Annotated in this window: 54 protein-coding genes and 1 pseudogene (1 of these 55 running past the window's edge); 29 read left to right on the top strand and 26 right to left on the bottom strand. The window is 54.1% G+C overall.

Going from position 1 to position 56603, the window contains the following annotated elements; genetic code table 11:
• Together Q4551_RS06505 and Q4551_RS06500 are read right to left on the bottom strand one after the other, a co-directional pair.
• Positions 1-727, bottom strand: the 5' portion of a protein-coding gene (locus Q4551_RS06505) for a peptidylprolyl isomerase (RefSeq protein WP_303432620.1). It extends 554 nt beyond the left edge of the window; only the first 727 of its 1281 coding nucleotides appear in the window; the start codon lies at positions 725-727; its stop codon lies off the left edge, out of view.
• Positions 717-3182: an LPS-assembly protein LptD gene (locus Q4551_RS06500; protein WP_303432619.1), complete on the bottom strand. Its 2466-nt coding sequence runs from the start codon at positions 3180-3182 to the stop codon at positions 717-719. The genes Q4551_RS06505 and Q4551_RS06500 overlap by 11 nt, the downstream gene beginning before the upstream one ends.
• Positions 3183-3344: 162 nt before the next feature.
• Here Q4551_RS06500 and Q4551_RS06495 point away from each other — a divergent pair, with 162 nt between their 5' ends.
• Genes Q4551_RS06495 through djlA form a run of 3 tightly spaced genes read left to right on the top strand, consistent with a single transcriptional unit; the run spans position 3345 to position 5853 of the window.
• Positions 3345-4364: an aminoglycoside phosphotransferase family protein gene (locus tag Q4551_RS06495; protein WP_303432618.1), complete on the top strand. Its 1020-nt coding sequence runs from the start codon at positions 3345-3347 to the stop codon at positions 4362-4364.
• On the top strand, positions 4361-5053 hold the full coding sequence (gene murU / locus Q4551_RS06490; protein ID WP_303432617.1) for an N-acetylmuramate alpha-1-phosphate uridylyltransferase MurU: 693 nt from the start codon (positions 4361-4363) through the stop codon (positions 5051-5053). Before Q4551_RS06495 ends, murU begins: the two co-directional genes overlap by 4 nt.
• On the top strand, positions 5053-5853 hold the full coding sequence (gene djlA / locus Q4551_RS06485; RefSeq protein WP_303432616.1) for a co-chaperone DjlA: 801 nt from the start codon (positions 5053-5055) through the stop codon (positions 5851-5853). Before murU ends, djlA begins: the two co-directional genes overlap by 1 nt.
• A gap of 307 nt (positions 5854-6160) precedes the next feature.
• Here djlA and Q4551_RS06480 read toward each other — a convergent pair whose 3' ends face one another.
• The 5 genes from Q4551_RS06480 to Q4551_RS06460 all read right to left on the bottom strand — a co-directional run bounded on the left by Q4551_RS06480 (position 6161) and on the right by Q4551_RS06460 (position 11358).
• Complete coding sequence (locus Q4551_RS06480; RefSeq protein WP_303432615.1) at positions 6161-7444, bottom strand: TRAP transporter large permease; 1284 nt, start codon at positions 7442-7444, stop codon at positions 6161-6163.
• Complete coding sequence (locus Q4551_RS06475) at positions 7441-7959, bottom strand: TRAP transporter small permease (RefSeq protein WP_303432614.1); 519 nt, start codon at positions 7957-7959, stop codon at positions 7441-7443. Before Q4551_RS06475 ends, Q4551_RS06480 begins: the two co-directional genes overlap by 4 nt.
• Positions 7960-7961: 2 nt before the next feature.
• Positions 7962-8957, bottom strand: a complete 996-nt coding sequence (gene dctP, locus Q4551_RS06470; protein WP_303432613.1) for a TRAP transporter substrate-binding protein DctP — start codon at positions 8955-8957, stop codon at positions 7962-7964.
• Positions 8958-8991: 34 nt separating this feature from the next.
• Positions 8992-9825: a TRAP transporter TatT component family protein gene (locus tag Q4551_RS06465; RefSeq protein ID WP_303432612.1), complete on the bottom strand. Its 834-nt coding sequence runs from the start codon at positions 9823-9825 to the stop codon at positions 8992-8994.
• A gap of 132 nt (positions 9826-9957) precedes the next feature.
• Complete coding sequence (locus tag Q4551_RS06460) at positions 9958-11358, bottom strand: sigma-54-dependent Fis family transcriptional regulator (protein ID WP_303432611.1); 1401 nt, start codon at positions 11356-11358, stop codon at positions 9958-9960.
• Positions 11359-11633: 275 nt separating this feature from the next.
• Here Q4551_RS06460 and Q4551_RS06455 point away from each other — a divergent pair, with 275 nt between their 5' ends.
• The 9 genes from Q4551_RS06455 (at position 11634) to Q4551_RS06415 (ending at position 18382) form a co-directional block, all read left to right on the top strand.
• The gene (locus Q4551_RS06455) at positions 11634-12176 is read left to right on the top strand and encodes a hypothetical protein (RefSeq protein ID WP_303432610.1); all 543 of its coding nucleotides are present in this window, start codon (positions 11634-11636) and stop codon (positions 12174-12176) included.
• A gap of 241 nt (positions 12177-12417) precedes the next feature.
• The gene (locus tag Q4551_RS06450) at positions 12418-14043 is read left to right on the top strand and encodes a cytochrome ubiquinol oxidase subunit I (RefSeq protein WP_303432609.1); all 1626 of its coding nucleotides are present in this window, start codon (positions 12418-12420) and stop codon (positions 14041-14043) included.
• 6 nt (positions 14044-14049) lie between these two features.
• On the top strand, positions 14050-15189 hold the full coding sequence (gene cydB / locus Q4551_RS06445) for a cytochrome d ubiquinol oxidase subunit II (RefSeq protein ID WP_368501372.1): 1140 nt from the start codon (positions 14050-14052) through the stop codon (positions 15187-15189).
• A gap of 145 nt (positions 15190-15334) precedes the next feature.
• Positions 15335-15442: a cytochrome bd-I oxidase subunit CydX gene (cydX, locus tag Q4551_RS06440; protein ID WP_303432607.1), complete on the top strand. Its 108-nt coding sequence runs from the start codon at positions 15335-15337 to the stop codon at positions 15440-15442.
• A 111-nt stretch (positions 15443-15553) separates the two neighbouring features.
• Positions 15554-15766 carry a cyd operon YbgE family protein gene (locus Q4551_RS06435; protein ID WP_303432606.1) on the top strand — a complete coding sequence of 71 codons (213 nt, stop codon included), beginning with the start codon at positions 15554-15556 and terminating at the stop codon, positions 15764-15766.
• Between the two features lie 151 nt (positions 15767-15917).
• Positions 15918-16298, top strand: coding sequence for a rhodanese-like domain-containing protein (locus tag Q4551_RS06430; RefSeq protein WP_303432605.1), 381 nt, complete (start codon positions 15918-15920; stop codon positions 16296-16298).
• 102 nt (positions 16299-16400) lie between these two features.
• Complete coding sequence (locus Q4551_RS06425; protein WP_303432604.1) at positions 16401-16976, top strand: DUF3365 domain-containing protein; 576 nt, start codon at positions 16401-16403, stop codon at positions 16974-16976.
• A 160-nt stretch (positions 16977-17136) separates the two neighbouring features.
• Positions 17137-17583: an OsmC family protein gene (locus Q4551_RS06420; protein WP_303432602.1), complete on the top strand. Its 447-nt coding sequence runs from the start codon at positions 17137-17139 to the stop codon at positions 17581-17583.
• Between the two features lie 277 nt (positions 17584-17860).
• Positions 17861-18382, top strand: coding sequence for a GAF domain-containing protein (locus tag Q4551_RS06415; RefSeq protein ID WP_303432600.1), 522 nt, complete (start codon positions 17861-17863; stop codon positions 18380-18382).
• 42 nt (positions 18383-18424) lie between these two features.
• On the opposite strand, the gene Q4551_RS06410 is transcribed toward Q4551_RS06415, so the two are convergent.
• From Q4551_RS06410 to Q4551_RS06390, 5 genes and pseudogenes are all read right to left on the bottom strand, one after another.
• On the bottom strand, positions 18425-18994 hold the full coding sequence (locus tag Q4551_RS06410; protein WP_303432599.1) for a peroxiredoxin: 570 nt from the start codon (positions 18992-18994) through the stop codon (positions 18425-18427).
• A 110-nt stretch (positions 18995-19104) separates the two neighbouring features.
• The gene (locus Q4551_RS06405; RefSeq protein WP_303432598.1) at positions 19105-20067 is read right to left on the bottom strand and encodes a helix-turn-helix domain-containing protein; all 963 of its coding nucleotides are present in this window, start codon (positions 20065-20067) and stop codon (positions 19105-19107) included.
• A 99-nt stretch (positions 20068-20166) separates the two neighbouring features.
• Positions 20167-21162: an aldo/keto reductase gene (locus Q4551_RS06400; protein WP_303432597.1), complete on the bottom strand. Its 996-nt coding sequence runs from the start codon at positions 21160-21162 to the stop codon at positions 20167-20169.
• 113 nt (positions 21163-21275) lie between these two features.
• Positions 21276-22226, bottom strand: coding sequence for a Gfo/Idh/MocA family oxidoreductase (locus Q4551_RS06395; RefSeq protein ID WP_303432596.1), 951 nt, complete (start codon positions 22224-22226; stop codon positions 21276-21278).
• 688 nt (positions 22227-22914) lie between these two features.
• Positions 22915-23070 (bottom strand): annotated as a pseudogene (locus Q4551_RS06390) (transposase); the annotation flags it as partial.
• A 135-nt stretch (positions 23071-23205) separates the two neighbouring features.
• Between Q4551_RS06390 and Q4551_RS06385 the strand changes: the two are divergent.
• The gene (locus Q4551_RS06385; RefSeq protein WP_303432595.1) at positions 23206-23826 is read left to right on the top strand and encodes a hypothetical protein; all 621 of its coding nucleotides are present in this window, start codon (positions 23206-23208) and stop codon (positions 23824-23826) included.
• A gap of 630 nt (positions 23827-24456) precedes the next feature.
• Here the strand turns inward: Q4551_RS06385 and Q4551_RS06380 are convergent.
• A complete protein-coding gene (locus tag Q4551_RS06380) occupies positions 24457-25686 on the bottom strand; it encodes a LysR family transcriptional regulator (RefSeq protein ID WP_303432594.1) in 1230 nt (409 codons plus the stop codon).
• Between the two features lie 216 nt (positions 25687-25902).
• On the opposite strand from Q4551_RS06380, the gene Q4551_RS06375 reads away from it, so the two are divergent.
• The 7 genes from Q4551_RS06375 to Q4551_RS06345 all read left to right on the top strand — a co-directional run bounded on the left by Q4551_RS06375 (position 25903) and on the right by Q4551_RS06345 (position 32737).
• A complete protein-coding gene (locus tag Q4551_RS06375) occupies positions 25903-26913 on the top strand; it encodes an amidohydrolase family protein (protein ID WP_303432593.1) in 1011 nt (336 codons plus the stop codon).
• Between the two features lie 46 nt (positions 26914-26959).
• Positions 26960-27637, top strand: coding sequence for a 4-carboxy-4-hydroxy-2-oxoadipate aldolase/oxaloacetate decarboxylase (locus Q4551_RS06370; protein WP_303432592.1), 678 nt, complete (start codon positions 26960-26962; stop codon positions 27635-27637).
• Entirely contained in the window at positions 27630-28721 is a 1092-nt protein-coding gene (locus Q4551_RS06365; protein ID WP_303432591.1) for a 4-oxalomesaconate tautomerase, read from the top strand. The genes Q4551_RS06370 and Q4551_RS06365 overlap by 8 nt, the downstream gene beginning before the upstream one ends.
• A gap of 120 nt (positions 28722-28841) precedes the next feature.
• The gene (locus tag Q4551_RS06360) at positions 28842-29711 is read left to right on the top strand and encodes an amidohydrolase family protein (protein WP_303432589.1); all 870 of its coding nucleotides are present in this window, start codon (positions 28842-28844) and stop codon (positions 29709-29711) included.
• Positions 29712-29757: 46 nt separating this feature from the next.
• Complete coding sequence (locus Q4551_RS06355) at positions 29758-30123, top strand: protocatechuate 3,4-dioxygenase (RefSeq protein ID WP_303432587.1); 366 nt, start codon at positions 29758-29760, stop codon at positions 30121-30123.
• Complete coding sequence (locus Q4551_RS06350) at positions 30116-30955, top strand: class III extradiol dioxygenase family protein (protein ID WP_303432586.1); 840 nt, start codon at positions 30116-30118, stop codon at positions 30953-30955. Before Q4551_RS06355 ends, Q4551_RS06350 begins: the two co-directional genes overlap by 8 nt.
• A gap of 717 nt (positions 30956-31672) precedes the next feature.
• Positions 31673-32737 carry a 3-deoxy-7-phosphoheptulonate synthase gene (locus tag Q4551_RS06345; protein WP_303432585.1) on the top strand — a complete coding sequence of 355 codons (1065 nt, stop codon included), beginning with the start codon at positions 31673-31675 and terminating at the stop codon, positions 32735-32737.
• Between the two features lies 1 nt (position 32738).
• Here Q4551_RS06345 and Q4551_RS06340 read toward each other — a convergent pair whose 3' ends face one another.
• The 4 genes from Q4551_RS06340 to Q4551_RS06325 all read right to left on the bottom strand — a co-directional run bounded on the left by Q4551_RS06340 (position 32739) and on the right by Q4551_RS06325 (position 36194).
• Positions 32739-33497, bottom strand: a complete 759-nt coding sequence (locus Q4551_RS06340) for a sulfite exporter TauE/SafE family protein (protein ID WP_303432583.1) — start codon at positions 33495-33497, stop codon at positions 32739-32741.
• A gap of 72 nt (positions 33498-33569) precedes the next feature.
• Positions 33570-34364 carry a PepSY-associated TM helix domain-containing protein gene (locus Q4551_RS06335; protein WP_303432582.1) on the bottom strand — a complete coding sequence of 265 codons (795 nt, stop codon included), beginning with the start codon at positions 34362-34364 and terminating at the stop codon, positions 33570-33572.
• Positions 34365-34384: 20 nt separating this feature from the next.
• Positions 34385-34924 (bottom strand): FMN-binding protein, encoded by a 540-nt coding sequence (locus Q4551_RS06330; RefSeq protein WP_303432581.1) that lies wholly within the window; start codon positions 34922-34924, stop codon positions 34385-34387.
• Positions 34911-36194, bottom strand: a complete 1284-nt coding sequence (locus Q4551_RS06325) for a cytochrome-c peroxidase (protein WP_303432580.1) — start codon at positions 36192-36194, stop codon at positions 34911-34913. The genes Q4551_RS06330 and Q4551_RS06325 overlap by 14 nt, the downstream gene beginning before the upstream one ends.
• 259 nt (positions 36195-36453) lie before the next feature.
• Here Q4551_RS06325 and Q4551_RS06320 point away from each other — a divergent pair, with 259 nt between their 5' ends.
• Genes Q4551_RS06320 through Q4551_RS06300 form a run of 5 tightly spaced genes read left to right on the top strand, consistent with a single transcriptional unit; the run spans position 36454 to position 43035 of the window.
• Positions 36454-37935 carry an imelysin family protein gene (locus Q4551_RS06320; protein WP_303432579.1) on the top strand — a complete coding sequence of 494 codons (1482 nt, stop codon included), beginning with the start codon at positions 36454-36456 and terminating at the stop codon, positions 37933-37935.
• Positions 37936-37972: 37 nt separating this feature from the next.
• A complete protein-coding gene (locus tag Q4551_RS06315) occupies positions 37973-39484 on the top strand; it encodes a di-heme oxidoredictase family protein (protein WP_303432578.1) in 1512 nt (503 codons plus the stop codon).
• Between the two features lie 14 nt (positions 39485-39498).
• On the top strand, positions 39499-40710 hold the full coding sequence (locus tag Q4551_RS06310; protein WP_303432577.1) for a DUF1513 domain-containing protein: 1212 nt from the start codon (positions 39499-39501) through the stop codon (positions 40708-40710).
• Positions 40711-40730: 20 nt separating this feature from the next.
• Complete coding sequence (locus tag Q4551_RS06305) at positions 40731-41816, top strand: imelysin family protein (RefSeq protein ID WP_303432576.1); 1086 nt, start codon at positions 40731-40733, stop codon at positions 41814-41816.
• Positions 41817-41862: 46 nt separating this feature from the next.
• Positions 41863-43035: a porin gene (locus Q4551_RS06300; protein WP_303432574.1), complete on the top strand. Its 1173-nt coding sequence runs from the start codon at positions 41863-41865 to the stop codon at positions 43033-43035.
• A gap of 146 nt (positions 43036-43181) precedes the next feature.
• Here the strand turns inward: Q4551_RS06300 and Q4551_RS06295 are convergent, their stop codons facing one another.
• The 4 genes from Q4551_RS06295 to gpmI all read right to left on the bottom strand — a co-directional run bounded on the left by Q4551_RS06295 (position 43182) and on the right by gpmI (position 48538).
• On the bottom strand, positions 43182-44297 hold the full coding sequence (locus Q4551_RS06295; protein WP_303432573.1) for a divergent polysaccharide deacetylase family protein: 1116 nt from the start codon (positions 44295-44297) through the stop codon (positions 43182-43184).
• A 92-nt stretch (positions 44298-44389) separates the two neighbouring features.
• Positions 44390-45730 (bottom strand): S41 family peptidase, encoded by a 1341-nt coding sequence (locus tag Q4551_RS06290; protein ID WP_303432572.1) that lies wholly within the window; start codon positions 45728-45730, stop codon positions 44390-44392.
• 117 nt (positions 45731-45847) lie between these two features.
• Positions 45848-46999 (bottom strand): murein hydrolase activator EnvC, encoded by a 1152-nt coding sequence (locus tag Q4551_RS06285; protein WP_303432571.1) that lies wholly within the window; start codon positions 46997-46999, stop codon positions 45848-45850.
• Positions 47000-47002: 3 nt separating this feature from the next.
• On the bottom strand, positions 47003-48538 hold the full coding sequence (gene gpmI, locus Q4551_RS06280; RefSeq protein WP_303432570.1) for a 2,3-bisphosphoglycerate-independent phosphoglycerate mutase: 1536 nt from the start codon (positions 48536-48538) through the stop codon (positions 47003-47005).
• Positions 48539-48737: 199 nt separating this feature from the next.
• Between gpmI and Q4551_RS06275 the strand changes: the two genes are divergently transcribed.
• Together Q4551_RS06275 and secB are read left to right on the top strand one after the other, a co-directional pair.
• Positions 48738-49163, top strand: coding sequence for a rhodanese-like domain-containing protein (locus Q4551_RS06275; RefSeq protein WP_303432569.1), 426 nt, complete (start codon positions 48738-48740; stop codon positions 49161-49163).
• 14 nt (positions 49164-49177) lie between these two features.
• Complete coding sequence (gene secB / locus Q4551_RS06270) at positions 49178-49645, top strand: protein-export chaperone SecB (RefSeq protein WP_303432568.1); 468 nt, start codon at positions 49178-49180, stop codon at positions 49643-49645.
• Positions 49646-49744: 99 nt separating this feature from the next.
• On the opposite strand, the gene trmL is transcribed toward secB, so the two are convergent.
• Positions 49745-50227 (bottom strand): tRNA (uridine(34)/cytosine(34)/5-carboxymethylaminomethyluridine(34)-2'-O)-methyltransferase TrmL, encoded by a 483-nt coding sequence (gene trmL / locus Q4551_RS06265; protein WP_303432567.1) that lies wholly within the window; start codon positions 50225-50227, stop codon positions 49745-49747.
• A 675-nt stretch (positions 50228-50902) separates the two neighbouring features.
• Here trmL and Q4551_RS06260 point away from each other — a divergent pair.
• Positions 50903-51106: a hypothetical protein gene (locus tag Q4551_RS06260; RefSeq protein WP_303432566.1), complete on the top strand. Its 204-nt coding sequence runs from the start codon at positions 50903-50905 to the stop codon at positions 51104-51106.
• 107 nt (positions 51107-51213) lie between these two features.
• Here the strand turns inward: Q4551_RS06260 and Q4551_RS06255 are convergent, their stop codons facing one another.
• The 3 genes from Q4551_RS06255 to glnL all read right to left on the bottom strand — a co-directional run bounded on the left by Q4551_RS06255 (position 51214) and on the right by glnL (position 54865).
• Positions 51214-51981 (bottom strand): 3-hydroxybutyrate dehydrogenase, encoded by a 768-nt coding sequence (locus tag Q4551_RS06255; protein WP_303432565.1) that lies wholly within the window; start codon positions 51979-51981, stop codon positions 51214-51216.
• Between the two features lie 380 nt (positions 51982-52361).
• Positions 52362-53786, bottom strand: a complete 1425-nt coding sequence (ntrC, locus tag Q4551_RS06250; protein WP_303432564.1) for a nitrogen regulation protein NR(I) — start codon at positions 53784-53786, stop codon at positions 52362-52364.
• On the bottom strand, positions 53783-54865 hold the full coding sequence (gene glnL / locus Q4551_RS06245) for a nitrogen regulation protein NR(II) (RefSeq protein ID WP_303432563.1): 1083 nt from the start codon (positions 54863-54865) through the stop codon (positions 53783-53785). The genes ntrC and glnL overlap by 4 nt, the downstream gene beginning before the upstream one ends.
• Positions 54866-55288: 423 nt before the next feature.
• On the opposite strand from glnL, the gene Q4551_RS06240 reads away from it, so the two are divergent.
• On the top strand, positions 55289-56029 hold the full coding sequence (locus Q4551_RS06240; protein ID WP_303432561.1) for a CvpA family protein: 741 nt from the start codon (positions 55289-55291) through the stop codon (positions 56027-56029).
• Positions 56030-56059: 30 nt separating this feature from the next.
• On the opposite strand, the gene trxC is transcribed toward Q4551_RS06240, so the two are convergent.
• The gene (trxC, locus tag Q4551_RS06235) at positions 56060-56488 is read right to left on the bottom strand and encodes a thioredoxin TrxC (RefSeq protein ID WP_303432560.1); all 429 of its coding nucleotides are present in this window, start codon (positions 56486-56488) and stop codon (positions 56060-56062) included.
• Between the last annotated feature and the right edge of the window lie 115 nt (positions 56489-56603).

Genomic DNA, 56603 nt, shown 5'->3' with positions numbered 1-56603 from the left:
CAAAAATTCCGGGTAACTGGCCTTCTTTACGCCAGCCGAGATCACCACCCTTGAGGGCATTGCGGCCGTCGGAATCGGCAATGGCGACATCGCTGAAGTTGGCACCGCCACGAATGCGGGACGCCAGGCTGCGGGCTTTCAACTCGGCTTTTTGCAGGTCGCTGGCGTTGGCGTCAGCAGGGATGGATACCAGAATGTGGCCAAGACGGTATTCGGCAGCGGAGGCCATTTTGCCCACTTCAGAGGCGAGGAAATAATCCACATCCTGATCGGTAATCTGGATGGTTTCGCCGACCCGAATGCGCTGCAAACGGCTGGTGATCATCTCGGTTTCAATCTGCGCCCGGGCAGTGGCAAAGGGAATACCTTCGGCTTCCATCGCCACCCGGAACTGCTCCAGATTCATCTTGTTCTGGGCGGCAATACGTTGCAGGGAGTCGTTCAACTGGGCATCGCTGATACGGATACCAATCCGCTTGGCCAGTTGCAGCTGAATACTTTCCTCAATCAGGCGATCCAGTACCTGTTTGCCCAGCACGGCGTCTTCCGGCAGATTGGCGCCCCGGTTCTGGTTGCGGACATTCTGGATACGTTGCTGCAACTGGGACGCCATAATGACGTCATCGTCGACAATCGCCACCACATGGTCGATCAGTACTGGCTGGGCCTGGCTCAGCGTGCTGCCGAGGGTAAGAAAAAACAAAAAAATCAGCTTGTTAATAGTCATGGTATTGCCGTTTGGAGTAACCCTTGATGCTGTTGCTTATGGTGGCGTCGGTGCCACCCCCCAGCGTGCTGAGACCTTTGAGCTGAATACTGAACATCAGGCTCTCGGTCTTTTCGGTACTATAGCTGCTGTCGTCGTCGGCTGTCGGAGAATACTCCTTGTACAGCACTTGCAGACGCCAGCAACAATTCTGATATTCAAATCCGGCCAGTGCTTCGAGCACGGAGCTGACCGGGCGACGCTCGTCTGCAGGATAGTCTTTCATGTCCTTGAGTACGCGCCCGGTCAAGGCCCAGCTGTCATTCAGTGCCCAGTAAGCACTGACATCGGCCTGATAGAGATCGGTTTCAATGTCACCGCTGTCGGAATCCTCACTTTGAACCTTGTTGACTGAAAGGTTCAGCATGCGGTTGTTGCCCGGTGTATAGCCTGCGCCAAAACGGTGCTGACGAGCATAATCGCCGTAGGCGTCCCACTCTAGCGTCTGATTGAGCCGCCAGTGATCGCCGGGCCGCCATTCCACTTCGGCGATAGTGCTGGATGTATTATTGCTGTCATTGACTTCGTCACTGTCGAGCAGCACCTGGCGTTCGTCACCGAAGTAGACCCGGCCAAGACTGAAGCGCAGCCATTCGTCGCCACTTTGATCGATAATCCGGCTGGTGATGCCGAGGCTGACCTGTTCCAGGTCGGCAAGCCGGTCAGAGCCGATAAAACGATCGCCGACAAACAGGCTGTCGTAGGTGACGCTGGTGACCTTGGTATCAAAGGCCGGAATGTCATCCTGACCGGACTGGTAAGGGCTTTTGACCCAAAACAGTCGAGGCTCCAGCGTTTGTGTCTGATGTTCATCAAACCAGTGTAACGACCGTTCGAAAAACAGGCCGGAATCAAGGCTGTAACGGGGAACGCCGTAGTTGATCGTGTCATCGTAATCAAAGCTGTCTTGACTGCTGAGACGGTAATAGCGGTAGCGATAACTGGCTTCTGGCTGAAGATAGCTGTACGGCTGTTCGAAACGCCAGGCGATGGTGTTGTCACTGACCAGTCGACGGCCATTCAGTGAATCGAAATCCGTCAGGGTTTGTTCCGTACCATCGATTACGGCGCTGTTATCCCGCTCAAAACGGGTCGCTTGCAAACGGCTGCTGACCTGCCAGCGGTCGTATTGTTGCCGGTAATCGAGCGTGGCTTGCGGCAGGCGCTTGTAGGGCCGGTCTTCGAGGTCAATGCTGTCGTCAATGGTCTGGAACCCTTCGACCAGGAGATCCAGCTGCCAGGCGTCTTTCTGGTAGCTCAGTAGCCCCATTCGCGGCAAGTGGGTGGTGCGGTCGATGGTGGCTGAGGAGTTCAGGTCGGACAGGTAGTCGTCATCGCTGACATGGTTGTAGATCCAGCGATGTTGCCAGTGTTGGCCAAACCTGCCGGATTGCAGGTAATTGATCAGCCAGCGTTCACTATCTTCCGTGGCATCCTGATCGATATAGGCGTAGTTCAGCTCACCATCGCCGAATAACCCGGTTTTATGACGCAGCTGGCTTTCCCACAACCAGCCACGCTGATTGAAGTAATGGGGCGTAATGGTGGCATCCAGGTTGCTGGCCAGATTCAGGTAGAACGGCATTTTCAGCTCGTCCAGCCCGGCGTCGCCACCAAGAGAGAAACTGGGGTCGAGAAAACCTGTGGTGCGGCGGTCATCAATCGGAAAGCGGTAGTAGGGAATATAAAAAACCGGTACGTCCATCACTTCCAGACGGGTATTCCAGGCGCTGCCGACACCGCGTTCCTGATCCAGATAAATATTGCTGGCGGCAATACGCCAGTCGTTTTGCCCGGGTTCGCACCAGGTGACGGTGGCTTCATTCAGCTCAATAGTCCCTTCCGAGCGGGTGATCATGCGGGTGGCGGTGCCGCGCATATGGCGAGCGGGCAGGGCATAGCGGGCGTTTTGCAGAACCAGCTCGCTGCTATTCGTGCTGTCGGTGCTATCTGGGCTTGTTGCCGTCTCGTTCAGACGCTCGCGAAAACGGGCGCTGTCACTGTGGACGGTCACTTCATTATTCAAAAAGCTGACATCGCCTTCAAATTCGGCCTGACGCAAGTCCGCATCCCAGTACGCTGACCGGCTCTTTAAAACGTAATCTTCCCGCTGCATGATGACGTCGCCAGTAAACTCTGCGTTGCCAAGACGATCAACAAAGGCTTGCTCGGATTCTGCTTCGAGACGGCCATCAGGTACAGGTAGCAAGGTATTGGGCAAATAACGCCCGGAGCAAAACGATGGCAGGTCGGCCTGCTCGGCATCGCTCAGCAATGCCCGCGGGTACCAGTTTAATGCCGGTGTGTCCGCCTGGACGGAGACACTGGTGATCATACTGGTCGCGGTCAGGCACAGCACCGCCAGGAACCGCTCGGAGCTGCCCAAAAGCGCCAGACGCGCTGGCAGAAACGACACCCGGATGGGGAGCCGCTGGAGGGATATTGCATCTGAATGTCTGTGATCCGCCATGGCTGAGCGTGGGTGCCTGTACAGTGAAGTGTGGTATCTTAGCGCGCAGATGATACGGGGGGCGCTCAATGCGCGCAATTTTAGATCGATAACAAATGTGAGGCCAACATGGACCCGCGCCTTGATCACCTGATCAACTGGGCGTCCAGCACCATTCGCCGCAAAGCTAATCTGGACGTCAATGCCAGCCTGGAAACGGTATCCGGTGATGCCAGTTTCCGTCGTTACTTCCGCCTGCGCGGTCTGGGCAAGAGCTGGATTCTTGTCGATGCTCCACCAGACAAGGAAGATAATCCGCGTTTTATCCGTATCGCCAAACAGTGGCGTCACCAGCAGGTCGAGGTGCCACAGGTGCTGGCCGCCGATCTTGATCAGGGCTTTATGCTACTGGAAGACTTTGGTGACCAGCTGTTATGGACTGCCCTGCATGAGCCGGATGTGACCGAAAAACAGATACTGGGCCTGTATCGCCAGGCGATAGAGCAGCTGGTGCAGCTTCAGGGTGTCAGCTGTCGCGACCTGCCTGCTTACGATAACACTCTCCTGCTGCAGGAGATGGCGCTGTTCCGTGACTGGTTATGTGAACAGCAGCTGCAAATGACGTTGACGGACGCTGAACGGGCCATGTTTGACCGCGTGTTTGATTTGCTGGCTCGGCAGGCCTTGGCGCAACCGGTTGTCACCGTGCACCGGGATTACCATTCCCGCAACCTGATGCTGAAGCCGGATGGCATGTTGGGCATCATTGATTTCCAGGACGCTCTGGCAGGCCCGTCCACTTACGATCTGGTGTCATTGGTGCGGGATTGTTACGTACGCTGGCCTCAGGGGCTGGTGGATGAGCTGGTGGCCTATTATTGGGAGCTGGCGCGGCCCTGTGGTTATTACCTCGGCGACTGGCAACAGTGTGTGCGTGACGTCGACTGGATGGGATTGCAGCGACACCTCAAGGCCGCGGGTATTTTTGCCCGTCTGAACCTGCGCGATCACAAGCCGACCTACCTGGCGGATATTCCCAATACCTGCCAGTACCTGATCGATATCGCCAGGCGGTATGACGAGTTGAGTGACTTCAGTCACTGGCTGAACCAGCGTTTGATGCCAGAATTGGTGCAGTTATCACGATGAAAGCCATGATACTGGCAGCCGGGCGAGGTCAACGTATGGCGCCGCTCACGGATCACTGCCCGAAACCGCTGCTGACGCTGGCCGGCAAGCCTCTGATTGAACACCATATTGACAAACTGGTTGCCGCCGGCATGACCGATCTGGTCATCAACCACGCCTGGCTGGGGGAGATGATCGAGGCCCGGTTGCAGGATGGCCATCAGTTTGGCGCCAACATTCGCTACTCCGCCGAAACCGATGCACTGGAAACCGCTGGTGGTATTCGCAAGGCGTTACCATTGTTAGGTGATCAGCCGTTTTTAGTGATCAATGGCGATGTCTGGACTGATTGGGATTACCGGGAAGCTGTGCAAGTGGCATCTTCCGAAATGGTGACGGGGAACACATTGGCCTGGCTTTGGTTAACCGATAATCCTGATCATAACCCGACGGGTGATTTTTTCCTTGACGGTACCGACGTTGCGGCAGAGGCTGATGGCCCCGGTTTCACCTTTACCGGGATCAGCCTGATCCACCCGGATCTGCTGGCAGCCTTGCCGGTGGCAAAGCAGCCACTGGCTCCGATACTGCGACAGGCAATGGACAGTGGGCGAGTCAAGGGTTGCCTGCTGGATGGCCGCTGGACGGATGTGGGAACGCCACAACGTCTGGCTGAACTGGAACAGCAACTCACCAGAGAGACGTTCTGATGCTATGGATGGGAAAAGCCATGGGCGGCATGGTCGGATTGATGACCGGTGGCCCGTTTGGCATGATGATAGGCGCATTTGTTGGTCATATGTTTGACCAGAATCTTGAAAATATCTGGAGCGGTCAATTTCCTGTTCTGGTTCGTACCAGTACAGCCAATAACGTGCGACTGCTTTATATTTCATCGTTATGCCGTTGCATGGGGCGGATTGCCAAAGCCGATGGCCGCGTCAGCGAAGAAGAAATCGCCGCCGCCAACTTTGTGATGGACCGCATGCAGCTCAAGGGCGATGACCGCCAACGGGCGATTGCCTGGTTTCAGGAAGGCAAGGATATGGACTGTGACTTTAATGCCGACCTGGAACAGCTACGACCACAACTGAGTTTGCCGATGGCGCAAATGTTTCTTGAGGTGGTGATGACCATCGGTTATTCCGATGGTGAGTTGTCGCCTTTGGAGTGGGCGATGATCGAACGCCTCAGTAATGTGCTGGGGATCAGTCAGACCCAGATTGAGCGGGTACGGGATCGTATTGAAGCGGCCATGTTCCAGGCCCGTAACGGCGGTGTCAGCCAAAGTGATCAGCTGGAACAAGCCTACGCCACGCTGGGTGTCCCAGCCGATGTGGATGACGATACCCTGAAAAAAACCTATCGGCGATTAATGAGCCAGAACCATCCTGACAAACTCTCTGCCAGCGGTATGCCTGAAGAAATGCTGCGACTGGCCAAGGAAAAAACCCAGCAGATCCAAACCTCCTATGCCCTGATTCGCAAAAGCCGGGGCCACGCGCATTAAATTGTTTTGGTGTGGGGATTAACCCTGCACCAACTACTCTGCTACCCGCACCACCCACACCCACACCAATATAGACAGAGACAGTAGTCAAGCCAGTGCTGTCGGCTATTGCTTGTGGCTGCCAGGTCTGGTTGTGATTGATTGCAGCTGATGTTCTGTACACAAACATTCTGGACTGGCTAAAGCGGATAACAAGCCGATAGGGAACAGGGTGCGAATCAGAAGGTATGGATAAGAGAGTAGAGGTTTTGTAGTGAGGAGAGAAAAAAGAGAGCCGCCATTCACGACGACTCTCCGGGAGTGGCGTTTATTCCCCGATAAAGGCCAGGCTCAGGCCGGGCCAGAAGGTAATGATCAGCACTGTTGCCAGCAGGATAAAGAAGAACGGCAAGGTAGCGCGATACAACTCCATCACCGGTTTGTTAAAGCGGAAGCTGGCAATAAACAGGTTCATCCCGACCGGTGGAGTAAAGTACCCCAGCTGCATATTGGCGAGGAATAAAATCCCCAGATGAATCGGATGAATACCGTATTCCACCGCAATTGGCAGAATAATGGGAATCATGATCACAATCGCGGAGAATATATCCAGCATCATGCCCAGTATCAGCAGGAACAGGGTGAGTAACAGCAGGAAGGTAAAGCTGTCACTGACGTGCTGCTGAATAAAACCAAAGATTTTTTCCGGCACACCGGCATCAATCATGTAATTGGTGGATGCCATGGAAACCGCCAGAATCAGCAAGATTGCGCCAACCAGCTTCATGGAATCCCGCATCACGGTCACTAGCTGCTTGAACGGAATTTCACGTCGAATCAGAGTGGAAACAATCAGTACGTAAAACGCAGTAATGGCCGCCGCTTCTGAAACCGCAAACCAGCCACCATAAATACCTCCCAGTACCAGAAAGGGTAGCGGCATTTCCCACTTGGTATCCTTCAGTGCAGCCCAGGCCTCGGCCTTGTCGAACGGGTGGTGATTACGTTCGGCATTACGGGATACCCAGCCACTGTACAGCGACAGCGCAACCAGCATCAGGCCGCCGGGCAGTAACCCAGCCAGAAACAGGTCATCGATACTGACTGCGACGTCGAGCGACATTTGCTGCGCTACAACGCCGTACAGGATCAAGGGCAGCGACGGTGCAAACAGCAACCCGAGGGAGCCAGAGGTGGTGACCAGACCAAGATTAAAGCGCTCCGGATAACCGGACTTCTGTAACGCTGGTACCAGCAGGGCGCCCAGGGCGACAATGGTAACGCCGGAGGCACCGGTAAAGGCAGTAAACAGGGCACAGGTCACCAGGGCAACGATCGCCAGTCCGCCGGGCATCCAGCCAAGGAAGGCATCGGTAATACGTACCAGCCGCTGCGGTGCCTTGCTTTCCCCGAGCAAATAACCGGCAAAGGTAAACAATGGGATGGCGATCAGTACCGGCATTTCGGCAATCCGGTAAATCTCGATGGCCATAACCATCAGATCAACGTCCGTCTGGTAAAACCCCCAGATGGCGCTGGCAGCAATAACCACAAACAGCGGCGTACCGGACAGCGCCAATACCAATAAAATCAGTGGAACCAGAACGCTCATGAGTGGGCCTCGTCGGCTACAGCATGGTTACCCAGTATGTTGAGCAAGGATTCAATACTTTGAATGGCAAAGCGCAACGCCATCACGGCAAAGCTGAAGGGGATAATCAACTGTAAGGGCCAGGCAGGAATATTGGCGAAGGCGATATCACCAAATTCAATGGCCAGTTCGATATAGGCATAGCCGTACCAGGCGATAACTGCGCAAATAAAGGCGGCAAAGGCCGAGGTGATAATCGCGATGGCGTCAGCGACAACCTTGGGAGCCAGTCGGTTAACCAGGTCGATGGCGATATGCTCACGGCCACGGGTGGCGACCATGCCTCCGATCAGACCAAGCCACAGCACCATCACCCTCAGGGCGGGAGGAATCCACATGATACCGCCGCCGAAGACACTGCGGGCGACAATATCAATACCGGCCAGCAACACCATGACCATCAGCACCAGCACCAGAATGCCATCTTCCAGGGTGTGAATGGCGCCGAGCAGACGCCGCAAAGGGGAGTGTTTCAAGGTTATTGACCTGCACGGATCCCGGCAATATGTGCCTGTAGTTGACGATACAATTCAACCGGGTAAACACCTTGGCTGGCCAGTTCGGTCAGGCTGTCATTGGCCAGTTGTTGCCAGGTGGCTTTTTCGGCATCGGTCAGTTGTACAAATGTCATGCCGCTGTTTTCCAGTGCCTGACGTGCGCCGGCTTCATCAACAAGATTCTGTTTGTCCATCTGGGCGTAGGTGGATTTCATAATGCTGCGCACGGTGGTCTGGTCTTCCGCCGACAGTTTGTTAAAGGCTTTTTGATCGACCACCATCATGCCCAGCAGCGAGAGTAATGGCAGGTCGGTTGCGTGGCTCAGTTTGCTGTGCCATTGCAGCGCGATAGAGGCCGTCAGGTTAACACCAACAGTATCGATCAGGCCGGTTTGCAAGCTGGTGTAGACATCCGAAATCGGCAGCGAAATCGGCTCGACACCGGCTTTCTGGAATACGGTCTGGGTGACCAGGTCACCTTCAGGAGTCCAGACTTTCTGGCCACTGAAGTCGGCCGTGGTTTTCAGGGGTTTGTTGCCCATGACATAGGCAAAGCCACCTTCGGTCAGACCGAGGACGACGTAACCCTTGGCTTCCAGCGCATCAATAATGTAGTGGTCAAATTCCGGGCGAACAGCACTCAGTTCTGCCGGGTTCTGAAAGGTAAATGGCAAGCTGTACAGCTGCACTTCGTTGGCGATATTCGCGAGCGCCCCTGCCGAAACGGCGCCACCTTGCAGCTGGCCGATTTTCATTTTGCGCAGCACACTTTTGTCACTGCCTTGCACACCGCCAGGAAAGTATTTGATTTTGACGCGGCCATCGGTCGCTTTTTTGATGTCAGCTGCGGCAGAACGCATCTGCTTCATCCAGTTGGTGCCATCGGGAGCGAGGGTGGCTATTTTTAATGTTGCAGCCTGGGACAGCGGGCTCAGGCATAGCAGCATCAGACCCAGGGCAATCAGTTTGTTTTTCATGTGTGGTTACTCTTGGCTGGTATTCAAAAGGCGATTATTCAAAAAAATCGGCAGATTCTGCCAACAGTTCAGTGGCCTGGCTCTGGGCCAGATGATTAATCAGGGTCAGACCTTCGGCTTCCGGGTCGGCCGCAATAGCTTCGTTGAGCAGACGGTCGTGAAGTTCCTGATCAAACATCAAGCGGGCATATTGTTTGGCGTACAGCACCTTGGCCATCAGATGTTTGCCATCACTGTATTGCAGGGCCTTTTCAAAATGCTCGCGGCCGATTTCCGGGCGACCACCCAGAGATGGTGGCAGCTGGGTTTCCATGACGCCGAGATATACCTGCAAGGTTCCCTGGTCGTAGTCCGGCTGGATATTGGCGACCCACTGCATCAAAGCCTTGGTTTTACCCAGTTCGGCAATGGCACCCCAGTCGCTGCTGTTGGCCTGAATCCAGCCGGCCTTGGCGGCGGCATAGGCATAGAAGACGTGAATATCGTCTTCATCAAAGTGCCGGTCGAGCGCCGTCAGCATGTCGTCCTGCGGTAATTCGACGGCTTCACAGGCGTCGTCATCGTATTCACACAAGCCGCGGGTGGCGTATTCCAGAGCCTTGTCGGCCATCCGTTGTGCCTGGCTTGGGTCGCGGGAAAAGACACCCGAGTAAGCGCCATACAGCTGGGAGGCAGACAGCAAGAAGTCTTCGTCATGGGGATAGGTGAGTACCAGCGCGTCGAGCAAAAGCAGATATGCCGGTGCTCCCGCGGCCACGACTTCCGGATTGTCGTTGTTCATCATCGAGCGTGAGAGGTTCTTGGGCAGGTTGCCAACCGAGCAGGCACTCAGTGCCAAAGCGGCCAGTGCAATAGTGAGTCGTTTCATAGTCACGGGTGCTTGTAAAAATTTGGCGCAATTGTACACACCTGAACGCTGGTATCTAATGAACAATAGTCATAACCGCCCTGAAGTGGTCATTATTGCAGCAAAATTCAGTGTTTTGCTGCTGCTGATGGCTCAGTCGGTTGACGAATCACTGGCGTTGTTGGTTTGACTGGCTCGGGCATTGGCCAGCTTGCGGTACAGGGTACGCTCACTGATGCCCAGTTGTTTGGCTAAACGGGTGTTGTCGCCATCAAATTGTTGGGTAATGGCAAGCAGGTAGCGGGCTTCGAGTTGGTCCAGTGGCATGGCCTGATCTGGATCGGTGGCCAGACCGGTGATCCGTTTTGTTGGTATCCGGGTGGCGGAATGGCTGGGAGTCTCCGTGGCTTCCGGTCTCAGGGCATCGGGTAACGTCAGGTGACGTGGTTCGATTTCGCGATCATCACATAAGATAGTGGCTCGTTCGAGGCGGTTTCTCAGTTCGCGAATATTACCGGGAAACTGCTGTTGTTCGAGCCAGTCGCAGGCGGCAGCAGACAGTACGTGCGGCCGTTCCTGACTCAGTTGTTGCAGCAGTTTGCGGGCCAGTGGAACAATATCGGCCCGCCGTTCTGCCAGCGAGGGCAACAGAATCGGAAAGGGTGATATCCGGTAGTAGAGGTCTTGCCGGAAAGTGCCGGCATCAACCATCTGGGTCAGTTGCCGATGGGTGGCACACACCAACCGGAAGTCGGCCTGTTGCAGCGTTACGCTGCCCACCGGGCGGTAGCTGCCGGTTTCGATCAGACGCAGCAGCTTGACCTGCATGGCAAGCGGAATATCCCCTACTTCATCCAGAAACAACGTTCCGCCCCGGGCGGCTTCGACCAGGCCTGGCTTGCGTTGGGTGGCTCCGGTAAAGGCGCCTTTTTCGTGACCAAACAGTTCACTTTCAAACAGGCTTTCGGTCAGACCAGAACATTCCACCGTTACAAATGGCTTGTTGGCGCGGCTGCTGTGCTGATGAATGTGTCGGGCGGCGAGCTCTTTGCCGGTGCCGGATTCACCCAGCAGCAGTACATTGATCTCGGTCGGAGCCGCTCGGCTGAGCATGGCCAGCATGTCGGTATAGGCCTGACTGAACCCCAGCATGGGCCGCGACCCTGGGGTGTCCGGAGTGCGTACGGGCGACATGATTTCAACAAAAAACTCAATCTGGCCATCGTCATTACGTACCGGGCTCAGCTCCACATCAACGTGTTCCTTGCCCTGGCAGGTGTTATGAATATGCAGGATACGCTGGCGCTGGCCGGTACGCAGACAGCCCTGTAGCGGGCAGGTTTCTCCGGCCTGGTCACAAGGGACTTTGTAGCCATGGGAGACCTCGTAGCAATGCCGACCGAGCAGGGCGCTGTTGCCGGAAAAGTGTTCCCGGTATGCCTGGTTGGCAGCACAAATACGGTACTCGCGATCCATCAGAATGGCGGGAGCAGCAATGGCGTCCAGTAAAGAAGAGATACCAGGCAAGTGGTTGTAACTGCGGGGATCTGACATTGGTGTCACCAGGCTGTCAATATTGACATGATATTAGTGGATGTCGGCCATTTTGCAAAGGATTGGCAGCGGGGCAAACTGTCGCAGTGATCTTGTTAGCCACCCCTGAAACGCTGATGATAGCCGCGATTGCTGTGGCTGGTGGCAAGACTCCGGGGTTTTTAATATGAATTCTTGCTGGTGGGAACGGACTGGCCCGTGAATTGCTATTTCACCCTGATGGGGTACAGACGGATGTCTGTGGTGACAAATTCGGCGGAATTGGCAGGAAGGCTATGGCTAGAGTAAAGCAGTGGCGGGTTAACCAACAGCTTAGTTATTTATTGTTTGATCCTATTTCTCGCCGTGGTGCGCTGATTGATCCGCAACCTGCATTGGTGTCTTGCTACATCCAGACATTGGAGCAGTTGGGGGTCGCCAATGCCTATTTACTGTTTACTGGAGAAATGACCCAGATCATGAATATACCGGGTCAGATGTTGGATGCTGGCGCCCTGTCAGGCTCGGCCGCTCCAGATACACTGGCACTGGGTGAAAGCTACATCCGGGTGGTGGTGGACCCTGCGGCGCTGCGGGTTGCCTATGTGTGTGATGGACTGATTTTTAGCGGTATGTGGTGGCTTCCCGGTGGGTTACGTCCCTTTGTTGCATCTGAGCCGGAAGCTGACGTTGATAAATTGCCGCTTCTCCAACTTCCCGATGACTATGTACTGTATCCCGGCCGGGCGATCGGGTCTTTGTGTATCAGTTCGGTGGCACAGGAAAAAGCCCTGTGTTACGACCCGCTTCCGGCTTGTGCTGGCGCTCCATCGGGTTAGTACAGCTGCTTCGCTGCTGCCGGAATATCTCTGGTACTGGTGGTTGTTTGCGGGGCAGATTGATCATTGTTTTGTAAGACCGGTTTTGTCTCAGCTTGGAGATCTGCGTGATCCACAAGCTGTTTTGTTACAGTCGCTGAGCGATGGCGGAGCGTTGTATTTCCGCCAGGTTCAGTCGCTGAATTTTCGTTTCACAACACTCAACTGAACGTTCCACGGCACTGCCTTTGGAGGATCAACCATGATCAGTGAAAGTATGGTGGACTTGTCGCGGCTGCAATTTGCTATGACCGCGCTGTACCACTTTTTGTTTGTACCCCTGACGTTGGGGTTATCGTTTATTCTTGCCATCATGGAATCGGCTTATGTGATGACAGGCAAGCAGGTCTATCAGGACATGGTCAAGTTCTGGGGCAAGCTGTTTGGTATTAACTTCGCTTTGGGTGTGACGACAGGCCTGACGATGGAATTCCAGTTCGGTACCAACTGGGCTTACTACTCCCATTATGTCGGTGACATTTTTGGCGCACCGCTGGCGATTGAAGGTCTGATGGCTTTCTTCCTTGAAAGTACGTTTATCGGCCTGTTTTTCTTCGGCTGGGATCGCCTGACACGGATACAGCATATGATCGTCACCTGGCTGGTGGCACTGGGTTCGAACCTGTCGGCCTTGTGGATTCTGATTGCCAATGGCTGGATGCAAAACCCGGTCGGCGCTGAATTCAACTACAACACCATGCGTATGGAGATGACCAGCTTTGTTGAGGTGTTGTTTAACCCGGTTGCCCAGGTCAAATTTGTGCATACCGTGTCGGCTGGTTATGTCACCGGTGCCATGTTTGTACTGGGGATTTCCTCTTATTATTTGCTGAAAAAACGTGACCTGCCCTTTGCCCGTCGCTCGTTTGCCATTGCCTCCAGCTTTGGTTTGGCGGCCATTCTGAGTGTGATTCTGCTGGGTGATGAATCGGGTTACGAAATTGGCGATGTACAAAAAACCAAGCTGGCTGCCATTGAAGCGGAATGGGAAACCCATCCGGCTCCTGCTGCCTTTACCCTGTTTGGTTTGCCTAATGAAGAAACCATGGAGACCGACTACGCGATTCGGATTCCCTGGGTGCTGGGCCTGATTGCGACCCGATCAACGGACGAACAAGTGGTGGGTATCAAGGACCTGCTGGTCGAACACGAGGAGCGCGTGCGTAATGGTATCGGTGCTTACGACCTCTTTACGCAACTGAAAGCCGGGGATGAATCACCTGCAACCATGGCGGCATTCGATGAGGTCAAGGACGATCTGGGGTACGGCCTGCTGCTGAAAAAATATACTCCGGACGTTATTGACGCTACAGAAGACCAGATCAAGTCGGCCGCACGGGACACTATTCCGGGCGTTGCCCCCATGTTCTTTACCTTCCGTATCATGGTGGCTATTGGCTTTACCATGTTCCTGCTGGTGGCGTTGGCGTTCTGGCATTCTGCCCGTCAAACCATCGATAAGCAGACCTGGCTGCAAAAAGCCTTGTTATGGGCGATCCCATTACCTTTCCTGGCCTGTGAAATGGGTTGGTTTGTAGCGGAATACGGCCGTCAGCCCTGGTCTATTGGTGAAGTCCTGCCAACTCATTTATCCACCTCAACCCGGTCGGTTGAAGAGCTGTGGATGAGTATTGCCGGTTTTGTACTGTTCTATACCGCCTTGTTGGTTGCCGAAGTGTATCTGATGTTCAAGTTTGCCCGTCTGGGGCCATCTGCTCTGCATACTGGTCGTTATCATTTCGAGAAAGAGGCAAGTCACTCCATGACAGGCGGTACAGCAGCTGGGCCAAAAGCGCAGCCGTTGCAAGCCCGTAACGAACAGGCGTAAGGGGGAATTATGGATTACGAAGTATTGAAACTGGTGTGGTGGGTACTGATTGGCGTATTGCTGGTCGGCTTTGCTGTTACCGATGGCTTTGATATGGGGGTTGGTGCGCTGCTGCGAATCATCGGCCGTACCGATACCGAGCGCCGGGTGATGCTGAACACCATCGGGCCGCACTGGGATGGTAACCAGGTCTGGTTTATTACTGCCGGTGGGGCCATTTTTGCCGCTTGGCCTGTGGTTTATGCGGTGGCATTTTCGGGTTTTTACTGGGCAATGTTACTGGTGTTGTTTGCCATGTTTTTTCGCCCGGTCGGGTTTGAATACCGCGCCAAAGTGGATGATCCCCGCTGGCGCAGCCTGTGGGACTGGGGCCTGACCATCGGCGGTGCAGTGCCTGCCCTGGTGTTTGGTGTGGCGTTTGGCAACCTGATTCTGGGAGTGCCATTCAGTCTGGATGAGTTTATGCGTTCTACCTATACCGGTTCTTTTTGGGCCTTGCTGAATCCCTTTGGTCTGGTGGCCGGTCTGGTGAGTCTGGGAATGTTGATGATGCACGGTGGCACCTGGTTGCAAATGCGGACTGACGGAGCACTCCATGAGCGCGCCCGCCGGATTACGGTTGCGCTGGCAGTACTGGTGGCGGCGCTGTTTGCCCTCGCCGGTGTCTGGATCTGGATGGGTATTGATGGCTATGTGATCATGGATATCAAAAGCACCGCTGCGGCAGTGACCCCTCTGGATAAAGTGGTGACAACGCAAGAAGGGGCCTGGCTGAGCAACTACGGCCAGCATCCCTGGATGATGATCGCACCCTTGTTGGGTTTTGCCGGACTGGCACTGACGGTACTGATGTCGATGATGAATCGCGGTGTGATGGCTTTTGTCTCCAGCTCACTGGCGATTACCGGCATTATTCTGACCGCTGGGTTCTCACTGTTCCCGTTCATTATGCCATCCAGTCTGGAGCCGTCTCACAGCCTGACCGTATGGGATGTGGTATCCAGTGAAATGACGCTGAATATCATGTTCTGGGTCGCCATGGTGTTTGTACCGATTGTGTTGAGCTACACCATCTGGGGCTACTACAAAATGTGGGGTCGCCTGACCAACCAGTTTATTGAAGACAACAAATACAGCACGTATTAATGAATCAAGGCTGTTGCTGGCAGCGTCCGGATCAGCCGAGCAGTGCTCGGATGATCTGGCCTGGCCACACCCGGTAAACGGAAACAGCAAAACCCAAACAGGTAGCCAGACACAGACGTCTGGCTCGCACTACGAGGAAAATAGTATGTGGTATTTTGCCTGGATTCTCGGTGTATTACTGGCCTGCTCATTTGGCCTGATAAACGCTATGTGGCTGGAGTTTTACGAAGATATGGATCGGGATGCGGAGTAAGGCAATGCCTGTTCCAGACAAACCTCCAGTGGATTATGCGGCCTACGGGCCGCTGTATGCTTTTTGGGCGCGAGGGTTATCCTTCCTGGGAGCGCTGGGACTGGCTGGATTATGGCTGGATTATGGCTGGCCATGCCGCAACTGGTGGCTGTTGCACCGGATGAACAGACGCACATATTACTACCGCTCGGGTTGTGGGGTATTGCGGCGGGTTTGGTTCACGGTATTGGTTATGTCCCTGTGCTGCGCATTTGGCGTTATCTATTCAGTCCTTATGCGGGTTGGCCATTGATGAGTCTCTGTGCTGGCCTGTGGCTGCTCTGAGCAGCTGACGATGTCACGACTGATAAACCATGCTCAGATTGGGCCAGCGGGTCACACGCCAGTTGGTGACGATTGACGTTACGTGGCACACTGTCAATATAGCCATGCAGGCATGTTGTTCTGATACGATCGATCATCGAGAGGAAACCCAATGGTACTCAAAAAAGAAGATTTATTGTCTGAAGCCTCAGTGTCCGTTAACCCGGTCAACGCAGAGGAAGCTGAAGGACTGCTGGCCAATGGCGCAGTCGTGCTGGATGTACGGGAACCGGCTGAGTTCGAGATGGGCCACTTGCCGGGAGCGGTCAATGTACCGCGTGGTGTGCTGGAATTCAGGGTGGGGGATCATCCGGCGTTGACTGATAACACCGCCAGCATCCTGTTGTATTGCAAAAATGGTGGCCGCAGTACATTGGCCGCCCATACCCTGAAGCGTATGGGGTTTGATCAGGTAAAAATGCTGGTGGGTGGTTTTGATGGCTGGAGTGGCGATGTCCACAAAGTGGAAATTGATCCAAGCGTTTACCGATAATTCCAGTACAACCCAGACAGCGGATTTGGTGATAACCAATCCGCTTTTTCAGGCTGATTGTATTCCTTTGTGCATATTTGGTTATTTTTGAGAGAGATAACAATGAAAAAACTATTAACGTTGACGTGTCTGGTTGGCGGCCTGGCAGGTGCGCTGGCAAGTACTGCCGTTCGTGCCGAGCAGCCTGAAGAAGGCAGCCTCAACCAGGAAGCGCGGCAGCAAGCCATGATGTTTGGCAAGCAGCTGATGCAAACCGTACAAAAAGGTATGAAGGCGGGTGGCCCAACCGAAGCGATCCATCTGTGTAATGTGGAGGCCCCCGAGATTGCTACGGCACATAGTCAGGGAGACTGGGCGGTAGGACGTACCTCATTAAAAATACGTAATCCGGACAATGCCCCGGACAGCTGGGAGCTGGCCACGCTGAAGGACTTTGACCAGCGTCTGGCTGCAGGAGAAACCCCGGCTACGCTGGAAGCCAGTATCGTTGAAAACGGCGAATATCGTTATATGAAAGCGATACCAACAGGGGCATTGTGTCTGAACTGCCATGGTTCGGCCTTGGCAGAGCCAGTACAAACCCGTCTCAGTAAACTGTATCCGCATGACAAGGCTGTGGGTTATCAGGCCGGTCAGCTACGGGGTGCGTTTACCTTGCGTAAAACATTGGCCGAGTAATACCCGATGTGAATAACTACCCTGCTTGCAGCAATAATACCGAGGCGTTTTATGATTTGATGGCCAAGGTATCGCCTGCATCAGGGTATTGGCAGGCCGTAGGTATTGGATCAAGTAAACGCATGGATTGGACAGCCGCCTGTTTCAGGAAGGATAGAGAATGACCCAGAAGATTTCAGAACACAGCATGGATTTACACTGGCAGCGCGAAGGTGAATTTTCTCACCAGGGGTTTGAGCGCCGCCATCAACTCGACTTTGGCCATCAGGTACAGCTGGCCGCTGGCGGTGCCGGTAACGATTATGGCAGTGACCCGGAGCAAATGCTGGCAGCCTCCATGGCCAGTTGTCATATGATGACCTTCCTGGCGTTGGCCGCCAAAAAACGTCTGAACGTGGTGTCGTATGAAGACCACGCGGTTGCGGAACTGGCCCAGCGAGACGACGGTCGCTTTCATATTAGCCGTATTCTTCTGTCGCCACTGGCGGTATTTGAAGGCGATAAGATTCCCGATGCTGAAGCCATTCTGGCCATGCATCACAAAGCCCATGAACACTGCTTTATTGCCAACTCGGTACTGTGCGAGGTTGAGGTTAACCCACGCTAGCCGACGGTTGGACACGGGGTAACGCCGAACGCCGTACTCCGTCCAATAATCATTGTAACAAGCGGCTGGTCAGTAACCGGCCGCTCTGCTGAAACCGGCTTCCCTGAATAATTTGATTTAATCAACGCTGACTCGTTTGGCGTGTCTGTCTGTTTAATGGCCCTGGCTGTTACCTGGCTGCCTTGATATGAGTCAGCGGTATCGCCGGTTGCGTTGGCTAGACTGAAAACAATGGCTTTTGCCGTATTCTTTCAGCTTTCAGCCCTCGGAGACCGCTATGGCCGATAACCCAGCCTCAGAACAACACTATATCGACCCTTATCGGCAGTTATCGCCATCGCGGTCGTTTGAGGATCATGTACACCATCTCTATCGTGTCTTACGTGAGCAGTACTCTGGTATCGATCGTTTTTCTCTGGCGCGCTATCAAGCCGACACAGGTTACTTGTCCAGTCTGACCTGCGCCGGAGACGATACCCGGCTATTGGACGGTTATCAGATGTTGCTGGAAAATGTGCCATCGCTGCAATCCCTGGTCGCCAGTCCGGGTATTCGGGTGGTGGGGGATATGCGCAAGTTTCGGGTGGAAGAGTTGCCGGCACACAGTGCGGCGTTACTGGGACAGGGTTATCGTTCCAGTCTGACCATGCCGATGATGAGTGACGGTCGTTTGCTGGGGATGTTGTTTCTGAATGCTCGCACCCTCAATTATTTTACCGCGCCGATGGCGTCCTATTGCACCTTGTGGGGACACTGGGTAGAGCAGTTGCTGGCGCAAGAGTCATTGGTGGGGAGCTGAGCCAGGGTCCTTTCGGCTCACACAGTGTGGCAAGTTGTTGGTTTAACGGGTTGGGCAGCTCTCTGCGCTACTGAGTTGGCCCGCTGCAAACTGTTTCAGGGTAGTCATTGGAACATGGTCGCCGGTGTCGCGGCCGTACCACGCGAGCTGGACTTCTCCTTGCTCCGAAATCAAAAAATCCGCCGGTACCAGCTTCATGTGCGGGTTGTGAATATCGCTTTTTCCTCCTTTGAGCAAGCCGCGGATCATCTGTGGCAGACGGAACAACATGGCTTTGATAAGGGCGGTGGTGGAGTGTTCGATACCATAACGTTCGTACAGCTGTAGATCGGGGTCACTGAGCAAGATAAACGGACGCGGGTTGCGGGCCACAAAACGCCGGACTTCTTCCGCTGTTGAGCTGAAGACTGCAATGATTTCAACATTGGCCTCCTGAAAAGCATTGTATTGGTTGGTGAGTTCATAAAGGCGCACATTACAAAAAGGGCAGGCGGCATCGCGAAAAAAAGCCAAGAGAATTTTTTTGCCCGAGTAATGGCTCAAGCTGACGGAGTTGCCATAAATATCTTTGGTTGAGAACTCGATAGGCGTACATGGGGCGGTGAGTTTCATAGGGGAAGCCTGTCAAATCAAGCATGAGAATAATCACTGCGTGAGTGGTTACAGGCAGCGGTCGATGGTGCTTTCAGACCATCTGTTTGATCGTTCGTTCAAATGTTCGTTCAATCGGCTGATCCAGCGGATACATGAGTGCCGTCACGTTGCTCTCGAAAGGCGGTGGGTGCCAAACCCACCCGGCGGCGGAAAAAACGTGAGAAATACGCCGGGTCGTGGAATCCGAGGTCGTAGGCAATCAGTGATACCGGGACGGAGGAGTAAATCAGCATGCGCTGGGCTTCCAGAACCAGCCTGTCGTAGAGCAGATCGGTGATGTTCTTGTCGGCGATTTGTTTGCAGGTGCGGCTGAGGCTGGTGGGAGTGGTGTGCAGTGCCTGGGCGTAAAATTCGACCGATTGATGTTGGCGGTAATGCCCTTCGATCAGGCTGTTGAGGTGGCGAAAACGCTCACTATGAATGTCTTCCGGGATGTTGTCCGGGTGTTCTTCAAGCAGGCGTCCAAGTTTGAGTAACAAACCAAACAGCAACCAGGCAAACATGGATTTTTTGCCCAGGGCGTTACCCAGGTACTCTTCGGTCAGCTGCTGTACCGTCTGGTCGATAAAGGTCAGCTCTTTTGGGTGCTGGCTCAGCTGAATAATCCGGGCACTTTGCAGCAGTTCCTGCCCAAACGGAAACTGGCGGGCAAACTGGTCATCCTGAATCAACAGCCGGGAAACGGTAATCACACAGCCTTCGGTGGCTTCCCGTTCAAACTCAAAGCCATGCACGACACCGGCAGGCACCGAAACAATCACAGGGGCCTGATGATGTTCTTCCTGACCATCAATAAAGACGCGTACCGAACCGCTGCGCACAAAAATCAGCTGGAACATGTTCGGATGGGTATGAATATTAATGGCCCAGTCGAACAGTCTGGCTCGACTGGGTATGTCCTCGATATGGACAAATTCGGGATCGCTGTCCGATGGGGCCTCACTATACAGGGTGTAGCGGGAAATGCGTTGATGGCTGCCAGCAGGTGGGCGGGCCTGATCGACTATAAGGTGTAACGGGGTGGTATTCATAAGGCGTTGTTATACATGTTTGTTATTTTTATAGCATAAGTGCCATGGCCCGAACCGGTGTTGCCGATTGCGGCATGCCATGGCGGTCATCGAAGCCACTTACTCTGCGAATTCTTCGGTATCCACTTCGACTTGCTGTGCCAGGTTATAGCGTCTGCCGCTGACCGTCTGCTGATTGATCAACTGATTCAGCTCATGGATAACATCGGCCGATAGCGAGACCGTGGCGGCTTGCAGGTTTTCTTGCATATGGGCAACACTGCGGGTACCCGGGATCGGCACAATATGATCTCCTTGCGCGCAGACCCAGGCCAGAGATAGCTGAGCTGGCGTACAGCCAACCCGTTTTGCCACTAGTCTGAATGTGTCCAGCAAGGTGAGGTTGGCGGCAAAGTTGTCTGGATGGAAGCGTGGCATATTGCGACGGATATCCTTTGGCTCCAGCGAGTCAACCTCTTGCAGGCCATCTGCCAGAAAACCACGGGCAAGGGGAGAAAAGGCCACAAATGCCGTGCCCAGTTCCCGGGTGGCTTGCAGTACGGCAATCTCGGCGTTGCGGCTCCACAGTGAATACTCTGTTTGCAGTGCGGCAATCGGATGTATCGCATGGGCCCGGCGCAAGGTTGCGGCGGAGACTTCGGATAAACCGATCGCGCCGATCTTGCCCGCTTTGACCATCTCGGCCAGTGCTCCAACGGATTCTTCAATCGGCGTGTTGGGGTCAAGGCGATGCAGGTAGTAGAGGTCGATATGATCAACTTGCAAGCGGCGCAGACTGTTTTCGACCTGTTGCTGCAAGGTCGCCGGGCAGCCGTTGATTTCCTTGAGGCCGCTTTGCTCGCCAATCTGCATGCCACCTTTGGAGGCCAGGAATATATCGTTGCGCAGTGGTTTCAGGGCTTTGCCCAGCAGCTGTTCGTTTTTGCCGCCGCCGTACAGGGTGGCGGTATCAAAATGGCGGTAGCCCATATCGAAAGCGGCGTGTAAGGCCCGGATGGCGTCGTCTTCCGGTAGTGGCACACCGTAGGCATGAGACAGGTTCATACAACCAAGACCGATGCCGGGATGATTAAATTCAGTGTTCAGCGCAGTCATAAAATACCTCGTGTCAGAAACGGAAAAACCGGCCAAGCCGGTTTCTGGAAACATCTGGATGGTACATCGGCCCCTGTCTTTTCAAGCTTTCAAGGCAGAGGCCTGCTGGCTGCTCAGTCTGCGTTCAGCAGTTGCTCCAGCTGATCCAGGGTTTCCATCGCCGGCAACACTTGCGCGACGCTGGAATTTGGCTCCCGGCCTTCCTTGACCGCGGCGATAAACTCGCGATCCTGCAGTTCTATGCCGTTGTTGGAGACGGCGACACCGGACAGGTCGATCGGGTTTTCGTAACCATCGACCAGATCGTCATAACGGGCGATATAGGTACCCTGGTCACAGATGTAGCGGAAGAAAGTACCAAAAGGCCCTTCGTTGTTAAACGACAGCGACAGCGTACAAATCGCGCCACTGGGGACTTTCAGGCCAATGCTCATGTCCATGGCGATGCCGAGGTCGGGGTGAATCGGACCTTGCATTCCCTGGACCTTGCTGCAGGTTTCGCCTGTCTGATACTGGAACAGGTCAACCGTGTGGCAGGCGTGATGCCATAACAAATGGTCGGTCCAGGAACGGGCCTGACCTTTGGCATTGGTGTTGGTGCGACGGAAAAAGTAGGTCTGTACGTCCATTTGCTGCACGTTCAGTTCACCGGCCTGAATCTTGTTATGAATCCACTGGTGTGACGGATTAAAGCGGCGCGTCTGGCCAGACATGGCGACCAGGCCGGTACGCTGCTGGACTTCAACCAGCTTGCGCGAATCTCCAATATTGTCGGCCATGGGAATTTCGACCATAACGTGTTTGCCAGCTTCCAGGCACTGAATGGCCTGGGCGGCGTGCATACCGGTCGGGGTGGCGAGCAAGACACCGTCGATGTCGTCGCGGGCGAGGGCTTCTGCCAGGTCGGTGCAATAGTGTGGAATGCCACGTTCTTCTGCGACTTGTTTGATCACGTCAGGGCGGGTGCCGACAACGGATACGACGTCCGCGCCATCGATGTTAGCGACGGCGTCCAGGTGTTTCTGGCCAAAGGCGCCTGCGGCACCTGCAACACATAATCTCATTTTGTTCTCCTGATCGGTGTAGCGGTAGCACCGGATGCCGGTTGTTGGCCGGGTAGGTCATGTAAGGTGCCGCCGGTACCTGTTACGGCTTGTTGGTTATCAGTGAGGCTGTTATGGCCTGCTGCTGACAAGCGTACTGACGATGAACATCGAACGGTCTTGAAAAAGCCCGCCGCCGATTACCGTCTGCCACTACAGAGGCAGTGGGTCGGGTGATCGGCGGCGGGTAATGTCACAACACTCAAAACGACCAAGTTCGAGAACTTCAATCTAGCATTGGCCTTGTCTGCAGGGTAATTAATAAACCGGACGGATGATTCAATTTTGATAATGCCGTCTGACCCAACAGTGAAAATTTGTCCTGTCAGTTGTTGGTCAGGCATTGAAAAACCTGTGTTTACAGGCTTTAAAATAGTGCCAGTGGTCGGCAACAAGGTATTGGTTTTTTACACCAGGTTACTTTCATTTTCTGTATTTTATGGTGCAATCCGGCCTTTTATCAATTTGTGCAGGCTGTAAAAAAACTATCCCGAGCGATGGTCTGATCGGGTTTTGAAACGCAGGAAGCGGTAATGGCTCGATTCAAACCAATAATGCGAACAATCTCTTTAATACAAGTAGAACCTTCCCAGTTTGCATGTGGCAGAGGCGGTCCGCAGTTTCATCGATCATCCAATTGCTGGACACCTCGATCGATACGACACTGACCAGCCCCGCGCCGTAAAGCGGACTCACCAACATCCAGTGACTGACTGGCTTCAGAAGCAGAATATCCCTGATCAAGCACCAAACTGGCGGCTTCAAGCTTGAACTCAGCAGAGAAGGAACGGTGCTGTTTTTTTATTGAAAACCTTGCTGGTTGTCCGGAATCAGGACGGAATTAGTAGACCACGACACAATATGCGGCCAAGTACAGTGGTATGGTTTTAAATAAATGATGTAGGTTGGTTTTTAACGAGACAAATGAATTACTTAATGTTTGAAAATTAATTATTCCGAAACAATAACCAAAAAAGAGAGTGGTAATATGTCCGATCCAACGAAATACAATAGCCTTAACGCTTACATACAAGAAGTGACTGACAAGGCTAATGACCAATTGGAAAATAGAAGCCGGGCGATCCATATTCCAGTAGTGATTGTTGCAGCCTTAATCTCATCGGGAACAGCAGCAGCTACAGCAGCAGCTCTGGCGGGTGCTGCGTATGCCCTTACGCCACCTCTCGGTGATGGAGACGCTCAAGCTCGCACGATGCGACTTGAAATCAAGAGTGACCACTGGGGACTTCTGCGCCTCGTCGTTGGCACTTTGGAGACCACATGCGTTATTCCTCCTGGCCTTGATCTTGACGGACAATTTAATGTTGTTCTTTATAATAAAAATGAAAGTCGTACCTCAAGGATATTCGCAGAATATACAGGCTTTCCGCTTGATAATGAGCAGGAGCAAGATCCAACGGAAAAGGCGTCAGGTATTACCGTTTTATATGAATTCGCTACTAAGGTAGACGCTTATGTACAGATCAACCATACCAAGCCGTTACCAACAGTGCTTGTAAGTGCGAACCGAAATAATATTGATGATTGGGGGAATGGTTGAGGCGTCGCCTTGGGGTATGTTCTGGTCAACAAAACCGGACACATTAATTGGCTGGTTTTTCATACCCCATCGGTGACAAGTCACCATTTCAGGAATGCAGTCGTTCCTGGTTGTAGTACTTCATATAGGCCGTCACATCCCGTTTTATATGTTGCCGGGCTGGACGGGTGTACCTTGAACAACCAGACGTTGTGGCGGCTGTATCTTACATTGGGCAAACAGCGCTGCAAACGCTTTGCGGGTTGGAATGCCGTTACGGGATACAATCCATAACGGGTCAGTTCAGGTCGGTGAGACAAGGGTCTGGCTGGACGCTTCCAGTAACGGATGCCCAGGTTCAAACATCATGACGATAATCAAACGTCGATGGTGGTCAAGGATAGCGAAAACCGCCCTGTTTATGATTCGGCGAGTCTGCTGAAAATCATCCCGTTTACTCACTCCAAGGGCATCACCTCCAGCCGAGAGACCAAGCAGTGCTGCGAAACAAACATCTTCTTTAAGGCCGTGTCTGGAATGAGTCGACCATGACCGTTCCCGTTTTAGACCGGGAGAGTCCATTTCTCTACAGGCCGTTCCCCGTCCTTTCTTCAGGTTGGCCTGATGCCTGGCAGACTTGTCAGTGCAGCATTACTGATCCCGGCAGGCGGCTGCCTGTTCCCGCAGAATATCGAGAAACTGCATCTGGCTCGGCGTTGGCTGCCAGTTTTGACGCAAGGTGATGCCGATGGCCCGGCGGGTATCTTCCAGGTTGACGGGCAATACCGACAATAATCCGCTGTTTAATTCCTGTTCGATCTGATGGGTAGAGATCAGTGTCAGGCGGTCACTGCCGCGCAGCAGCTCACGGGTCAGGATCTGTGAGCTGGATTCGACCAGTCGTTGCGGTGGCTGAATATCACATTGGGCAAACAGGGTCTCAAAGGCTTTGCGGGTCGGGGTGCCATTGCGGGGCACAATCCAGGGGTAGTGGGTGAGATCCGTCAGCTCTGGAGACGATGTGCTGGTCGCGGCCACCAGTAATGGATGCTCCGGGCGACAAATAATCGCCAGTGGCGGAGAAAGCAGTTCTTCCTGCACCACATCATCGACCGGCGGCGGAAAACGCAGGGCACCAATCAGAAAATCGAGATCGCCGTGGCGCAAATGATGCAGCAAGTCATCGTAGGGCGCATCGACAACCTGAATATCAATATCCGGATGGCGTTCACTAAACCGAATAATGGCTTCGGGCAGGATCGAGGTCCGCGCTAGCGGCATACTGCCGAGCACGATTTTACCCACTTCCCGAAACTGTAGCGCACTGACTTCGGAGTAGCCCTGGTACAGCTCCGAAAATGCCAGCTTGGTGGCACGGGCCAGTGCCTGGGCTGCCTTGGTGGCGCTGATGCCGGTACTGGTCTTTTCAAACAAGGGCACTTGCAGCAAATGCTCCAGCTCGCGGGCAGCCCGATGTAACGATGATTGTGAGACGCCCACCGCCCGGCTGGCAATGCTGAAGTTTTCTGCTTCGGTGACGGCTACCAATGCCTTGAGCTGGGTGGTGGTCAGTAACGACACCATCTGTTGCGCCGATTGGGTACGGCTGCCAGAGCGTAATGCTTCGCGGGTGCCTTGCAGCAAGCAGGCAATACAGCGTTCGACCCGGTTATACCAGACCTCACCGGAGGCGGTGGGGTACATGCCTTCGGCCCGGCGATCAAATAATCCGGTTTGCAGCATGTTTTCCAGTCGTGCCAGTGCCTGGGTGATGGCTGGCTGCGACAGAAAGACTCTCGGAGCCGCCTTGCTGATGCTCTTTTGTTCGGCTACTTCCAGAAAAACGCGCAGGTGCCGCAGGTTGGGTATAACAAAATCCATCGCTTGCTCCAGAGCTTCGAATAAACAGGTCTATATCAAAATCCAATATTGTAACAGTGAAATTGAAATAGCCAGCCCGGCTGCTCAGTTCCTACCATGGGGGCATTATCCAGGTCGTTGGGTGCCTTTGGCATTCACGGACGTGCGGTGCGCTGTTTGCCTGTGCCGCTGGTACAGGCCCTGCGGGCCACTCCATCAACGAGTGAGAGAAGAATAATGATCATCGATTGCCATGGGCATTACACCACGACGCCGCCCGGCGTCGGCGAATACCGCGATCAGCAAAAAGCAGCGGTTGCGGCGGACCCTCTGTTCAAGGGTGAAAAAGGCACGATCAATATCACGGATGATGAGATTCGCGAATCGATCGTTAATAATCAGTTGAAGCTGCAGCAACAGCGCGGCACTGACCTGACCATTTTCTCTCCTCGCGCCAGCTGGATGGGGCATCACGTTGGTAACGAATACACCAGCCAGTACTGGACCGAGCATCAGAACGATATTATTCGCAGGGTGTGTGACCTGTTCCCGGAGAATTTTGTCCCGGTAGCCCAGTTACCGCAATCACCGGGGGTCGACCCGGCCAAGTCGGTGCCTGAGATTGTTCGTACCGTCGAGGAAATGGGCTTTATCGGTATTAACCTGAACCCGGACCCCAGTGGTGGTTTCTGGAATGGATCATCGCTGGCGGATCGGGCGTTTTATCCGATTTACGAAAAAATGGTTGAGTACGATATTCCCGCCATGGTGCACGTATCGGCATCCTGTAACGACTGTTTCCATACCACGGGTTCCCATTATCTGGGCGCCGATACCACCGGCTTTCAGCAATTGATGATGTCGGATGTGTTCAAGGATTTCCCTGAGCTGAAAATCATTATTCCTCATGGCGGCGGTGCGGTGCCTTATCACTGGGGGCGTTTCCGTGGGATGGCCCTTGATAAGGGATTTGAGCTGGAAGAACGGGTACTGAACAACGTGTATTTCGACACCTGTGTGTATCACCAGCGCGGCATTGATTTATTGCTCGATGTTATTCCGACCAAAAACATCCTCTTTGCCTCGGAAATGATTGGTGCGGTACGCGGCATCGACCCGGATACCGGCCACTTCTTCGACGATACCAAACGTTATATCGATGGGAACACGGCGCTGTCTGCGGCCCAGAAAGCCGACATCTTCGAGCACAACACTCGTCGCGTTTTCAGTCGTCTGGTACTGCCGTAATCAACTGGCCGGTGTGCCGGTGTGATAGACCAAAGGAAGCAACAGCATGAAAGAAACAGTCGTAGTACAACATATTGAACGGGCCGACCAGGCCGTGATTGATGGTCTGGCGGAATGTGGTGTGGCCACGGTTCATGAAGCCCAGGGCCGTGTTGGTTTGCTGGCGCATTACCTGCGCCCGATTCAACAGGATAAAAGTGTCGCCGGCTCCGCCATTACCATCTCTGGTGCCGCTGGTGATAACTGGATGATGCACGTTGCCATTGAGCAGTGTCAGCCCGGCGACATCATGGTTTTTGCGCCGACTTCACCGTCGATTCATGGCTTCTTTGGTGACTTGCTGGCGACCTCCGCCCAGTCACGCGGGGTGGTCGGACTGATTATTGATGGTGGCGTCCGGGATACCCGTGATCTGCGCCAGATGGAATTCCCGGTGTGGTCAAAAGCGGTCTTTGCGGAAGGCACCATCAAGGAAACCGTTGGCTCGGTCAACGTGCCACTGGTGTGTGCAGATGAACTGGTTTATCCCGGTGACGTGGTGGTGGCGGATGACGACGGCGTTGTTGTTGTGCGCCGTGAACAAGCCGCCGCGGTACTGGAAAAAGCCCGTGCCCGTATGGCGCTGGAAGAATCCAAGCGTGTGCGAATGGCCAACGGCGAGCTGGGGCTGGATATTTATGACATGCGTGGCCGCCTGCAAGACAAAGGCCTTAAATATGTCTGAGGCCCGCACCTTCGATCCGATTGACGGGGTGCGCTGTATGTGGATGCGAGGTGGCACCTCAAAAGGGGGCTACTTCCTGGCGCAAGACCTTCCGGCTGATACGGCCGTTAGAGATGCGTTTCTGTTACGGGTCATGGGATCTCCAGACCCGCGTCAGATTGATGGCTTGGGCGCAGCCGATCCCTTAACCGCCAAAGTGGCCGTGGTGCAGTGTTCCGAGCGTGAAGACGCCGATGTGGATTACCTGTTTCTGCAAGTGTTTGTGGATCAGGCCATCGTTACGGATGCGCAAAACTGCGGCAACATCCTTGCGGGAGTTGGCCCGTTTGCGATTGAACGGGGCCTGGTTGAAACCACCGGTGAAGACACCGATGTGCGTATTTTTATGGCCAACACCGGACAAATTGCCACGGCTCGGGTTCCGACGCCTGAAGGCAAGGTCAGTTATGTTGGCAACGCCCGTATTGATGGCGTGCCCGGTTGTGCCGCAGCCATTCCCGTTACCTTTGCCGATACCGCCGGTTCCAGTTGTGGTGCCTTGTTGCCCACCGGTCACTGTGTGGATGTGATTGATGGCGTTGAGGTTACGTTGATTGATAACGGCATGCCCGTGGTGGTTATGCAGGCTGCAGACATGGGTATTTCCGGTACCGAAAGCCGTGAAGAACTGGAAGCCAACGATGACTTGCGAGCGCGGTTGGAGTCCATTCGTTTACAGGCCGGGCCATTGATGAATCTGGGGGATGTGAAAGACAAATCCGTGCCCAAGATGACCATGGTCAGTGCTGCCAGCAACGGCGGAGCCTTGTCGACCCGGACTTTTATTCCTCATCGCTGTCATGCCTCGATTGGGGTGTTGGGCGCGGTCAGTGTGGCGACAGCGGCGGTGTTACCCGGCTCGCCGGCCGCTGCTGTTGCCTGTGTGCCGGAGGGTCAGCAGAAAACCCTGGCGGTCGAGCATCCGATCGGTGAAATGACCGTGATTCTGAATATGGACGATGGCGGTAACGTTGCTTCGGCGGCCTTGCTGCGTACGGCCCGCAAACTGTTTGATGGCGATGTGTTTGCGCATCCCAACGAATAAACCGGCTGCTTTTATGGGAAGGGACAGTGCTGAACGATCCGCATCTGTCCGTTTCTGCTGGTGTGTACCAGCCAATAAAAGTGCCAATAATGACCCGATAAAAACAAGGGCGACCTAATTATGATGGATCCAGATTACCTGCCATTTCATGCCAACCCGAGCAAACCAGAGTTCAAGACACCGGCTGGCGCGGTTGATGCGCACTGCCATGTTTTTGGCCCGGCGGCACAGTTTCCGTACCACCCGAAACGTAAATACACGCCGTGTGATGCTTCGAAAGAGCAGCTGTTTGCGCTGCGCGACTACCTGGGCTTTGAACGTAATGTGATTGTTCAGGCATCCTGCCATGGCACTGATAACGCGGCTCTGATGGATGCTCTGGACAGTGCCGGTGAGCTGGCCCGTGGGGTGGCTGTGGTTGATCCTGCGATTACGGTGGAAGAGCTGGAAGCGATGGACAAGGCCGGTGTTCGCGCCGTGCGTTTCAACTTCGTCAAACGCCTGGTCGATACCACGCCAAAAGCAGTGTTCCTGTCGGTGGCTGAAAAGATCAAGCCGCTGGGCTGGCATATCGTGGTGTACTTCGAAGCCCCGGACCTGGAAGAGCTGATTCCATTCCTGAACGAGCTGGATACCACCATTGTGGTGGATCATATGGGCCGCCCGGATGTTGCCAAGGGAGTGGATCACCCGGACTTCCAGCGTTTTATCGATATGATGAACAACAATGACAAAATCTGGGTCAAAGTCACTTGCCCGGAACGCCTGACCCTGACGGCGCCGGATTATCGCGACGTTGTCCCATTTGGCAAAAAGCTGGTCGAGCTGTTTCCTGACCGGGTGTTGTGGGGAACCGACTGGCCACATCCGAATATGAAATCCCATACCCCGGATGACGGCAAGCTGGTGGATGTTATCCCGATGATTGCCCCGACTGCCGAGCAGCAGCAGAAACTGCTGGTGGATAACCCGATGCGTTTGTATTGGTAATCAGCCCTGGCGTTCTGCGTCCGACCTAATCAGTGAGAATACAGTCATGTCAGACAATCAATTACGAGCCGTCGAGGGCACCATCCACTTTGATGGCCCCATGGCCACCAAAGGCTTCAGGTTCAACAAGATGTGTTATTCGTTTAACAGCGAAGACAACCGTCAGGCGTTCCGTGACGACCCGGAAGCCTATATGGAGCGTTTTGGTATCTCCGACGAGCAGCGGCAGGCGGTGCGAGACCAGGACATCATCCGTATGCTGGAGTTGGGCGGCAGCATCTACTATATGGCTAAATTTGCCATTATCTTTGGCTGGAACATGCAGATCATTGGCGGTATGCAAACTGGCCGTACCACCGAAGAATTCAAAGCATACCTGGAGAGCCAGGGGCGAGGTAAGCACCATGGCTAAGCTGATCGGTGGTATTACCACCTCACATATCCCTGCCATTGGGGTGGCGATGGATAAACATCTGGAAGACACCCCTTATTATCGGGATCTGTTTGCCATTTACCCTCCCATTCGAGAGTGGTTGCAGCAGGAAAAACCGGATATCGCCGTGTTGTTCTATAACGATCACGGCCTGGAAATGTTCCTCGACAAAAAACCGACGTTTGCCATTGGTTGCGCGCCGGAATACCACAATGCGGATGAAGGCTGGGGGATTAACCCGATCCCGCCAGTGACGGGTGAAACCGAGCTGAGCTGGCATATTGTCAATCATTTGATCGACAATGATTTTGACCCGACCGTATGTCAGGACATCAAGGTCGATCACGGCGCTACCGTTCCGCTGACGTTGCTGTGGCCGAACTTTACCTATCAGGGTATCAAGGTGATTCCGGTCAGCATCAACTGCGAACGTCATCCGATGCCCAAACCATCCCGCAGCTATGCCTTTGGCCAGGCTATTGGTGATGCCATCCGCTCCTGGGACAGCGACCAGAAGGTTGTAGTGCTGGGTACCGGCGGCTTGTCGCATCAGCTTGATGGTCAACGTGCCGGGATACTCAATGGCGATTTTGACAACGACTGCATGGATAAACTGGTTAACGACCCGGAAGCCCTATGCCAGTACAGCAACGCCGACCTGATTGAAAAAGGCGGTGCGCAAATGGTCGAACTGGCGATGTGGATGGCCATGCGTGGCACCATGACCGGCGAAGTGAAAGAAGTGTTACGCAGCTATGTGTCACCGATTTCCAATACCGGGGTCGGTGTGCAGCTGCTGGTGAATACCTGAGCCGTATCAACTTCGGCTCCATCGGCAAGTGTGGTTGGCGGTGGTGACGATGTTCTGGCCGTGTCTGCTCCCGGTCATCGCTCTCCTGGGACGATGATTTATTATGGGCAGGGGCGGTCTTTTTTGACGAACTGTCTGGATGTGCTGTCTTGAAAGCTATGCCGGGCTTTCAGCCAGTATTCACCCTGTGAATACCATATACAGCACAGAATATTGATATTTATGGTTGCAATTCAGACATTCGGGATTAGGATAAACACATCACCTGAACAAATGCCCCGGTACAACAATGAACCCAGCACGGTTACAGCAACGCTTGAACAGCTCTACGACCCCGGTCGCAGCGGCGAGCCTGTGCCTGAGTGATGTCAGCGTGGCGTATTGGTGGTTTGGTTATGACTATTTTAGTCAGGAGCCAGGCTGCCCGTAGTGTCAATAGAACACCCGGCAGTTTGGCTTCAAGCCAGCTGCCACCGGAAACCCCGATTGGCAGCAGGCTGATCGGGGTTTTTTTATGATTGTTTTTCACAGGATTCAGTTCGAGGTTGCTATGCAAGTATTGGCAAAACTCAAAATTTCTCAAGCTTGCACCAGTCTGTGCGGCTTCTGGTTGTGGCGATTTAGCTGCGGTGATGTGCGGGCGCGATATTGGCGCTGGCCCATCACCGGACCACAGCAAAGACACCATATCCAGTAAAAAATTTGAGGAATAGCAACATGACAACATCTACTTTGACTTCCCGTTCTGCCAGTAGCAATGACCCGGCAGTCCGACCGATTACCACCCCCGCCATGCTCAAGGCCCGTATGGCATTGAGTGATGGCCTGCGTATCCAGATTGAGCAGCAACGCCAGCAGATTCGCAACATCCTGAACGGTGATGATTCACGCCTGCTGGTGATTACCGGGCCTTGCTCCATTCATGATGAAACCGCCGCGCTGGATTACGGCCAGCGGCTGGTCGCCCTGAATAAAGAACTGGGCGACCGTCTGCTGATTGTGATGCGTGCCTACGTCGAGAAACCACGGACGCATGTGGGCTGGAAAGGACTGGCTTACGACCCGGATTGTAATGGCGAAGGCGATATGCAAGCCGGACTGGAGCGCTCCCGCAAAGTGATGCTGGCACTGGCCGAAATGGGTTTGCCACTGGCAACCGAAGCATTGAACCCGCTGGTAATGATGTACCTGGACGACCTGATCAGCTGGACGGCCATTGGTGCCCGCACCGCGGAGTCACAGATCCATCGTGAAATGGTCAGCCATCTGGGTATGCCCACCGGATTGAAAAATGGCACCGACGGCTCCATGATGACAGCGATCAATGCCATGGTGGCCGCCCGTCATAGCCACCACACGCTGGGGGTGGATTGCCATGGTCAAATGGCCATGCTGACCACTCCGGGCAATCCGGATACCCATATTGTCCTGCGTGGCGGCAATGGCCTGACGAACTACGATGCCGACAGCATTGCATCGGCACAACAGCAGTTACAGGCGGCTGGCTGTCATGTTGGTGTACTGGTGGATTGCAGCCATGCCAATGCCTGCAAGCAGCATCGTCGCCAAACCGCCATTGCGCTGGATGTGGTGGCGCAGCGGCTGGCAGGTAATGAGCGGATTCTGGGGGTGATGCTGGAAAGCTTCATCAACGAAGGCAACCAGAAAATGTCGGCCAATCTGGTGTACGGCCAGTCCATTACCGATCCTTGTCTGGGATGGGATCAGACAGAAGTCCTGTTGCGTGAAATGCATCAGCAACTGGGCGAGATCAAACCGTGACTCACATACTCTGCCAGCCCTGCCAGAGCAGGCGCAGGGCGAGCAGAGTAACCACAATCCGGAAGGTCTGTTTAAACCAGCGGCCCGGAATACGGTTTAACAGTTTCAGCCCCAGCCAGGTGCCCATGGTGCCACTGAGAACCATCAGCAGCACCAGTGGCAGCCACTCCCAGAAAGCAAAACCAATGGTGCCGAATACCACAGCCTTGAACGAATGTTGCAGCGTCATACAGGTCGCAAAGGTACTGGTGAGCTGTAATTTGCTGTAGTTGTTGCGATGCACAAAACCGGCTACCAGTGGCCCGGTGGCACCAACAAACATGGTGAGGAAGGTTGTCAAGGCGCCGGCAAATACCCGTCCTGTTGAACTGAGCTGACGTTTGCCTGGCTTGTTGCCCCATACCAGAAACAGAATAAACCCCGCCACCGCAAACTGAATCAGGTACAGCGGCAATTGCACCACGACCACACTGGCCAGTCCGGCTCCCAGCAATGCCCCGATACTGAAATACCTCAGCATGGCCCAGTCGATATGACGCCAGGTCATCACCATGCGATTACCATTGGAACCCAGCTGCACCAGACCATGTACTGGAATCAGGGCGTTGACGGGTACCAGTGATGCCATGACTGCCAATAGCAGCAGGCCACCACCAATACCGACAGCAGCCGTCATCAGTGACGTAAACCCGGCCACTGCGATCAGGATAATGGCCGCTGTCAGCGACAGGTCGGCGGGAGTGAGCAGTTCAAGTAACATGGCCAGTATCTCCGTTGACGATCGGGTATCGGTATTGTTAGCAAGGTGGCGTTTTGCGGTGATGTCTAAAGGTTACATTCCGGGCTTGTGGCGCCGCGGCTTCTGTCGACTACAACCATGACGTCCGCCGCGTTTTAGCCAGGCGCGCTTCAGCCAGGTGAGGGTACCGCTCAAGGCCAGAAATATCAGCACAAGGCTGACGGCATCCACCACCCAGACGCCCACCTCGCCAAACAGACGGCCGCTGTGTAAATCCAGCAGCAAGCGTTCGCGGGAAATCCCCGGCAAGGGCTTGTCCCTGTTCAGAGACTCGACCAGTTCAGCAGGCAAGGGAGTGAGAGTGGCCCAAGGCGAGTCCGCTGTCGGGACGGATTCGGGCGGTAGTGGTTGCCAGCTCCAGCTGTTGTTATCGAGATAATAGGGTGGGCTGGACAGCAGCAGGGCATCTTGATCCGGCAGCATGCCCAGTGTGCTGGCTTGCAGTGGCAGACTGCCCAGTTCTTCAACCAGTTGGCCATCAGGCAAATACAGGGCAATGCGGTTATTACACAGCAGGGCAATGGTTTCTTGCCAACGCAAGGCACCCAACAAGGGCTGATCGCAGTGGCCGATGGCATCGTGATCCAGATACAGGGTGTCGCCAACCTGACTGACCCAGTGATCCCCAGCGGCAAACCCTTGCTCGACAGTGGTGTCCTGAATGCCATACAGCCAGGCGATCCAGGAGGAGTAGACCGGTATTTTGGCCCATCCCAGTGACTGGCTGTGATTGATCAGGATGCCGGTAATGGCCAGCATCAATAGAACCGGCAGGATGATCAGGCCGCCGCGGCGATGCCAATGAATCAGAAAAGGAACAAGTTTCAAAACAGAGCCTGTATCAGGAGTCAGGGTTGGGTGGCGGCCTGATTGTGGCTGACCCCGGTTTGCTCTGCAAGATACAGTGCCAGACGGGCGACATTGGTTACGGCCCGCACCGACAAGGTTGCACCGGTAATGCCGTCAATATGCTGGCTGAGTTGTCGGGACTTGTCCAGCCTCGCCCCGGTAAACTGGTCAGTAAAAAACGGGTAGCGTACTTCCCAGCCACGGGATTCGAGAAACGCCAGTACCGCAACCGATTGTATCTGGTTATCGGTAATCACCACGCCGATGGTGATTGGCTTCTCTTTGCCAATCTCTTGCAGAATCCAGGCGCTGGTGGTGTCGGCTTGCCAGTATCGTACCCGCAAACCAACGTAAGAATGGCCGAGCAAGGCGGTGGCGGCTTCTTTATGTTCCGGTTTGAGCCACAGGGTTTTGGCCGCTGCTGGCTGCTCGCCAAACGCCTGTGACAGGAACGCTTCCTGACTGAGGTAGTTGTCGGCGCTGGCCATGCTGGCCAGGCACCATAATGTCAGGCTCCAGAGAATATTATTCCGTTTCACAGTTTTCCCACTCGGCATCAGAAATCAGGCTTTCATAGCGGGCATCGGTGAGCGTCATCATAAAACAGACCAGTGCTTCGACGTCATCGTCATCGAACAGGCTGCCATCCTGCAGTTCGGTCAGGCTGATGGTCTCGCTGATTTCCGGCTCCGCCCATTCCACACCGGTTTCAGGGTTGATTGTGTAGCGGCTGCCCGTGAGCCAGTGATCGTAAAACTTGACGACCGTGGCCAGCTCATTAAACACGCCGTTATGCATATAAGGCGCAGTGATGGCGACGTTACGCAGCGTTGGTACCTTGAATTTACCGGCTTCGGTATCGGCGGTGACGGCGCTGTTGTTTAATTGCAAACCGGTATCAATAAAGTCATCGTCCGAGCCATTGGCCAGCCGTACTGCGGTATTCACCGGGACACCAATATTGTGGTACTCATAGCCGGTAAAGGTCTCGCCGCTGTAGCCCTGGGACTTGAGTTGGTGACACGTGGCGCAGTTGGTGAATTGCTGGGAGAAAAACAGCACCTTGCCCGAGGCGACTTTGGATAATACGCCGTAATCGTAGTAGTCCTCATCATTTGAACTCAGTTGTGAACGATCGTATTTGGAATCGAAGGGAGCAAAAACATCCGTTGCCTCAAAGGTGGCAATGGCGTCGGTCATGGCTTCGTAAGCGGTATCGGTATCGTCAAACACATCGGTACCATACAAGGATTCGAAGGCTGCAATATAATCTTCATTTTCTAACAGGCGTTCGACTACGCTGGCGCGATCTGCCATGCCCATTTCAATCGGGTTTAATGGCGGGCCACCGGCCTGATCGGCGAGGGTGGAAGAGCGGCCATCATGAAACTGGCCGCCCAGCCAGCCACTGTAATCGGACTGGCTGCTGTTGAAGCGACTGCGCGTACCTTCCTGAAACTCCGGTGACAGTGAGGCGTACAGCACCGTTGGTGCATTACGGTCTCCCAGGGATACATCGTCATCACCAAGTGATACGGCAGCAGTCAGCCCGTTGTCATCTTCGCGGCTGTCGGTAAAGGCCTTGTCGGCATCGTGACAGCTGGCACAGGACTGGGTGCGGTTGAATGAGAGATTGGTATCGTTGAACAGGCTTTCGCCGAGGGCTGCCTTGCTTTCGAAGGCAAGGCTTGACGAATCAGACGAACTGCCACAACTGCTCAGTAGCAGCGCCAACAATAAAATTGAATACTTTTTCACGGTGACTCCGGTATTGCCCATTCCCTTGGGGTAATGGCTGATAAATCGCATGGTGGCTGGTTACTCTTGTCTGTTGTGATCCCCAGCTTGTTGTGGTGATCAGGAAGGCTGCTACCAAGGTGGCCAGTTTAGCATGCGTCAATAATCCTGCTAACGATAATGCAATCCCAAGTCTATTTGTAAATCATTTGCATTAGTAATATGATCTCAATCAAATCGAATCGGAACTATTTCGTTTTAATGTAAATGAGATGTTATCCGAAAGACAAATAGTCCGCCAAATTCCTTTATTGCCAGATCGGAGTGTTAAATGATGAAACTGACCTCGCTTGCTGCGGCTATCGCCGTAACTTCCCTGTTAACTGCTTGTGGCAGTAGCTCAGACAGCTCTTCGTCTGATTCCGTTATCAATGTTGATAACGTCAGCAAGGTGTTGGAAACCAACGCTGATATTGCCTACGCCGCTTATTCAGATGCCGTGACCACGGCCAAAGCATTACAAACCGCCTTGCAAACCTTCCGCGAAGATCCGACCGAAGAGAACTTTGTTGCCGCTAAAACCGCCTGGCTGGTTGCGCGTGAACCTTATGGCCAGACTGAAGTTTATCGCTTCCGCCTGAGCCCGATTGACTCTACCGACTACAGCTCGGAAGACGGCCCGGAAGGTGATATCAATGCCTGGCCATTAGGTGAAGCCCTGATCGACTATGTGCAGACCAACGATACTGACTTTGGTACCGATCAGGTGGGCGTAACCGCCAACTCGGCTGGCATTAATGGTGGTGGTGCCTTGACGGCAGCCGATGCGGAAGATCAGTCGAATAACATCATTGGTGATGTGACGATTGATATCACCGCCGACCTGTTGGCCAATACTGCCACCGCCGATGACGAGCATGATGTGATTGCCGGATACCACGCAATTGAATTCCTGCTGTGGGGACAGGACCTGAACAATGATGGTGAAACCACGGATGGTACGGATCGTGATGAGGCGGTTAAAACCAACGAAGCGTATAACTACGCGAAAGGCGGTGATCGTCCTCTGAGCGATCTGGCTGAGGGTTACTCTGAGACCGACACTTACGACAGCAGCAATTTGTCCAACCGTCGTCACAAATTTATGGAAGTGGCGGTTGAGAAGCTGATCGACGATTTGGAAACTGTTCGTGATAGCTGGGCTGACGGCGCTTCATACCGCACTGAGTTTACCACCATCAGCAGCGAAGATGACGCCAAACAGAAGCTGGCCGAAATTCTCACCGGTATGGGTACATTGTCTGAAGGCGAGCTGGCGGGTGAGCGGATGCAGATTGCGTTTTCTTCCAACTCCCAGGAAGACGAGCATTCTTGCTTCTCGGATAACACGCACCGCGATATCTGGCTGAATGCCGAAGGCGTCTCCAACAGCTATTACGGTGAATACGCCGGTTACGACAGCACATTGGACGGCACTGACGATGTGACGACCAATGCGGTAAGTGGTTATGGTCTTGATGATTACCTGGCTGATGCCGGTCTGACAGAGGTAGCGGCTTCCATGGTAACGGCGTTGAGCACCACCAGCACCGCTTACGAAAGCATTGATAGCCTGGCCCGTGAAGGTACCCCCTTCGACGTACAGATCATGGACGCTACCACCGATGAGCCAGCCTACGATACAATCAAGGCGCTGAACGCTCAATCAACCGTGATTGCCGATGTTGCTGAAGCGCTTGAGATCGACGGCGATGTGGTTGTCGATGTTGATGCTTCCGAGTGTGATACCACTGATCCAACCACTGAGTGCTAATCTCAATGGCTGATCAATTGTTGACGGAGGCTGGCTGATGCGCCGTCTCTGTTTTCACCTGAAGCCGGGTTTATCCCGGCTTTTTGGCATCTTTATGTTGGCAGTGTGGGTTGTTGCCAGCAGTGGTTGTTCCGAGCAGATACCGGAGCCTGAACCGGCAGAAACACGCCCTGGTGGGGCTGCGACAACCTCGATTATCCCGTTCCCGGAACTGGACAAGGTAACACCTAATTTGCCAGAGCAAGAGCGGCCGCTGTTTTATGCCGGTCGGGCCTTGGCGCACCAACCCTGGGTCAAGGCACCTACTATTACCGATGCACGTGATGGACTGGGGCCGATTTATAACGCCCGTGGTTGTCTCGCTTGCCATATTCGGGGCGGTAAAAGCCGTATGCCGGATAATGCCGATACCCCTTTGTTTGGGCCACTGATTCGTATGAGTGTGGTGTTGGATGATGCCGCCGCCATGACAGCGGCTGCAAACAGCCATGACGGTGTTATTCCTGACCCCGTGTATGGCGACCAGTTACAAACCCAATCAATTGCCCTGATGCACCAGTTACGTCAAGCCACACCAACGGCCATGGCTGAGCAACAACAGGTGCCACCAGAAGCATATGCCTATATCACATGGCATGAACAAGCTTTTATATACCCGGATGGCAGCAGCGTCAGTTTGCGCAAGCCGGAGCTGGATTTGCGTTACGCCGCTTATGGGGACTTCGACACTAACACCCGTTTTAGTGTGCGCAATGCGCCGGCGATCCACGGGATGGGGTTGCTGGAATTGATCGCACAGTCCGACTTGGAAGCCCTGGCCGATCCGGAAGACGCTGATGGTAATGGCATTTCCGGTCGACAGAACCGGGTTTGGGATGCCAGAAGCCAGCGCTGGCTACCAGGCCGCTTTGGCCACAAGGCCAACCGTCCCAACATGGACATGATTGTCGCGTCGGCATTTGCCAATGATATTGGTATCAGTAATCCACTGTTTCCATCCCAGCCCTGTACGGCGTATCAGCCACTGTGTGAGCAACAAAGAAATGGAAATGATAGTCAGGGAATGGAATTACCTGATAATCTTTTGCGCCTGGTCACGAATTTCACTCGCAATCTGGGTGTGCCCCAGCGGCGGAATGTTGATAATGCCGAGGTCCTCGAAGGACGTACGCTTTTTTATGCCACCGGGTGTGTGGCGTGCCATCAGCCGAGCTATACCACCGTCGCCAGTACAACACAGCCACACTTGGGCAATCAGCGTATCTGGCCTTATACCGACCTGCTATTACATGATATGGGGCCGGCACTGGCCGATGGTCGCCCAGACTTTGCTGCCAGTGGCAGTGAATGGCGCACGCCACCCTTGTGGGGCGCCGGCTTGATGGCGCGAGTCAACGGCAGTCAGCAATATTTGCACGATGGCCGGGCTCGCAGCATTGAAGAGGCGATTCTGTGGCATGGTGGCGAAGCCGCCATGGCACGCCAGAAATTCGCGGATCTAAGCGCCGAAGAGCGTCACAATCTGCTTCAGTTTGTTGAATCACTCTAGATGGGAGAACCGTGATGTCAGCGGATTCAGCATCATCAGGATTAGCACAGGACCCGTCACGACGGCGTCTGTTGGGAGGAGTCGCCAGTGCCCTGGCGGCCTCCGCCTTGCCAGGAACGGCATTTGCGGCAACATCGGCCAGTCGGTATTCGACCAGCGCAGTCGTCACCGGCACCGAAGCCTGGGTCAGTGCCGAAGGCGATGGCGAAGACGGCTATTTTGCCAGCTGGATTGTCGATGGCGAGCGGCGTGCTGAGTTGCACTCTGCCAGCAGTGGTTTTCGTGGCCATGGTTTGGCCCAACACCCACAGCGTCTGGATCAGGCGGTCATGTTTGCCCGTCGGCCAGGCACCCAGGCGTTGGTGCTTAACCTGCTGGATGGTTCCGTCGAACAGGTGATCGAGTGCACCACTGGCCATCATATGCACGGTCATGGGTGTTTCAGTCCGGATGGTCAGCATTTGTTGACCACCGAATCGGATTACCGCACTGGCACCGGCAAGCTGATGGTGCGCAATACGGTTAACTGGCAGCTCGAGGCCGAATATCTGACCCATGGTATCGGCCCCCACGATGTCCACGTGATGCCGGATGGCCAGTCGCTAGTGGTTGCCAATGGCGGTTTGCTGACGCATCCGGACAGTGGTCGCAAGGTGCTGAATCTGGACACCATGGACCCATCGCTGGTGTATCTGTCACTCGCTAATGGCACCCTGATCAGTCAGCATCGCTTGCCGGAAAGCAAAGCCAGTATTCGTCACCTGGCATTGGCGGACGATGGCACCGTTGCCATTGCGACCCAATTGCAGCGCCCGGCGATGCACAGTCATGCACTGGTACCTCTGGCGGCAATACACAAACCTGGTCAGCCGCTGGTTACGCTGCAAGGGCCGGAAACCCTGATCCTTAAATTTAACGATTATATGGGCAGTGCTGCCTTGCATAATGGTGAGCGTATTGCGGCATTTTCCAGCCCGCGGGGCGATCTGGTGGCATTCTGGCATCTGGATACGCACCAGCTGGTTGGCTATCACGCCTTTTTTGATGTCTGTGGCCTGACCGTCAGCCGTGACCAGCAGTACTTTGTATTGAGTAATTCCCGTGGTGATGTGCGCATGATTGATGTCCGCAGCCTGAAAGAAGACCGCGCCATGCGGCGCTCATTTGCTGGCCGTCACTGGGACAATCATATGTTTACCTTTACCCTACCAGACCAATCTGTATGACCTTGATAAAGAGAATCCCGATGTTGAAATCCGCTTCTGCCTGGTTGTGTCTGGGCACCTGTCTGACACTGGCCAGCTGTGGTGGCAGTCGTGAAAACGATGCCGTTGCCTTGACCGAAGGCTCTCTGTCTCTGGCGCTGGAGCAGCTGGTTGATGGCACCATCATCGTTGCCAGTGAGCAATTTGCCAGTGAAGTCAGTGACTTCAACAACAGTGTCGACAGCTTTTGTAGCGCTCCGGATGAAGCTGGCTTGAGCCAGCTGCAAACGGACTGGAAAACAATGGCAGATAGCTGGTACCGCTTGTTGCCATTCAATTTTGGCCCATTGTTCGACGACACCGTTTTCCCGGTGTACCAGTTCGTTGACTCCTACCGGGTGCGTGGGACCAATTATACTGCCACGGTGCGCTCGAATATCCAGACCCTGATAGATTCAGAGTCGGAAACAGAGCTTGGCAGTAGCTACTTCGACGGCCTTACGTTCCAGTATGTCGGCTTGCTGCCGCTGGAAGTCGTGGCATTTGAAACCGCCAGTGACCAGAGCCAGGTGGCGGCCGATATCGTTGCTGAGTTTATACAGCAACCACGCAAATGTGAGGTGATGGAAGGCTTGGCAGGCAGTGTGCAAAATCGCGCTGACTACGTGGTAAATGGCTGGACCCTTGATCACCTGGAGAGCGGCACATCTTACCGGGACCTGTTTCTGGCGGGGGATCTGGATGATGGTTCTGAGCCACTGACAGCATTGATTTCTGCCGTGCAAAGCTATCTCGACTATTTGCAGCAGCGTGACACCGTCAGCAACGTCGCGGCCTTGTCGGGCAATGCCTGGCCTGAAATGCAGGCCAGTATCGACGTGATTACTGAATTGCTGGAAGGCTCCGAATCCACCACCGTGAGCTTGTTTGACTTGATGGAATCCGCCGGTAACAGCGCCGATGCCGATACGGTACGCAGCAATCTGGAGCAAGCCAACGATGCCATCAGCGATCAGGATGCCACCAGTTTTAACAGCATGGCAGCGGCACTGGATGGCAACTTCAAACGTGAAATTCCCGATGGGCTTGATGTCAGCCTTGGCATCAATTTCAGTGATGGCGACTGACATAGTGACTGAATTTAACCTTAGATACCTTAAGCAGGATACCGTAATGAAATACACCCTGGCCCCTTTGGCAGTGATTGCCGCGACAGGATTGGTTACTCCGGCATACGCTGCCGATGACCAGCAAGATACCATCCGCCAGCTGGAGCAACGTATCCAGCAGCTGGAAGAGTCACTGAATGGCCGTATGGAAATGATGGCCGATGCCATTGATGCCCAGCAACAGACATCGTCGCACAGCAATATTCACTTTGGTGGTTATGGTGAATTGAACTATCACAATCTCAGTGTGGATGGCACTGATGACAAGCAGCTTGATTTCCGTCGCTGGGTGCTGTTTGTGGGATACGATTTTTCTGATCGGGTGCATTTCCACTCAGAATTTGAAGTGGAGCATACCGTTGTTCCCGGCTCTGATGGCGAAGGGGCGGTTGAGCTGGAACAGGCTTTCTTGCAAGTGGACTTGTCGGATACCCAGCAGGTCAAAACCGGTATCCAGCTGGTTCCTGTCGGTATCGTCAACGAAACCCACGAACCAACCACTTACTACGGGGTTGAACGGCCGGTGCTGGAAACCACCATCGTACCAACCACCTGGTATGTTGGCGGTATCATGTACAGCCAGCAGTTTTCCAGTGGCCTGAGCTACGATGTCATGCTGTCGGAAGGGATGAAAACCGATGATCCCAGCACCGATTCCGATGCTGATCCTTTTGATCTGAAAGCCGGCAAGCAAAAAACTTCCAATGCCGATGCCTTTGATCTGGCAACTACCGTGCGCGTGCGTTACACCGGCGTCAGTGGCCTGGAGCTGGCGGCGTATGCCCAGTACCAGCCTGACCTGGACCAGAGCGCAGTAGAATCCTACGCCGACTCGGCCACCTTGCTGGGTGCCCATCTGGTGTATCAGTTGAACGATGTCACCCTGAAAGGCATGTATGCCCGTTGGGATCTGGCAGGAGATGACGCCAAGGAGGCAGGCAAGCAGGTTCAGGACGGCGGTCAGCTGGAAGTCTCCTGGAAAGCATTGCCATCGGTAGGGGTGTTTGCCCGTCAGACTGCCTGGTCGCAGGAAGAAGGCGTGGATAAGATCCAGACCAACGCCGGTGTCAATTATTATCCGGTCGATCAGGTGGTATTCAAATTTGACTATCAGCTACAGAACGAAGCGGCGGGCAATACCGACGGTTTCTATCTTGGTATGGGCTACCATTTCTGACAGCTGCCTGATGGCGCCAGTTACACCGGCAACGCAATCGGCTTCCAACAGGAAGCCGATTGCGTTTATAACCGCCGGGTTGTTGGTTGTTAATCCTTCCTTGTTGATAACGCCCAAGAGCAACTAGTAGCCGCTAGCCGCAACGTTCAAGGCTGTAGATGGACTCGCATCACTCGGCGGGCGTGAGATTCCGGCAAACGTAATACACCGATACTCTGCTCGGCCTTTGTCGTCGCGGCATGCGCTGTTGTGCACGTCGGTGTGAGCACTGGTGAAGAGGTTAAGGGAGCGGTTAATGGTGCTGGGCCAGGGGTCGGTCTTGCCAGGGGCAGACTGATATTTGTGAGTGACCGCAGCGCCAGGGTCTTCGCATTCAGCAGCGCTCTTCCCTTCGCTGTATTTGCAGTACGAGTTGGCTGACCTGCGGTTATCGGGCAGGGCATCTCTTGAGCCGGATGATGGAATAAGGGGTCGGCATCGGCGGTATGAATCACACTGTTATGCGGGTCTGTTTTGCTGGCAACCAATGGCTGCTGTGCGGCGGTCGGCGCCAGTTTGTCGTGCAGCGCAGCCAGGTGCCAACCCCGGGACTCCGTTGGACGCAGGCGTTGCTGCAGAAACTGAATGGTCTCCGGGTAGGGGTGGCCAATCAACACCGCCTGGCCGTGTTGATTGGCCAATGTAATTGCTTTATCAAACTGCTGTGCCAGTGCTGCTGCGGAGCGATCGTTATCCAGAAATACATCTCTGGCCAGTACGGGGACGCCCGCCTGCAAGGCGGCCTGGCGGGCACAGGTGGCGGCAGTCGTGCGACTATCGATAAAAAACAGTTGCCGTTGACGGGCGATATCCATCACCCAGCTCATTCGTTCACAATCCTGGGTTAACAGGCTGCCCATATGATTATTAAGGCCACTGACGGCGGGAATCGCATCGAGGTCAGCGTTTAACGTGGCGCTCAACGTGGCTTTGTCCATCGTTGGGTAAAGCCCACCTGGCCCCAGTTTGACCCCGGACTCGGTCGCCATCGGAGCGTGCAGCATCACGGTATGCCCTTGCGCAGCGGCTTTGGCGGCAAGACTGGCAGCAAAAGGTGTGTGGGGTAAAAATGCCATATTGACCGGAGCGGGTAGCGCCAGCAGTTGCTCGCCAAGGAGACGATTGTTGCCAATATCATCAATGACCAGCAATAACTCAGCCGCCGCTGCAGGTAATGCCCAACTGCCGAGACACAGGGTCAGCCATATATGTGGTGCCATCATGGTGACTCAGATTCCTTGCAACACACTGGTTTGTGGAACACCTACTGTGGCGTCGGGCATCAACAACATCTGGATGGTGATTGGCTGCATGGCTACTGCCTGGCTCCCAGAATGGTCATGCCACGCAGCAGGGTATGGGCTTCGTAGAGCTGAAAGTCTTTCAGTAGCTGGTCGGCATTGGCCGCGGCTTCATCGGCTTCGTCAGTATTGCTGGCAACGTCCTTATTGGTCGTCGACTCGCCTTTTTGCGGGTTGGACAGGTGGCCCCGCAAATCGGATTCCTTGAATGTCCGGCTACGGGCACGCGGGGTCACATCGCTTTGTTCTACCAGAATGTCGGGGATAATCCCTTTGGCTTGAATGGAACGGCCGTTAGGGGTGAAGTAGCGTGCGGTGGTCAGCTTGACGGCTTTGTTGTCCGCTAGCGGTAATACGGTCTGTACTGAGCCTTTGCCAAACGACTGGGTACCCACCACAACGGCGCGTTGATGATCTTGCAGTGCTCCGGCAACAATTTCAGAGGCCGACGCTGAGCCGCCATTGATCAGCACAATCAAGGGCAAGCGTTCGGCAACCGTGGCAGGGCTGGCTGAAAAGCGCATATCCGAGCTGTTGCCCCTGCCCTTGGTATAGACGATCAGGCCTTCGTCAAGGAAGGCATCACTGACATCGACGGCAGCACCCAAGACCCCACCGGGGTTATTACGCAGATCAAGAATCAATCCCCTGACGCTGTGATCAGCTTGCCACTGTGACAGGATACGTACCAGTTCGGCACCGGTATGTTCCTGGAACTGGGTAATACGGAGGTAGCCGATCTGGTCGCTGAGTAACTCCGAGCGCACACTGCGAACCTTGATTTCATCGCGAATCAAGTCGAACTTCAGCAGCTGTGGTTCGTTTTGACGGCGTATTTCCAGCGTGATGGGAGAGCCAGGTTCACCGCGCATTTTTTCGATGGCATCGCTCAGTGATACACCGACCATGGCTTCGCCATCAAGGCTGACAATCAGATCACCGGACTTGATACCAGCCTTGGCGGCGGGGGTATCGTCAATTGGAGAGACCACCATGACCATGCCATCTTGCTGACCCACTTCCATGCCCAGGCCACCAAATTTGCCGGAGGTGGTTTCCTGCAGTTCCGAGAAGTCGTCGGGTTGTAAATACACCGAGTGCGGGTCCAGGGCTGTCAGCATGCCGTTAATGGCGTAGCCAAACAGGGTCTTGTCATCGACTTCTTCTACGTAGGCGCTGCGAATACGCTCGAATACTTCGGCGAAGTTTCTGAGTTCATCCAGCGGCAGCGGGGCCTGCGCTTGCTCTGCCAGAACGGGTTCCGTTGTGGTTGGCGGTACTTGGTCGGCAGATACCGGAGCGGACAAGGCCAGCGCCAGAGACAGTGCAGTGGCAGTTGAAACGATAGCGTGCATGGAGGTTCTCGTAGTCGTCAGTGGTCGAAGCATGGCATAAAAGCGGGGAGCTGTTAACGCAGACTCCCTATTGGCACTGGAGTTTCACTCACGTTGATGTGTTGTTGTTGCCGAATATCAGCGTTTGACCAGCCAGGCGGCAGGGTCCAGTGGCTTGCCACGGTGGCGAATTTCAAAATACAGCCGGGGTTCCTGTAGCCCGCCACTGCGTCCAACGGCACCAATCACATCCCCTTGATTGACCCAGGCACCGACGTCGTACATCAGGGTCTGGTTGTGGGCGTACAGCGTCATATAACCATCACCGTGATCAAGAATCATCAACAGGCCAAAGCCTCGCAACCAGTCGGAGTAGACGACCCGGCCGTGATGGACGGCCTGGATATTGGTGCCTTCCGGGGCGGCAATCAACCAGCCTTCCCAGCGACCAACGCCACCGGTATTGGGATTGCCATAAGCGGCGATGATGCGCCCGGCCAGCGGACGGGGAAGCGACCGTTTGAGGGCTTTAAAGGGGCGTACATCCTGTTTGCGCGGGCTTTTTTCGACCAGGGTCTGGACTTCATCAAACAGGGATTCGAGGCGTTTACGATCGGCCTGTTTACGCGCCAGCGTGCTTTTCTCGCTGGTCATTTGCTGGCTTAGTTGTGCCAGCAGGCGATTCTGTTTTTTCTTTTGTTGCGTCAGTTGGCGGTTTTTCTGATCCAGCGACTGCTGGGTACGTTGTAACTGTTGTTCCTGGGCGATGATTTCGTCGGCAATATGTTCCAGTCGGGTCAGCTCGCTGAGCGTGTGGTTGATTTCTTCCATACGGGCGCGATTAAAATAGCCAAAGTAGCTCAGCATACGCTGGGCTTGTTGGGAATCATCCTGGTTCAGCAGCATTTTGATCGGACTGTCGCCACCAAGACGATAAGCAGCCTGCAGCTGCTCTTTTAAACGCAAGGTATGCCAACTGCGCAGCTCATTGAGCTGCGCCTGATCCTGTCGGAGCTTTTTTAGGCGGTCTTGCTCCTCCTTGAGCAAGCGCCGGGTTTCTTCTATCTTGCGCGTTATGGCGCCGATGTCCTGGTCGGTGTTGCGTAACGACTCCGACAGCTTGCTGTGTTCGGCACTGGCTTCATTCAGCCATTGCTGCAGCTTGGCGATATCCTGCTTCAAGGCTTGAAGTTTGGCGGCATCACCGGCTTCTTCAGCAACCACAGGGAGCGTGGTGGCGAGGCTGAGCAAACAGGTCAGCAGCAGGCTGGACGGAGTCGGGATTTTCATGGTTCAGCTATAGTCCACCAGAGAATTGCCGGTCATTTCGGCAGGTTGTTCCAGGCCCATCATGGCCAATAAGGTTGGCGCGATATCACACAGTCGACCGGGTTGAATGGCGCCCTGTTCACGTTCGTTAACGTACACCAGGTTGACCGGGCCGGTGGTGTGCTGGGTCATGGCCCGGCCCTGATCGTCGAGCATTTGCTCGGCGTTACCGTGGTCGGCGGTGATCAGACACTCTCCGCCCACTTCGAGAATGGCGCTGGTGACGGCTTCGAGAGCGGTGTCGATAGCTTCGGCGGCCTTGACAGCGGCATCCATAATACCGGTATGACCTACCATATCGCCATTGGCATAGTTACAGACGATCAGGTCGTAATCACCATGCTTAATGGCATCAACCAGTTTTTCGGTGACTTCCGGTGCGCTCATTTCAGGCTGCAAGTCATAGGTTGCCACGCTGGGAGAGTTCACCAGAATACGGGTTTCACCGTCGTATTCGGTTTCCTGCCCGCCGGAGAAGAAAAAGGTAACGTGGGCGTATTTTTCGGTTTCAGCAATCCGCAGTTGTTTCATGCCCTGGTTGGCAATGTATTCACCCAGGCCGTTGCTCAGGGGTTCGGGTGGGAAAGCACAGCTGGCATCGATGCTGGCTGCGTATTCAGTCAACATGACAAAGTCACTCAGGGCTGGACGTAGCGCTCGGTCAAAGCCGTTGAATTCGTCACCTTCCACAAACGCCCGGGTCAGTTCGCGGGAGCGGTCAGGGCGGAAGTTGAAGCAGATAATGGCATCGCCATCCTGTACCGGGGCTGGCTCGCCGATCAGGGTAGCGGTGACAAATTCGTCGTTTTCATCACGCTCGTAGGCGGCCTGCAGGGCATCGCTACCGTTGCTGGCGGTGTACTGGGCGTTGCCTGTGGTCATCAGGTCGTAGGCGGTCTGTACCCGTTCCCAACGATTGTCACGGTCCATGGCAAAGTAGCGACCGACGATACCGGTGAGGTGGGCGTTGCCCAGCTCGGTGCATTTGGCTTCTATTTTGGCAATGGAGTCGGCGGCCGAGCGGGGCGGGGTATCCCGGCCGTCGAGAATGCCGGTAACACAGACTTGCTTGATACCACGCTCATGGGCCATTTCGAGCAGGGCGACCAGATGGTCTTCATGGCTATGAACACCGCCGGGTGATAGCAGACCGGTGAAATGTACTGCGCCCCCTGCGGCTTTGGCCTTGTCCATCGCCGCCACCAGTGCCGGGTTCTGTTGCAGCTCGCCATCAACAATGGCTTTGTTGATACGGGTGAAGTTCTGGTAAACGATGCGACCAGCCCCGAGATTCATATGGCCGACTTCGGAGTTGCCCATTTGCCCATCTGGCAAGCCAACCGCTTCTCCAGAAGTCTGGATCAGGGTGTTGGGGAAGACATCCAGCAAACGATCCCAGGTCGGTGTGTTGGCATTGGCAATGGCGTTGTTATCGGTTTCTGCCCGATAACCCCAGCCGTCCAGAATAATTAATGCAACGGGTTTGGGACGCTTGTTCATGATTCGGCACCGTGTGTAATGATTTGATGCCCTGATTGTACTGAAAGCCAGCTACTGATCACAGTGGGCAAAATGGTTCGATATAATCATTGGCACTTATGCTTCATTGGAGCAGATCAAACCGCCGCTCCCCGGAGTGCTGCAAGAGTGGGACAGTAGCGCGGTCAGAGGTTATACTCCGGGCCTGATTTTTCTGGCAATGACGAGAATTATGGAACAGGTGTTCGAATTTATCGGTAACCACTGGTGGCTGGTGGCTATCTGGGGCGCGTTTCTGGCGGCCCTGTTGTTTGATAACAAGCAACGTAGTGGCGCGTCGGTTTCTCCGGCTCAAGCGACTCAATTGATTAATCGTGAAGACGCTATTGTCGTCGATATCCGCGATAAAAAAGACTTCAGCAGCGGCCATTTGGCCAATGCTCGCAATATTCCGTTTTCCGAGCTGGCCAAGCGGATGAACGAGTTGAATGCTCATAAAGATCACCCGATTGTACTGATCTGTAAAACCGGTACAACAGTGTCCGTGGCTGCCAAAATGCTCAAGGAAAAAGGCTTCAACACCGTACGTCTTTCAGGCGGCATGATGGAGTGGAATGCACAGAATCTTCCGGTAGTACGCAAATAACCAAGGAACTATTTATGACTGAGAATGCACAACCACAATTCGCTCTGCAGCGCGTTTATGTCAAGGATGCTTCCATTGAAGTGCCTAATGCGCCGATGGTGTTTACCAAAGAGTGGAAGCCTGAAATCAAGCTGGATCTGAACACTGGCGCGCGTCGTGTTGATGAAAGCCATTTTGAAGTGTTTGTTAAAGTGACTGCAACGGCAAAACTGGCCGATGACGAAACCGCCTTTCTGGTTGAAGTCATGCAGTGTGGCCTGTTCCTTGCCGACAATATTCCGGAAGAACAGCTGAAGCCAATGATGGGTGCGATGTGCCCCAATATCCTGTTCCCATACCTGCGTGAGTCGGTTGACAGCCTGGTTGTAAAAGGCGGCTTCCCGGCACTGATGCTGGCACCGATCAACTTCGATGCCCTGTTCGCCCAGCGCATGCAGCAAGAAGCGGAAGAAGCAGTAGCAGCACCTGAAGCAACTCATTAAGTGCTGGCTCCCTGATACTGATCAGGGAGAATAGAATGCGCTGTCTGACTGATAAAACGCCTGGCTTATGCCGGGCGTTTTTGTCTCAATGGCCTTCATCTAGATACCATCCCCTGCCAATCTGGCACCTTCATATCCAACCTGCCGCCAGGCTTCAAACACCAGTACCGCAACAGTATTCGAGAGGTTAAGGCTACGGCTGTCGGGAAGCATTGGCAGCCTTAGCCAGTGGTCTGCGGGAAACTGTTGTAACACCTCGGCGGGCAAGCCACGGGTTTCTGGTCCAAACATAAAATAGTCGTCTGGCTGAAATGTTGCGGAAGAATGCACCCGGCTGCCCTTGGTTGTTAACGGAAACAGTCGGCCAGGCTGAGCCTGTTGCAAGAATTGACCAAAATCAGGGTAGGTTTTGACCTGGGCATATTCGTGATAATCCAGCCCGGCACGGCGCAGTGCCTTTTCTTCCAGAGAGAATCCCAGCGGCTCGATCAGATGTAACTGGCAGCCGGTATTGGCGCACAGGCGGATGATATTACCGGTATTGGGTGGAATTTCCGGTTCAAATAAAACGATATGAAACATGCTGTTATCCGGAGAGCTGACGGTGAACCAGTATAGTTTTTCAGGGGAATGACCACCAGATATGTTCAGAGCAGAAGGTTTGCGGCTGACATTTTTTCTTGGCTGAATCTTTTAACTGGTTTGTAAAAACAGAAACTGGCTCGATATGCCATGTGAATCAGCCATAAAAAATGGTTAATTATTGAACATTATCGTCAAAGTGTGTCTAAACTTTCAGAAGGAGCCAATTTGGCTTGGTAAAGAACCTGGTAAAAACAGACCAGTAATAGCGGGCAACAGACGCACACAACGCCCGTGTGAGCAGTGAGTCTTGATAATACAAATAAGAATCCAGGATAGCCTCACACTCACGCGTCTTATGCCCAAACCTGTATGTCCGTCAGGATGTGTACAGCAGGGAACGGTTGGTAGTGGGATCGACAGCTGTAACGACTACCAGACGATTATCAGACATCAAACCACCTCAAGATGAATGGATGCCACGATGGTGAACAGGGCGAGATTTCCCTGTTGGGCTGGCTGTATGGCTGGTTCCGACAGGCCTGTGTGAAACGCGAGCTGATCATACTGATCCAGCCGCATATTGTGGATAGTGCCAGAGGAAAACAGTGATCGGGAAAACCCGTCACCGCTTTTTATTCTGTCGCCATCCGTATTTACCCGGAGGGTTACACCATGAATAACCAATGGTATGGAAAAGGAGCGGCGACAGCCGCTTTTGCCGGGACGCATCCCGTGCGCCACCATGTGCGCAGTCATATGCTGCACGATACTCCGGAAAGGGAACTTCCATTAAAAGACGTCGTACTGGTACTGGGAGGGTCAGTACTGGTTGTGGTCGGCATTACCTTCCTGACCAGCTGGCTGATTTACGGCTAGCCGTTTGAGGGTCTATAAAAAAACCAGCGTCTGACGCTGGTTTTTTTTGTCCATCCATACCTGACTGCCACCGGCCGTGATCTACCGCAGTCGATAATGACCCGGCGCTAGCGGGCGACCCAGCCGCCATCCAGTACCATGGTCTGACCGGTAATGTTTTTGGCGGCAGGACTGGCCAGAAACGCCACGGTGCCAGCAATTTCCGAGATATCGATAAATTGTTTTTTCGGCATGGGTTCCAGCATGATCTTGTTGATCACTTCTTCTTCAGAAATACCGTTTTCCTTGGCCTGGGCGGCAATCTGCTTTTCGACCAGCGGGGTTTTGACGTACGACGGACAAATGGTATTGACCGTGATGTCGGTATCACCGGTTTCCAGCGCCAGGGTTTTGGAAAAACCAATCAGGCCATGTTTGGCAGCGACATAAGCCGATTTGTATGGCGAAGCGACCAGGCTATGAATTGAGCCAATATTGATGATGCGGCCGAATCCTTGTTCACGCATGGCGGGTAGCAATGCGCGTGACAACATCGCCGGGCCGACCAGCATAACGTCAATCAGCAGCTTCCAGCGATCGGCAGGGAAGTCTTCCAGCCGGGATACAAACTGTAGGCCAGCGTTATTGATCACGACGTTAATGGGATCATTGGCAAACTGGCTGGCAAGGGCATCAATGGCAGTGACATCGGACATATCCGCCATCGCGGTACTCGCATCGATACCGGCGGCTTGCAACTGCAATACACCTTTGTCCAGCGCTTCCTGGCTAATGTCAGAAATCACGATTCGAGCGCCTTGCTTGCCCAGGTGTTCGGCAATTCCCAGGCCGATACCACTGGCGCCGCCAGTAATCAGAATGTGCAGCTTGTTCATATGGGTCTAGCCTCCTGTCCTTTCGGTTTTGATTTTGACTATAGCAATCGCTCTGACCACAGAGTATCCGTCTTTGTTACGAGAAGGCGTGATGGTTTTAGCACAGGGGTGGCGCCGGGGCGGCCAATATCGCAGGAAATCGACGAGCGGTGGCCCGTTGGTTGTGCGAAGAGATCAGGTCAGCCCGGAAATCAAGCCAGGATAAACAAGAGTGGTCAAGCCATGCCCTGGGCCGGGATGTATGGAGACGGGGTGTATGGAGACGGGGTGTATGGAGACGGGGTGTGTTTGGCATCACCCAGCCGACGATGGCGTCTGGCTGGGCAATACTGCAATCGCCTTATCCTATCGAGAAGACGATTGCATCGGGTGTGGCAGGCTTATTCTTCTGCTTCAGAATCGTCGCTGCCGGTTTCCATATCCAGTTCCTTGATCTTGCGGGTCAGGGTATTACGTCCCCATCCGAGCAGGTTGGCGGCATCCCGACGACGCCCGGCGGTATGCTTCAAGGCGGTTTCAATCATGATGCGTTCAAAGATGGGAACGGCCGTATCCAGCAAGTTGACCGCACCATGGGACAGCTGTTGATCGGCCCAGAATCGCAGATTCTGTTCCCAGTTGCCGGAGGTTTGGGTGCTGCTTTGCTGTTCCAGCAGCTCGGGTGGCAGGTCATTGATCAGTACTTCACGGCCAGAGGCCATGACGGTAATCCAGCGACAGGTGTTTTCGAGCTGGCGGACGTTACCGGGCCAGTCCAGTGAGCTGAGAAAGTCCTCGGTTTCTGGTCGCAGGGTTTTGGATTCAACATCCAGCTCTTCGGCAGCTGACTGCAGAAAGTGGCTGAGTAGCTGCGGAATATCTTCACGACGATCGGCCAGGCGCGGGATATGAATCCGGATCACGTTCAGGCGATGAAACAAATCTTCCCGGAAGCGGCCTTCTTTCACCAGGGTTTCGAGGTTCTGGTGAGTGGCGGCGATAATACGGACGTTGACGTTGATCGGAGTGGTGCCACCGACCCGGTAAAATTCACCATCGGCCAGTACTCGTAACAACCGGGTCTGGGTTTCGGATGGCATATCACCGATTTCATCGAGAAACAGGGTACCGCCGTTGGCTTGTTCAAAACGGCCGCGACGCTGCCCGCCAGCTCCGGTAAAGGAGCCTTTTTCGTGGCCAAACAATTCCGATTCAATCAGGTCTCGTGGAATGGCCGCCATATTCAGGGCAATAAACGGTTCAATTGCCCGCGGGCTATGCTTGTGCAAGGCATGGGCAACCAGTTCTTTACCAGTACCGGATTCGCCATTGATCAGTACTGTGATGTGGGAGTGGGACAGGCGCCCGATAGCACGGAACACTTCCTGCATCGCCGGTGCTTCACCGATGATCTCATGTTCGTTGATTTCTTTTTCCGGTGCCGTGGTATTGGCGGACATTTCTTCAAAGTGGGCGATGGCCCGCTCAATCAGGCTGACTGCCTCATCGACATCAAAGGGTTTGGGCAAGTATTCGAACGCCCCGCGGCGGTACGAAGAGACTGCGCTCTCGAGATCGGAGTGGGCCGTCATAATAATGACGGGCAAGTCCGGGCTGGCTTCGTGTACTTGTTCCAGCATCATCAGGCCGTCCATACCCGGCATCCGGATGTCGGTGATGATGGCGTCCGGTTGTTCCCGCTTCAGCTGATTAAGGGCAGGCTCCGCCTGTTCGAATACCCGAGTCTGGATATTGGCTTGATCAAGTGCTTTCTCCAGCACCCAGCGAATGGATTTGTCGTCGTCGATGATCCAGACAGTACTCATAGCGATTCCAATGGTAAAAAGATGGAGAACACAGTGCGGTGAGGCGCACTGGTAAATTCGATAATGCCGTTAATTTGATTGATGATGGATTGGGAGATCGATAACCCCAGTCCGGAGCCTTCGGCACGGCCACTGACCATGGGGTAAAACAGGTTGTCCTTGATCGAATCCGGTATGCCCGGACCGTTGTCGATGATTTCTATCTGGGCAACCAGTCGGTGACTGTGATGGCTGATGGTGAATTGACGGACACTGCGGGTACGAATGGTCAGGCTTGGGCGTTCTTGCTGATCCGGATTTTCCAGCATGGCTTGCATGGCGTTACGGCCAATATTCAGCAAGGCCTGGATCAGTTGACCCTTGTCGGCTTCAATTTCCGGGATCGACGGGTCGTAATCCCGGTGAATAACCACCTGGCCACGACTTTCGACATCCACCAACTGACAGATACGTTCCAGCACTTCGTGGATATTGACCGGTTCCTGTTTGGGAATATTGCGTGGCCCGAGCAGGCGGTCGACCAGATCGCGCAGGCGGTCGGCTTCTTCAATAATAATGTGGGTGTATTCTTTCAGTTCGGCGGAGGGTAATTCGCGTTCAAGCAGCTGAGCGGCACCGCGGATGCCACCAAGAGGGTTCTTGACCTCATGAGCCAGTCCGCGAACCAGGGAGCGGGTGGTTTCTTGTTTGGCAATCAGTTGCTCTTCCCGACTGATACGCATCAGGCGATCACGGCCCTGCAATTCAACCAGTAGCGTTGGCGTACGGGTCTCCGGGTGCGTTACAGGGCTGACGCTGTAGTCGAGAGTCAGGGTTTGCTGGTTTTGTAAATGAATCTGGGCTTCCCGCTTGGTGTAGGAATGGCCGGTAATAACGGCATCCCGCATGGCGTCGATATCGCGTTGATCTTCAACGGCCAGGTCGAAAAAGTGAGCTCCCACGCCGCGTGTACCGCTGACTTCCAGCAGGGCTTCGGCGGAAGGGTTCATATGAATAATAATCAGGTCGGCATCCAGCAGCAGTACACCGGTATTCAGGTGTTCCATGATTCGTTGGTTGAGCAGGGGGCTGGCGCGCATTGTCAGATTCTCCGTATTCACACCTAATTTGCAAAAAATAAGCCAGTTATCATCGGGTGCACAACAATAGCGCCATGATCGCATTAAGTTGTGGCGTGGCGAGTTAAACGATGATAACTCAAGACTTATTTTGTTCTGTTGTGGTGCGTTTTTAAATATGTTTGTTATTTTTTGGTGCGTTTTGAGTATTTTGCGGAAATAGTTACTCGAGAATAATTGATATTGGCACCCGTGTACCGGTGATCGGTGTGTTTGTTGGGTGGTACTGAGGGGAAATTGGGCAAGTCGTAATATTTGGTCTGTAACTTGCGTTCAACGAGGCTCTCATGTCCCGGCCTGACGCATCTTCGACCCTTGGTCAGTGCCGTTGTTCGGATGAAATAATAGCAAAAACAAGGATGATCGCACGGTGGCACGCAGCTTATGATATTTGATGTCGTTATTTTACTGGCGCTTCTGACGCTGATTGTATTGGGGTATCGATACGGTACCTCAAAGGAAATGCTGGATCTGGCCAAGGTGTTTTTGCCTATATCCATCGCCAGTGCCTATAGCGATCATTTTGGGTTGTATCTGACTCAGATCGGAATTTTAAGGGCTAACGATTGGGCTGTATTAACATTGACCGGGTTTCTGGTTCTGTTTCTGGCGATGTGGTTTGTTATTCGCTTGGTGGAGCGTGTGGCAATCCGCTATGACATACATGGGCGCTGGATCAAGGAGAATCGTTTTACCAGCTTCACCAACCGGATTTTTTGTGCGATTGCCAATGGTCTGCAGGCACTGTTGTTATTGACGTTTTTCAGTTTTCTCAGCACCCAGGTGAGCTTTGTGCCCAAGCACTACAAGAGCTATCTGATGGCAAACTCGATTTCCTATCCGGCCATTGACCGTATTTGCCGCCATATGGTGAACGGCCAGTTTGTGGATGCATTGATTAATGATCCAACCGGCACGACCAAGATCGAACTGATCCTGAAAACGGTCACAGACAAGACCATGCTGACTGATATTTCGGAAGAAATTCAGCGCTCGACCATTGTTCGGGCGCGGGATGCACTGAATAAAACACTGCAGGAATTTGAACGGAAGCCCGACGCGTCGCCAACCGTGATTGAAGAAACCATCATGACCAGCACCGAACCGTCCAACGGCTTGCATTAGCCGTCGACGGGGGGCGGTTGGCTGTGGCCGTTATTTCTGCAGCGCGGCAGCGATCCACTGGCGTAGCTGGGGTGCTGGCAAGGCGCCGGCGAGACGATCGACTTCTTTGCCGTGGCGGAACAGGATCAGCGTTGGAATGCTGCGAATGCCCAATTGTTGACTCACCATGGGCGCCTGTTCGGTATTGACCTTGGCGAAGCGCAGCTGATGTTGCTGTTCTGCGCACAACTCCTTGAAAACAGGCCCCATCATCTTGCACGGTCCGCACCATTCCGCCCAGAAATCGACCAGTACCGGTAAATCATTTTTGGCCAGAAAGCGTTGATAGCTGCTGTCGCTCAAATCCGTCGGGGTGCCATTAAACAGGGGGGCTTTACATTTGCCACACTGGCCCTGGCTGTTGTGTTTGTCATCGGGGATACGGTTGATGGCACCGCAGGATGGGCAGGTATAGTGCATGGTATCTCTCCAGATAATAACGTGTTGATTATAGCTATAGGGGACATCGATTTAATCCTGCACGGCTCTGCGCGAGTGTTGCCGTTGTTCAGGGCAAGGCGACGAATGCAGCGAA

This window comes from Oceanobacter sp. 5_MG-2023 (genome assembly GCF_030548165.1).
Taxonomy (GTDB): domain Bacteria; phylum Pseudomonadota; class Gammaproteobacteria; order Pseudomonadales; family Oceanobacteraceae; genus Oceanobacter.
This window is presented reverse-complemented; position numbering and strand designations above follow the sequence as displayed.

Excerpts from the sequence above, each read along its gene's own strand:
- Q4551_RS06480 (WP_303432615.1), bottom strand. The coding sequence starts at position 7,444 with ATGAGCGTTCTGGTTCCACTGATTTTATTGGTATTGGCGCTGTCCGGT.
- gpmI (WP_303432570.1), bottom strand. The coding sequence starts at position 48,538 with ATGAACAAGCGTCCCAAACCCGTTGCATTAATTATTCTGGACGGCTGG.
- Q4551_RS06340 (WP_303432583.1), bottom strand. The coding sequence starts at position 33,497 with ATGTTACTTGAACTGCTCACTCCCGCCGACCTGTCGCTGACAGCGGCC.
- Q4551_RS06345 (WP_303432585.1), top strand. The coding sequence starts at position 31,673 with ATGACAACATCTACTTTGACTTCCCGTTCTGCCAGTAGCAATGACCCG.
- Q4551_RS06275 (WP_303432569.1), top strand. The coding sequence starts at position 48,738 with ATGACGAGAATTATGGAACAGGTGTTCGAATTTATCGGTAACCACTGG.
- Q4551_RS06300 (WP_303432574.1), top strand. The coding sequence starts at position 41,863 with ATGAAATACACCCTGGCCCCTTTGGCAGTGATTGCCGCGACAGGATTG.
- Q4551_RS06410 (WP_303432599.1), bottom strand. The coding sequence starts at position 18,994 with ATGAAACTCACCGCCCCATGTACGCCTATCGAGTTCTCAACCAAAGAT.
- trxC (WP_303432560.1), bottom strand. The coding sequence starts at position 56,488 with ATGCACTATACCTGCCCATCCTGCGGTGCCATCAACCGTATCCCCGAT.
- Q4551_RS06310 (WP_303432577.1), top strand. The coding sequence starts at position 39,499 with ATGTCAGCGGATTCAGCATCATCAGGATTAGCACAGGACCCGTCACGA.
- glnL (WP_303432563.1), bottom strand. The coding sequence starts at position 54,865 with ATGCGCGCCAGCCCCCTGCTCAACCAACGAATCATGGAACACCTGAAT.
- Q4551_RS06305 (WP_303432576.1), top strand. The coding sequence starts at position 40,731 with ATGTTGAAATCCGCTTCTGCCTGGTTGTGTCTGGGCACCTGTCTGACA.
- Q4551_RS06320 (WP_303432579.1), top strand. The coding sequence starts at position 36,454 with ATGATGAAACTGACCTCGCTTGCTGCGGCTATCGCCGTAACTTCCCTG.
- Q4551_RS06295 (WP_303432573.1), bottom strand. The coding sequence starts at position 44,297 with ATGATGGCACCACATATATGGCTGACCCTGTGTCTCGGCAGTTGGGCA.
- Q4551_RS06450 (WP_303432609.1), top strand. The coding sequence starts at position 12,418 with ATGATCAGTGAAAGTATGGTGGACTTGTCGCGGCTGCAATTTGCTATG.
- Q4551_RS06430 (WP_303432605.1), top strand. The coding sequence starts at position 15,918 with ATGGTACTCAAAAAAGAAGATTTATTGTCTGAAGCCTCAGTGTCCGTT.
- Q4551_RS06290 (WP_303432572.1), bottom strand. The coding sequence starts at position 45,730 with ATGCACGCTATCGTTTCAACTGCCACTGCACTGTCTCTGGCGCTGGCC.
- trmL (WP_303432567.1), bottom strand. The coding sequence starts at position 50,227 with ATGTTTCATATCGTTTTATTTGAACCGGAAATTCCACCCAATACCGGT.
- Q4551_RS06375 (WP_303432593.1), top strand. The coding sequence starts at position 25,903 with ATGATCATCGATTGCCATGGGCATTACACCACGACGCCGCCCGGCGTC.
- Q4551_RS06240 (WP_303432561.1), top strand. The coding sequence starts at position 55,289 with ATGATATTTGATGTCGTTATTTTACTGGCGCTTCTGACGCTGATTGTA.
- Q4551_RS06415 (WP_303432600.1), top strand. The coding sequence starts at position 17,861 with ATGGCCGATAACCCAGCCTCAGAACAACACTATATCGACCCTTATCGG.
- Q4551_RS06350 (WP_303432586.1), top strand. The coding sequence starts at position 30,116 with ATGGCTAAGCTGATCGGTGGTATTACCACCTCACATATCCCTGCCATT.
- murU (WP_303432617.1), top strand. The coding sequence starts at position 4,361 with ATGAAAGCCATGATACTGGCAGCCGGGCGAGGTCAACGTATGGCGCCG.
- Q4551_RS06425 (WP_303432604.1), top strand. The coding sequence starts at position 16,401 with ATGAAAAAACTATTAACGTTGACGTGTCTGGTTGGCGGCCTGGCAGGT.
- Q4551_RS06325 (WP_303432580.1), bottom strand. The coding sequence starts at position 36,194 with ATGCGATTTATCAGCCATTACCCCAAGGGAATGGGCAATACCGGAGTC.
- djlA (WP_303432616.1), top strand. The coding sequence starts at position 5,053 with ATGCTATGGATGGGAAAAGCCATGGGCGGCATGGTCGGATTGATGACC.
- Q4551_RS06400 (WP_303432597.1), bottom strand. The coding sequence starts at position 21,162 with ATGACTGCGCTGAACACTGAATTTAATCATCCCGGCATCGGTCTTGGT.
- Q4551_RS06365 (WP_303432591.1), top strand. The coding sequence starts at position 27,630 with ATGTCTGAGGCCCGCACCTTCGATCCGATTGACGGGGTGCGCTGTATG.
- Q4551_RS06395 (WP_303432596.1), bottom strand. The coding sequence starts at position 22,226 with ATGAGATTATGTGTTGCAGGTGCCGCAGGCGCCTTTGGCCAGAAACAC.
- Q4551_RS06355 (WP_303432587.1), top strand. The coding sequence starts at position 29,758 with ATGTCAGACAATCAATTACGAGCCGTCGAGGGCACCATCCACTTTGAT.
- Q4551_RS06255 (WP_303432565.1), bottom strand. The coding sequence starts at position 51,981 with ATGAACAAGCTGCACATTCTGATTACTGGCGGCGCCAGTGGTATCGGC.
- Q4551_RS06285 (WP_303432571.1), bottom strand. The coding sequence starts at position 46,999 with ATGAAAATCCCGACTCCGTCCAGCCTGCTGCTGACCTGTTTGCTCAGC.
- Q4551_RS06465 (WP_303432612.1), bottom strand. The coding sequence starts at position 9,825 with ATGAAACGACTCACTATTGCACTGGCCGCTTTGGCACTGAGTGCCTGC.
- Q4551_RS06360 (WP_303432589.1), top strand. The coding sequence starts at position 28,842 with ATGATGGATCCAGATTACCTGCCATTTCATGCCAACCCGAGCAAACCA.
- Q4551_RS06405 (WP_303432598.1), bottom strand. The coding sequence starts at position 20,067 with ATGAATACCACCCCGTTACACCTTATAGTCGATCAGGCCCGCCCACCT.
- Q4551_RS06260 (WP_303432566.1), top strand. The coding sequence starts at position 50,903 with ATGAATAACCAATGGTATGGAAAAGGAGCGGCGACAGCCGCTTTTGCC.
- ntrC (WP_303432564.1), bottom strand. The coding sequence starts at position 53,786 with ATGAGTACTGTCTGGATCATCGACGACGACAAATCCATTCGCTGGGTG.
- Q4551_RS06380 (WP_303432594.1), bottom strand. The coding sequence starts at position 25,686 with ATGGATTTTGTTATACCCAACCTGCGGCACCTGCGCGTTTTTCTGGAA.
- secB (WP_303432568.1), top strand. The coding sequence starts at position 49,178 with ATGACTGAGAATGCACAACCACAATTCGCTCTGCAGCGCGTTTATGTC.
- cydX (WP_303432607.1), top strand. The coding sequence starts at position 15,335 with ATGTGGTATTTTGCCTGGATTCTCGGTGTATTACTGGCCTGCTCATTT.
- Q4551_RS06370 (WP_303432592.1), top strand. The coding sequence starts at position 26,960 with ATGAAAGAAACAGTCGTAGTACAACATATTGAACGGGCCGACCAGGCC.
- Q4551_RS06420 (WP_303432602.1), top strand. The coding sequence starts at position 17,137 with ATGACCCAGAAGATTTCAGAACACAGCATGGATTTACACTGGCAGCGC.
- Q4551_RS06495 (WP_303432618.1), top strand. The coding sequence starts at position 3,345 with ATGGACCCGCGCCTTGATCACCTGATCAACTGGGCGTCCAGCACCATT.
- dctP (WP_303432613.1), bottom strand. The coding sequence starts at position 8,957 with ATGAAAAACAAACTGATTGCCCTGGGTCTGATGCTGCTATGCCTGAGC.
- Q4551_RS06435 (WP_303432606.1), top strand. The coding sequence starts at position 15,554 with ATGGCTGGATTATGGCTGGCCATGCCGCAACTGGTGGCTGTTGCACCG.
- Q4551_RS06455 (WP_303432610.1), top strand. The coding sequence starts at position 11,634 with ATGGCTAGAGTAAAGCAGTGGCGGGTTAACCAACAGCTTAGTTATTTA.
- Q4551_RS06460 (WP_303432611.1), bottom strand. The coding sequence starts at position 11,358 with ATGTCAGATCCCCGCAGTTACAACCACTTGCCTGGTATCTCTTCTTTA.
- Q4551_RS06315 (WP_303432578.1), top strand. The coding sequence starts at position 37,973 with ATGCGCCGTCTCTGTTTTCACCTGAAGCCGGGTTTATCCCGGCTTTTT.